The sequence below is a fragment of the Pseudomonas sp. UBA7500 genome, from assembly GCF_002478435.1.
Classification (GTDB): domain Bacteria; phylum Pseudomonadota; class Gammaproteobacteria; order Pseudomonadales; family Pseudomonadaceae; genus Aquipseudomonas; species Aquipseudomonas palmensis.
This window is the reverse complement of record NZ_DLNW01000022.1, coordinates 35,584-92,235: the sequence shown is the minus strand read 5'-3', so window position 1 is coordinate 92,235 and position 56,652 is coordinate 35,584. Positions and strand designations below refer to the sequence as shown.

Sequence of the window (56,652 nt, the reverse complement as noted above, 5' to 3'; positions counted from 1 at the left end):
TGGCCTTCGCGGTCCCAGAAGAACTGCACCTTGACCCGGCCGTACTCGTCGCAATAGATCTCCTCGCCTTCGGGGCCGGTCACCACGGCGCGCTGGGAGCCCAGCACCCGTGGCTTGGGATGCCTCAGCGGCGGACGGTACGGCACGTCCCACGGCGTGGCGCAGAAGCGGTTGCGATAGCCCTGGTGAAAGTCGTCCTTGAGGTCGGTGACGTCGCTGCTGATCACCTCTTCGAGCACCTGCGGCTGCTTGCCTTCGTGCAGCACTTCGGTCAGAAGCCACAGGTCGTTCCACGCCGGGTTGGCATGCTCGGTCAGGCTCAGAAAATGCCCGCTGACCAGGCTCGGCTGGTCGCTGCGGCCCTCGGCCAGGCGGTAGTCGCTGCGGTGGCGCTCCAAGGCGCGGGTGGCCAGGTGCTTGCCGCGCGCGCGGTCGCTGAAGCGGGCCGGGTAGTCGTAGTCTTCCAGGTCCGGCGCAGCACCGCTGTCGGCGTCGCTTTCGAGCTGGATGCGCGGTTTGGTGAAGTCGTAGTCGCGCCGCGTGGTGCGGCTGGTGCGCGTGGCCAGGCGCAGGCCGAAGCGCTTGATCACCGGCACGTCGGCCACCAGCCCGGTGTCCTGCTGGTAGGCCACCGAGGCCAGCGTGGGGAATACGGTCTGGTCGTCGCCGAACACCAGCGCATGGCCCTGCGGGCTGTGCTGGAAGTGGTAGTGGATGCCCTCCTCCTCGCACAGGCGCTGGATGAAGTGCAGGTCGGACTCGTCGTACTGCACGCAGTACACCCGCTCGGGGTACACCGCGCCAAGCACGAAGCGGTGGTCGCTGGCGAGGATGCCGTGCTCTTCGAGCACCTGGGCGATGATCTGCGGCACCGTCTTGTGCTGGAAGATGCGCTGGTTGATGCGGTGTGCCAGGTACGCCAGCTGCGGGCGCAGCACCAGCCGGTAGCGCGACAGGCGCCGCCCNNATTCGAGGTTCAGCGACGCCCGTTCACTGACCAGCTCCAGTTCGAATTCGAACGGCTGGCTGAGCGCTTCGCGCCCGCTGAACGACAGCACCTGAAAGTCGCTGTCGACCCCGTCCAGGGTCAGGGTGAAATGGGGCTGGTTGGCCGCTGAGAACATCCGATGTTCCTCCCGCTGCAAAAACTGGGGTGACAGGCTGCCCCGGCCGGCCATGCTGGCTGGCCGGGGCAGTGAACTAACGCAGGCTTAGCCGGCGACCGGGGTGCGCCAGTCGTCCGAGCCGGAGGTACCGGACACTTCGTGGGTCCAGGTGATCTTGCGGTAGGTGAAGTGCACGTCTTCAAGGTGGGTGAAGTGCGCGTTGGCCGGGTCCTGGCAGTTGTGCATGTAGTCCTTGATGTCGACGATGATCGCGTCTTCGAGCTTGGTGGTGAAATAGTGCTCCTGGGTGCCGGCCGCCGAGGTGCGGTACCAGTGGATGACGATTTCGGTCAGGCGCTCGCCGGAGGTCAGCGCGGCCAGCAGCAGGGGCGACGCCTTGTCGAAGACCTTGGTGATGACCACCGGCTTGTGCACGCGCTGGCCGGTCGGCTGACCGGACTGCGGGTCGCGCGGGATGATCACTTCGTGGTTGAAGCCCTGGACCATGACCTGGTCTTCGTGGCCTTCCTGGTAGGTGTTGCCGACCGAATCGGCGGTGAAGGCACCGGCGGTGATCAGGCCTTGTTTGGTGCCGGTGACGGACATGTAGGCAGGTGTTGCCATGGGGGTTTGCTCCTTGCAAAAAGTGAAGCCGGACAGGCGAAAAATGCCGTGCGGCTGCAAGGAGACAGTTCAAGACCCGTGCCAACTTAAATTTAGTTGTTGTTAATCAGTAGCTTGTGTTTTTACTGTACGTTTTTTGAGCACTTTTACGCGAGAAAACCCGAAAAAGTGCGCAACTTCTTGCGCAGTACTGTGCAAGAAGTTGCGCACTCGTCTGTAGGCCTTTATCCCAAAGGCCTAGGGAAATGTATGCACAGGGTTATCCACATTTGAGTGCGCAAGAAGTTGCGCAGTTGGTAAAAACGGCAGGGTAGGTTTTCACCGCTTGAAAAGCGAAAAAACACGCCCCCAACAGCCCCCTTTCGACGCCAGCGCCTCCTGCAGTTGCCGCGCACTGATCGTGCGCTGGGCAGGGTCGAATGCCAGCGCAATTTTCAGCGCAGGCCAGCAGTGCGCGGGCAGGTTCGACGGGCGCGTCAGCGTGCGATCGAGCTGCTCGGCGCGGGCCTGAGTTGAAGGCAGGCGCCGATAGGGATGCTTGCCGCTGGCCAGCTCGTAGATCAGGCAGGCCACCGCATACATATCCGCCGCCGCACCCAGCGTGCCGTGTTCCAGCAGTTCCGGTGCAGCGTAGCCGGGCGTCCAGGCGTTGAAGCGCTCGCGGCTGAGGTGGGCCAGCCCCGAAAGCACACCGGCGTCGGCCTGGCCAAGACCAAAATCGAACAGGCGCACGCCGTCTTCGCCGAGCATCACGTTGCTCGGCTTGAGGTCACCGTGAAACACGCCCCGGGCATGGCAGCAGGCCAGGGCTTCCAGCAGAGGCAACACGATCGCGTTCAACGCCTGCCCGTGCAGGCCCAGCGGTTGCTCGCACAGCAGTTTGTCCAGTGCAGGCCCACGCAGCAGCTCCAGGGTGATGAAGGCGCGCTGGCTCGGCGGGTCGATCTCGAAGCTGTACAGGTTGACCACCTGCGGGTGCGCCACGTGCCGGGTCAGGGCAAACTCGCTGAACAGCAGCGCGTTGGCATCCGGCGAGGCGGCCAGCGCCTCGCTCACGAGCTTGATCGCCACACAGGGCTGCGGGTCACCGAACTGCTCGCGCAGCAGATCGCGGGCGCGATAGACCATGCCCATGCCGCCGGCACCGAGCAGGCGTTCGAGCCGATAACGCCCGGCCAGCACCTGCGGCAGCGGCACCAGCGGCGGTGTCGGCGCCGGCTTTTTCTTGCCTGCGCGGCGCCCCTTGCGCTTGGCCGCAGCGGGCGCCGGGGCGGCCAACTGGCCGTTGACGAAGGCGAAATAGGTGAGGTTGGCGTCGCGGGATTCGGTGGCCAGCAAGGCACCGAGGTCGGGCTGGTGTCTGCTCATTGGCGAATCACCACTGCGGTCAGGTTGTCCCCCGCTGCGCCGCGCAATGCCCATTCGAACAGACGCTCCAGCGCGACCTGCGCCGACGCCAGGCTCAACGCCTTGCCCAGGGCATCGCTGCTCAGTTCCTGGTACAGGCCGTCGCTGCACAGCAGGAACGCATCGCCCGGGTATACCTGCAGCTCCAGCACCTCCAGGGTCAGCTGCTCGCTGGCGCCAAGGGCGCGGGTCAGGGCGCGAGCGCCCGGTTGCGCCCGCGCCTGCTCCGCGCTCATCTGGCGCTGGTCGATCAACTGCTGCTGCAACGAATGGTCGCGTGACAGCTGGTAAAGACGCTGCTGGCGCCACAGGTAGCAGCGGCTGTCGCCGGCCCAGATGCACGCCGCACGCTCGCCCTCGAGCAGCAGCGCCACCACCGTGCTGCCCATGATGCTGTCGTGATGTGCATCCGTGACGGTCAGTTCCTGGCCAAGGCGCCGGTTGATCCAATGCAGGCACCCGCGCACCCCTTCCAGGCGCTCGTCAAAACTGCCATGGGCCGGCAACTCGGCCAGGCTGGCGACGATCAGCTGGCTGGCCAGGTCGCCACCGCGGTAGCCGCCCATGCCATCGGCCACCACCCACAGGCCCTGCGCCGGGCACTCCAGAAAGGCGTCCTCGTTGCGCATGCGCACCTTGCCAGCATCCGTGCGCGCCGCGCTGCGCCAGCGTGCTCCAACCTGCATCTAGAGCGACCCCGGTAGACGAAAGCCGCGTAACACGCCAACGTCGAAAGGGTTGGGCGCACGCTGGCTGCTGAGCAGGTAGTTGGCCCGCAGCCCGCCCACTTCGGCCTTGAGCACCAGCACGTCGCGGCCCTTGAGGTACTCGGTCTGCATCAGGTCGAACAGGCGGAACAGCGACCACGGCCCGGTGTTCTTCTCGATGCCGATCGGGCGCTCGACCATGCGTTCGAGCACCAGGCTTGCGCGACCGTCCTGGGCATCGGTCGGCCAGTTGAAGGTCATGGGCACCACCGGGCCGTGGCGATAGTCCAGCTGCCGATCGCCAAAGCGGAACTCGGCGCGGCTCACCGCCGAGTCCAGGGTGTAGGGCTCGAGCCTGAACTGCACCTGCGGCTGCGCCGGGTTCTCGGCGAAGAAGCTCTGGCGAATCGTCTGGGTCCTGGCCATCTGGTCCAGGTAGACCCGCGAGATCGGCAGGCTCTGGCCGTCGATGCTGCGCAGGCGGTAGCTGCCCGGGTCGCCGCTGATGAACGGGCGCAGGTAGGTGTCGAAGAAGCGCTCGGCGATGCCCTGGGCCTTGAAGAACTCGCGAAAGTCGTTGATCGCCACGTCACTGGTGCTGTGAGCATCGAACGGGTAGCGCTGCTGGATCGACTCACCGTAGAAGCCGTACAGCTCGCTCTGGTAGCGCTCGTTGACGTACTGGTAGGCATCGTTGAGTACCAGCCGCCAGCTGTCTTCGGCCAGCAGGTTGAACCAGCCATTGAGCGGTCGCGGCAGACGCCCGGATGCGTTGCGCAGGGCGCTGAGCGCATCGCGCTGGCCCCCCATGCGGGTCTTGGCAAGCTCGAAGGCCATCTGCTCCGGCTGGCTGGCGCGCGCGAGGCCGGCCATCTGCAGTTGCAGGTCGTTGAGCGCCTGCAGCGCCGGGGTGAGGTCGGCGGAGGGGCCATTGTTTTCGTCCAGCAGCCGATGCAGGGATTCGAAACGCCGCTGCAGGGACTTCTTCGCGGTGTCGGGCAGCGGCTTGGCCGCCACGGCGGGCTTGCTCGCCAGGGCGCCCTGGACCTTGCCGGCCACGGCGACCGCCGTGTTGGCCTTCTTGCCCAGCTTGACCCCCTGGGCCGGGTCGCTGGCCGGTGCCTCGGCGGGCTCATCGGTGCTGCCCGGCACGGGCTCGAAACGGGTGTTGTCGCGCAGCTGCACCAGCAGTTGAAGTACCGGCGAGTTGGCCGAGGTGAGCCCGGCGAGCTGATCGGCGCCCTCGCCGGCATCGCCGAACGGTTGCAGGCCGACCTGGCCGACAGCCTCGCTCCAGTGGTTGGCGTAGTCGCGAAAGTACAGCTGTTCCAATCCTACCAGCAGGCGGCGCATGTCCATGTCGCTGATGCCGCTGCCCTCACCCAGGACCCAGTTGTCACGCAGCAGCTCGCTGACCAGGGTCGAGCCCTGTACCGAGAAATACTGCTCGTAGCCCTGCTGGGTGTAAAACCCCGGAATCACGTAGTCGGTGCCGAAAAACAGCCCGCCCTGGGGGCCCAGGTGCTGGCTGAGGCGGTAGTCGGGCAGGCTGCTGGCCTGCTCGCGCAGTACCCGGTACACCACGTTGACCAGCGATTCGCTGCGCAGCACCTTGCGTGCCTGGGCCACCAGTTGCGGGTCCAGCGGGTAGCTGAATGGCAGTTGCAGCAGGCGTTCGAAATGCCCGTTGAGCCCGTTTTGCACCGCCGTGTTGCCCGCGTAGCGGCGCGACCAGTCAGCGGCTACCCACTCCTGCAGCCAGGCGGCTTCGCGGCGGTCGGGCATGCTCAGCATCAAGTAGGCACGCAGGCTGTTGAGCAGGCGCTCACGGTCGCGCAGGTTGCCACGAATCTGCCCTTCGAGCTGTTTGGCCACCCGTGGCAGCAGTTGGGTGTGCAGGTCCTGTTCGTAGGCACTGCGAAGCAACGGATTGCTCTGCTCGCCCTGGTACAGGCCCAGGCGCTCATGCAGTGACGCATCACCCGAAGGCGGGAATACCTGGGTCGCGGCATAGCTGCTGTCCAGCGGCTTGAGCGCGGCCATGGCATCGCTTTGCGGGGTCAGCGCTGCACGCTGCCCGGCCCACACCTGACCGAGCCCGCGCAGTTGCTCGAGGCGGTCGTGGTTGGCACTGAAACCGCCCGCCCACAGCAACCCGCAGCACACCAGTACGCCCAGCGCGCCGACATACAGTGCGCGCTGCCCCCAGTCGATGCGTCGCCGCTCGCGCTGGTCGAGGCCGGCCAGGTCGGCCTCGGGGAAGATGACCCGGCTGAGCAGGTGATGGATGAACCGCGAACGCCCGCTGCGCAAGGTGGGTAGCACCGTGCTGGGCAGGCCCAGGCTGGCCCCGATGCTGGCGGTGTCCGGGTCCAGCTGCTGGACAAGGTGCGGCGCACTTGTGAGGTAGAACCCGCGAAGCTGGCTGGCGCGCTGGTAGCGATTGCCGGTGAAGGCGATGTCGACGAACAGGCACAGCTGCTCGCCGATCTGCGCCAGCTGGTGCGGGAAGTCGAGGATGCGCGCGCGCCGCTGTGTATCGCGCTCGTGGTGCATGCGCATGATCACCTGGCTGTTGAGGCGCCGCAGCAGCGCCTCGAAGGCCTGGCGCAGCACGGCCACATCGGTGCCGTTCTGCGCCTTGGTGAAGGTGCTGCCCAGTACCTGGTCGCTTTCTTCACGGCTGAGCTGGTCGAAGAAATCGTCGAAGCCCTGCAACTGGTCGGCCTTGCTCAGCACCAGGTACACCGGCACCTGAACATGCAGGGTCTGCTGGATTTCCTGCAGTCGCGCATGGACCTGGCGCGCCAGGTTTTCCAGGCCCTTCTCGTCGCCACTGCGCAGCAGCTCGACCGGCACGCTGACCAGCACGCCGTTGAGCGGCCGGCTGCGGCTGCGTCGACGCAGCAGATTGAGCAGGGTACGCCAGGCACTGGCGTCGACCTCGGCGGTTTCCTGGGTCAGGTAGCGTCCGGCGGTGTCGATCAACACCGCGTGGTCGGCAAAATACCAGTCGCAATGGCGCGTACCGCGGGTGTCGCGGGTGAGTTGGCGGTCCAGTTTGTTGAGCGGAAACTCCAGGCCGGAAAAGTCCAGCAGGCTGGTCTTGCCACTGCCCTGGGGGCCGATCAGCAAGTACCAGGGCAGGTCGTTGCGCCAGCGCTCGCTGCGCCCGCCATACAGGCTAGAGCCCTTGAGCGTACGCAACGCCTCGCTGAAGCGGCTGCGCAGTTCCTTGTGGTCCTCATCGATGCGCGCTTCACGGCGCAGGCGTTCCTGGCCGTCCTCGCTCTCTTCGACAGCCTTTTTCTGCACCCCGGCGCGCCAACTGGAGAACACCATGCCCAGCCCCCAGCACAGGAACAGCGCACTGATGGTCAGCAGGCGCGAGGTGGCCGAGGCCCAGAAGCGGTGGTCGTCGACTGCCAGCAGCGGCCCCACGAACCACACCAGCAGTACCAGCGACAACACCAGCAACAGCGTCCATACCCACGTTTTGCGCAAAAAATCGCCGACTTTCTTGAAGAAGTTTTTCATCACACGTCCCTGTTCTACTGCTGCGCCTGGACCGTTTCCGGGTCAAGCTGCTGAAAAGGTTGCAGCACGGCCTCGCGCTGCTCACCCAACACCCAGGCGAACCCCGAATACATCACCACCAGGCAGATCAGCGCGAACAGCGTGACCATCCACCACGGCACCACCCGCACCAGGCTGCGACGCTGGTCGTTGAGCCCTTCCCACTGCGGCGAAAGTTCGCGCGGGGCATCCCCGCGCAGTTGCCGCACCTGGCGGAACAAGGCGTCGCGAATCCCTTCGAGTTCGAGCATGCCGCGCACCATCACGCGGTACTTGCCCTCGAACCCCAGCGACAGGCACAGGTACATGAGCTCCAGCATCGGCAGATGCTTGACCGGGTTCTTCGACAGACGATCGAGCAGCTGGAAGAACTTCTCGCCACCGAAGGTCTCGTTGTGAAAGGTGCTGAGCAGGCTCATCTGCGCCCACTCGCTCTCGTTGCCCCAGGAGGTGGTGACCACGGCCTCGTCGAGCACCGAGCACAGCACGTAGCGCGCGGTCATCACCTGGCTGGGCTCGGCGCCGTTGTGCAGCGCATGGGCCTCGAACAGCTTGATGCCATGGGTGAGGGTCTGGTTGAGGGCGTCGAGGTCTTCGCGGCTGTCGCTGTGCTTGAGCCGCACCACGTGCGAGAGCAGGTCCGAGGCGGCTGCCACCAGGGTGTTGAGGCTGATGTTGATGGCCTCGGCCGGGCCCAGGCGAGCCGAGTAGATCATCCGGTCTTCCAGTTGCTCCAGGCGCGGCGTGGCCAACCCATCGGTCAGCGGAACCTGCCTGGGCGCCTGGCCCTGGCGGTCCACCAGCACGGTCTTGTCGTCCTGACGGTGTTCGATGTCCTTGTGCATGCGGTCAGTTCCTGATGGCCCAGAATTTCAGTTCGAGCTCGGCGAACTCGCCCGAGACGTGGAAGGCAAAACCACCGGAGCGCTCCAGCAGGGCCTGGTCTTCGGCGTTGAATTCGAGCAGGAAGTAGGTCTTGTTGGAATGGAACGGGATCTGCCGCGGCGCCACCGGCAACGGCACCACCTTGATGCCAGGCAGGTGCAGGTTGACCAGTTGCCGGATACGTTCCACCGGGCCGACCTTGAGGTGCGAGGGCAGGCGCGTGCGCAGGGTCTCGCTGTCGCAGTTGGCGCTGGCGGCCAGTACGAACGAGGCCGAGGCGAGCAGCGTCTGGTCGTGCACGGCGGCCACCAGGATGCCGTACTGGCGGGTTTGCAGGTCCAGTTCGATGGCGTGCTGTTCCAGCACCATCGACAGCACCTCGCGTATGCCGTCCATCAGCCGGCGAAAGCTCGCGCCCTGGTCGCTGTGCTGATAACGGCTGTCGGTACGCGGGCGCTTGGTGTCGCTGGCGAAGGTCGCCAGGTCCCCCAGCATGGTCAGCAGGGTGCGGTACAGCTCCTCGGGGTGCAGCTGGTCCAGGCCCAGGTAGTGACGCAGCAGCAGTTCGGTGCGATTGATCAGTTGCAGCATCATGAAGTCGCCCACCTCCGCGCCGCCGACCTTGCCGTTGGAACGGATGCGCTCGGCAATGGTGTCGCCACGGTGGCCGAGCATGCTGATCACCTCCTTGAGGCACGACAGCAGGTAGCTTGAAGCGTGGGTGTGAATGAAGGTCGGCACGAACTCGGGGTCCAGGCTGATCACGCCGTCCGGGGTGGTGTCGAGCACGGCGCACAGCTTGAGCTTGACGTAGGCCTGATCGCCCTGCTGCTCGCCCAGCAGCAGGCGAAAGTCCGGCCGTGCACAGCTGATGTCGCTGTTGATGTCGTCACCGGCGTTGGAGTCGCTGACCGGGGTCTCGTAGGCGATGTAGCGCGCCAGCACATCGGACTGCTCCAGTCGCCGGGTCTCGATGTGGTTGCCGGTCACCAACGGCAGTGCCAGGTACACCGGCGTGTTGCCGGTGTTGGGCGGTATGTCCAGGGCCAGCGGCTCGATGTTGCTGCTGAGTTCGAACAGGCTGCCGTCGGGCAGCACGCCGCTGGCCTGGCTGACCACCAGCTTGCCCATGCTCAGGAACTGCTGGTCGATCTCCAGGCTGAGAAAACCCCAGTTGTAGCTGCCCAGCAGCTGGGTGCGGGTTTTCATCTGGTAGTCGTAGTAGCGATCGTTGTGCTGGAAGTGCTGCGGACGCAGCAGCATGCCTTCCTGCCAAATGACTTTGTGCACATGCATGATCAGTTTTCCGTCCGGGCCAGTGTGGCGTTGCTGTTGCGAATGCCGGCCTGGTCCAGCGTCAGGCTGGCGCTGTTGAGTGCCTGCGGGGTGATCTGGACCACGTAGCGCCACTGGGTCTGCTCCAGGTCGCGGTAGGCCGCCAGCACGCCGACGTAGCGGCTGCCAGGTTCCACGCTCAGGCGCAGCGTCACGTGCTCACCGGGGCGCAGCTCCAGCTCTTCGCTGACCACCAGGTCTGGCGCCAGGGATTCCTTGGCCCGCTCGTACAGGCTGAAGAAGTCGGCATGCTCGAAGGCCACCGGGTGCTTGAGTTCGAACAGGCGCACCACGATCGGCGAGGGCCGGCCATTGAGGTCCGGGTTGAGCTGGTCACCGGCGTCGAGGGTCAGTTGCAGCTTGGTCAGTTCCGAGTACGGCGACAGCGCGAAGCAACCGGCCAGCAACAGCGCCAGCGCCATCAGGCCGGCGGAGAGAAAGGTCTTGCAGCGCAGCATGGGGATCATCCTTGAGCGTCGGTGTGAAGGGTGCCGATCAGGCGAACCTGTTCGGCGTAGGCCTGGGCGAAGTCGCGCGCCAGCAGGCGCTCGCTCCATTCATCGTCCTGGCCAAGGGCCTGGTGGTAGCGCACGTAGGCGCGCCATTGGCTGCCGGCAGTCCGCAGCAGCGGTGCCCGGCCGCGCTCGAACTGCAGGCCCAGCTGGCGTGGCGAAAAGTGCTCAAGCACACCCTGCAGCGCAGCGCGACAGGCCGTCAGCATCGCCACCTGATGCGCCTGCAGGTCGCGGTAGGCCTGGGTCAGTGCCTGGCTCGCAGGGAGCTGGCCGGGCGCGGCCGGGTGCAGCAACAGGCCCAGCGCCTGGCCGGCATCGGCGCTCGACTTCAACGGGTTGTGGCTGGCGCGGTGGGAGGTGGTCAGGGCCAGGCGCAACTCGTTCTTCAGTTCGCTGCGGGTGCGCAGGCTTTGCTGCACGCCGCCGATGCTCTGCTTGAGCAGGCCGGCCGCCTTGATCGCCAGGGCTTCACGGGCGCCAGGGTCGAGCCCGCCCAGATCGACCCCGAGGGCGGTGCCAAAGGCTGCCCAGAACCGTTCGTTACACGCTGGTGCCGGCGCCGCCTGTGGTTCGTCGTCGGGTTCGGGCTGCGCCACCAGGTTGGGTACCAGCAGGCTTTCCATGTCTATGCGCGCGTAGTCGGGGCGCTGGCGGGCCACCGGTGCAACCGTGTCGAGTGCACTCAGTGCGTCGAGGGGTGAAGGCTCGACGTCCTGCTGGTCGAGGGCATGGAACGGGTCCAGCTCAAGAAAGGCGTCGTCAGGGATGATGCTGCCCGCGGCGCTGGGCAGGCCGACCTCGACGTCGGCTGCGGTGCGGGTGACCAGGCGCGCGCGCACCTCGAAACCGCCCAGCAGGTACACGCTGTCCTGCTCGATTCGCTGCGCCTGCCCCTTGCGCAGCTGCGCACCGCTGCGTCCGTCGCGGGTGCCGTTGCTGCTGATGTCGGTGAGGAAGAACACGCCCTCCTGACAGGTGACCAGCGCATGTCGCTTGGAGACATGCCGCTGCGGGTCGCTGATGACCCAGTCGCACGCCTCGTCGCGCCCGATCACGCCGCCTGCACGGGTGAAGGTCTTGCTGCGTCCCTGCGTTTCAAGAACCAGTTCCATGTTGATGCTCCTTGCACTCACTTGCCGCGGTTGGCTGCCTGCGGATCGCCCAGCGGGCGATAGGTGTCGTCGTTGAATTTGTAATTGCCGCTACAGCCGCCCAGGCCGCTGAGCACGATCAGCGCCAGCAGCAAGGCGGGCCAGTGACGAACAGACATTTGCAGATCTCCATCGGTGGGCATTGCACGGGGCGCCGCCCGCCGGGGGCAGCGCACGGTTGTAAGGGAAAATGCAGCATTGCTCGCCATGGCCGCTCAACCTTCGAACTCGCCAAGGTTGATGTTCAGCCGCCCCAGGCGGTACAGCAGGGTGCGCCGCGGCAGGCCCAGCTCGCGTGCGGCCAGGGTCTGGTTGCCGGCGTTCTTGCGCAGGCAGTCGAGCAGCCAGTGGCGCTCCACGTTTTCAAGGCGATCACGCAGGTTCAGCCCGCTGTCCCCCGACGGTACTTCGCTGGCCGGGGCAACATGCTCAGGCAGCAGGCACTCGCCGTCGCACAGCAACACCGCGCGCTCCACCAGGCCCTTGAGTTCACGCACGTTGCCCGGCCAGGCGAGCCCGTCGAGGTAGGCCAGTGCCGCCGGCGACCACTGCAGGGGCTTGCGCCCCAGAAACTCGCAGGCCTTGGCAGAGAAATGCCGGGCCAGCACTGGCACATCGCCGCCGCGCTGACGCAGGGCCGGCAACTCGATGGGGAACTGCGCCAGGCGGTAGTACAGGTCTTCGCGAAAGCGCCCTTCGCTGACCAGCACCGCCAGGTCGCGGTGGGTGGCGGCGATGATGCGCACATCGATGGTGTGGGTGTCGTTGGAACCCAGCGGGCGGATCTCGCCCTCCTGCAGCACGCGCAGCAGCTTGGCCTGCAGCGACAGCGGCATGTCGCCGATCTCGTCGAGCAGCAGGGTGCCGCCGTGGGCGGCATCGAACAGGCCAGGGCGGTCGCGCAATGCGCCGGTGAAGGCGCCCCGTCGATACCCGAACAGTTCGCTCTCCAGCAGGTTCTCCGGCAGGGCCGCACAGTTCTGCACCACGAACGGCCGGGTACCGCGCGGGCCGTAGTCGTGAATCGCCCGGGCCACGACCTCCTTGCCGGTGCCGGTCTCGCCCAGCAGCAGGACGGTGTAGGGGCTGTGCAGCACCTTGCTGATCAGCTGGTAGGCCTGGCGCATCGCGGCGCTGTTGCCGATCAGCCCGTAGTCGGTGGCGCCTGCGCGCGTGGCGGGCAGCGGCGCCGGCGCCACCTCGGGCTGGTGCAGGCGTTGCAGCAACTCCATTTGCACCAGCACGAACGCCCCCAGCTGTCCCAGCGACTGGGCAAAGCCGCCCAGGTCGACGCTGGTGCGGCTGGCACACAGCAGCAGGCCGGCGATGGCCTGGTGCGGGTTGAGCAGCGGTACGCACAGCAGCGACTGCCAGGGGCTGTGCAGCACCGGCAGGAAACTGGTGTCGAGCAGGCTGGCGGGCAGGTCGGCAAGGCTTACCGAACGGTTCTGGCACAGCGCGAACTGCAGCAGTTGCTCGCCGTTGTAATCCACCGGCACGCTGGCGGCAGCACGCGGCTGCAAGGCCCCGCCCAGCCATTCGGCGGCAAGGCTCAGCGAAGTGTGGGTGGCATCGAGCAGGTACAGCTGACTGAGCTCGCAACCGCTGAGCTCGGCCACCGCCTGCACGAAGCGCTCCTGCAGCGCGGGTTCCCGGCCCGTACGCGACAGGCTGGCGAAGTGCGTCAACAGGGCTTCGGCATAGCGCAAGGGCTGCGGCACGTGGGTGAACATCACCCCCACCTCAGGCAAACTCGCACCTCACGCCCGCATCGCCATCGAGCGTGGCATGCACCTGCTGCAACGACTCCCCGGCCGCCATTGCTGCCAGCAGCCGGTCAGCCACCTGCGGCATCAGGTGCAGGTCGAGCAGGTGGTCGATCAGCCGCGCGCCGCTGTCGCCCTGGGTGCAACGCTCGGCCAGGTGCTCGACCAGCGCCGGGGCATAGGTGAAACCCAGTTGCCGGCGCAGCAGCCGCTGGCCAAAGCGCTGCAACTTGATCTCGACCAGCTCGCGCAGCACCGGGCCGCTCACCGGGTAGTACGGCACCACACGCATGCGCGCCAGCAAGGCCGGTTTGAAATGCCTGCTCAAGGCGGGCCGTATGGCCTGTTCCAGTTGCTCGGCAGAGGGCCGTTCGGCGCCTTGGCAAAGGCTCGCGATCTGCTCGCTGGCCAGGTTGGAGGTCATCAGGATCAGGGTGTTGCGAAAGTCGATTTCGCGCCCCTCGCCGTCGTTGGCCACGCCCTTGTCGAAGATCTGGTAGAACAGGTTCAGCACGTCCGGGTCGGCCTTCTCGACCTCATCCAGCAGCACCACGGAATAGGGCTTCTGGCGCACCGCCTCGGTGAGCATGCCGCCCTCGCCATAGCCGACGTAACCGGGCGGCGCGCCGATCAGCCGCGACACGGTGTGCTTCTCCTGGAACTCGGACATGTTGATGGTGGTGATGAAGCGCTCGCCGCCATACAGCAGGTCGGCCAGGGCCAGGGCCGTTTCGGTCTTGCCCACGCCACTGGGCCCCACCAGCAGGAACACCCCGACCGGCGCATCGGGCTTTGCCAGGCCGGCTGCGTTGGCCCGCATCGAACGGTCCAGTGCCTGCACGGCCTGCTCCTGACCACGGATGCGCGCACGCAGGTCTTCGGCAAAGCGCATGATCCTGGCGTTGTGCTCGCGGGCCAGTTGCTCCAGCGGCACGCCGGTCCAGGCACTGATCACTTCGGCCACCAGGCGCGGGCACACTTCGAAGCTGACCAGGCGCTCTTCGGCCTGCGCCGCTTCCAGCAGGCTGCGGGTGGTCTCCAGGCTGGCCTGCAGTACGGCCACGTCATCCCGTGCATTGCCCTGCTCGCGGGCTTCGGCCAACTGCCGGCGCAGGTCCAGCACCTGCTCGGCCAGCGCGCGCTGCTGTTCCCAGCGCGCCTGCACGGCCCGCTGGTCGGCCTGGTCGCTGCGCAGTTGCGCCTGCAACAGGTGCAGCGCCTCTTGGTCTATGGCCACACCGGCTTCGGCGTCGCGCTGCTGCGCCTGCACCTGCCGCTCGCCCTCGGCCAGCGAGGCACGCAGGCGTTCCAGGCGTTGCGGCGCGGCGGCCAGGCTGATGCGCACCCGGGCACAGGCGGTGTCGAGCACATCGACCGCCTTGTCCGGCAACTGTCGCCCGGCCAGGTAGCGCGCCGACATGTGCGCCGCCGCCACCACCGCATCATCGCGCAGGTAGATACCGTGACTCTTCTCATACACCTGGGCCAGGCCGCGCAGGATGGTCACCGCCTCGTCCGCTGTCGGCTCGTGCAGTTGTACCGGCTGAAAGCGCCGGGCCAGGGCCGGGTCCTTCTCGAAGTACTTCTTGTACTCGCTCCAGGTGGTGGCGGCGATGGTGCGCAGCTCGCCCCGCGCCAGTGCAGGCTTGAGCAGGTTGGCCGCATCCGAACCGCCGGCGTTGCCGCCCGCACCGATCAGGGTGTGGGCTTCATCGATAAACAGGATGACCGGTCGGGGCGCGGCCTTGACCTCGTCGATCACGCCCTTGAGGCGTCGCTCGAACTCGCCCTTGACGCTGGCGCCGGCCTGCAGCAGGCCCATGTCCAGCGCCAGCAGCTCTACCCCGCGCAGTGCCGGCGGCACTTCGGCGGCGGCAATGCGCAGCGCCAGGCCCTCGACGATGGCGGTCTTGCCCACACCGGCCTCACCCACCACGATGGGGTTGTTCTTGCGCCGCCGGGCAAGGATGTCGATCATCTGGCGCAGCGCTTGATCGCGGCACAGTACCGGGTCGAGTCGGCCGTCGCGGGCCTGCTGCGTGAGGTTGTGGGTAAAGCGCTGCAGCATCGACTCGCCCTGGCCGCCCGCGGCACCCTGCGCTGCAACCGGCCGGGACGCCAGGGCGAAGCCCTTGAGGCGCTCGATGTTCAGGCGGGCCAGCAGCGGCTGGTAATGGCTGCCGGCATAGCGCACGGGGTTGCGCAGCAGCGCCAGGATCAGCGCAGCCTGTTCTACCTGGCTGCTGCCCAGTTCGAGGTTGGCCACCAGCAGCGCATCCTGCAGCCACTGCACCAGTTCGGGGGCGAACACCGGGTTGCGCGAAGCGCTGTGTTCAAGCTGCACCTGCAAGGTGGCGCGCAGTTCGCCCGGCGCCACGTCGGCGTCGTGCAAGGCCCGTTCAAGAAGGCCTTCGGGGCGATCGAGCAGTTCCAGCAGCAGGTCCTCGACCAGGATCCTGCTGCCGCCACGTGCCACGCAACGTTCGGCGCAGCGCTCCAGGTCACGACGGGTGTCGGCGTCCAGCGCCTGGATGAGTTGTTGCAGGTCTACGGTGATCATGTCCATCGGTCCTTAATGAATTTTGCTTCCCAGGGTCACCACGCCATCGGCGCGTTCGTGACCGAGCCAACTCGTCCATCCCAGACGGCAGGCGTTGTCCTGGCCGATACGCAGCTCGCGAATCTCTTCCTGGCGCAGCACCAGGCGGATGTCGTAGTCCAGCGGGTCGCGCAGGGTGAAACGCACCAGGGCACACAGCGGCTGATAGCCGAAGCCGATCGGCAGGAACTCGTGAAAGCGCTGCCAGTCGAGCTGGGTGATGTGGATGCGGAACTTGCCGTTGCGATCACGCACCCGCTCGCCCAGCACCACGTCCTCGCCCAGCAGGCTGTTGGCGCGCCCCAGGCGATTGCACTGCTCCTGCAGGATGACCACGCGACGTTCGATGCACTGCTCGATGACCAGCTGCGCATGCTTGAAGTAGTAGCGCAGCACCGCCTCGATCAATGCCGCCGAGTGGGCACGCAGGCTCAGCAGGCCCAGGTAGGGCAACAGGCGCTTCCAGTTCAGTTCGCGGGCCTCGCGAATGTGCTCGCCACCCAGCCCGATCAGGGCGAACAGCTGCGCCGAGAATGGGTCCATTGCCCCGCTCTGGAAGCGTGCGCGATAACGGTACTTGCGCCAGATGGGCAGCATCAGGCGCTGTAGCCGATGGTGGAACACGTCGAGAAACTGCCGGGTCGTGTTGCCGTCCTCGCCATCGCCCAGCGCCTGCTCCACGTAGAACGCCGGCAGCGGCGAGCTGGCGCCGCACAGGCCGATCAGGTTGAAACGCAGGCGTGCACGCATCTGCCCGCGGTCGTCGAAGAACTCGACGCGATCGACGTCGCTGCCCGGAAAGCCCAGGCTCGGATTGGCCTGGAACTCCAGCTGGTCGTACAGCTCCTCTTCGCTCAGGTGCGGATGGAACTCGCGCAGCCGGTCGATGACCAGCAGCACGGCCTGAAACAGCGAGTATTCGCGTATTGCGTGGCTCAGCCCGCTCAAAGCAGGGGCTGCAGGCCCATACGTGGTGTCCATTGGTACACCTCTCCCTGGGTACTTCTGACCCGCAACTCGTGGTACGAGTTGAGGCTGGCATAAAGGGCAAAGAACTCGTTGAGCACCGAGGCGAACACGAACAGGTCGCCTTCGCCGATGTAGCCTTGCGGGTCGATGGTCAGTTCGGTGCGCAGCCCGCGCAGGGGCAGGCCGCGGTGCAATCGGTCGACATGCTCGTGACGGATCGACTTGAGCCCGCCGAGCAGGCGCTTGCTGACCTTCTCGGCATGTTGGTCGTAGTAGCGCGGCAAGTCGTAGGTTTCCAGGATCACCTTGAGCGCATCGACGTTGGCCAGCGACAGGTAGTTGAGCGACATGTTGCTGATCAGCTTCCACAGGAAATCCCGGTTCAGGGGCGGTGCGTAGCTGGCCGTGACCGGGGTGATGTTGCGGAAGGTGAGGAACTCCGGGGTCTGCTCGGACGGCTGGTCGATATCACCCAGCTTGAGCCGGCGCGGCAGGTTCTGGTTGGTGCAGGTGAGCTCGATGGACAGCGTCTCGTGGGTGCGGGTATCGCGTATTCCGAAGCTCAGGTAGGTGTCCAGGCCGTCATGCAACAGCGAGGAGCGCTGGCGAATGCTGTAGTGCGGGCTGGTCTGCGGCACGTCGAAACTGGGGTCGTGCTCGAACGACTCGAACGGCACATAGGCCTGGTAGCCCACGCCGCCGGGCTTCCAGCCGGTCACGCTGTGCACCGAGAACACCCCGCAGTTCTCCAGGTCGTACTCGGCGGGCAGCAGCAGGTATTCGTCCTGCTTGCCATCCAGGCGAATCGGCAGGGCATCGTGCTGGAACAGGTTGGCGATAGGGGTGCAGTACAGCTTGACGTTGTCCAGCGTGGGGCGCATGCGCTGGATGCCGCCCCTGCGGATGTCGAAACGTATCTCCAGCCCGCGCATCTGCTTGAGGGTTTCCGTGCCCAGGGACTTGAGTGCCTCCAGGCCGTCAAGGTCGACGAACAGGAACTTGTCCTGGAAGGCGAAGTACTCCTGCAGGTAGCGGTAACCGCGAAAGGTGTTCAGCGGGTAGGGAATCAGCGCCTCTTCCTCGGCGAAGCCGACCGGCTGGATACGGTTGCCAGCCAGGCGCACTGTCACGTTCTCGCCACTGGCGCGCACCAGCGGCTTGCCATCGCCCCCCAGTGGCACCAGCTCGATGCCTTCCACGTTGCGCAGCAGGCACAGGTAGAGCATCTGGCTGATGTAGCGCTCGCCTGCCAGGTGCAGGCGCAGGCGGCTCAGTTCCAGCTCGCCGACATGCCCGTCGCAGCTCATCTCCAGGCGCAGGCTGAGCAGCGCCCCATCACCCTTTACCGAGTAATTGAGCGCGGTGAGGTCCAGGGCCATGACATCGGTGGGGTAGCAGGTGCGAAAACGGCAGCGCACCTCATCGATCGGCTGGCTCTCGACCGGTGTATCGCGCGCCACCCGCAAGGGCGGGCCGGACTGGCCCAGCGGGTCGAACTGCAGGATGCTGAACGCCGGCAGCGGGCGCATGTAGTTGGGCCACAGCAACTGCATCAGCGAATGGCTCAGCTCGGGCAGTTCGTCATCGAGCTTCTGGCGCAGGCGCCCGGTGAGGAAGGCAAAGCCCTCGAGCAGCCGCTCCACGTCCGGGTCGCGCCCGGCCTGCCCCAGAAACGGCGCCAGGGCCGGGCTGCGCTCGGCAAAGCGTCGCCCCAGCTGGCGCAACGCGGTGAGCTCGCTCTGGTAGTAATGATTGAAGGACATGCTCGGTTACCTGTTTTGCATGCTCAGGAACGTCCTGTTCGCGAGACGACAGCGCGGTGCGCGTCTCAGTTGACCTGCACCTGCCCGCCGCCCTCCAGGCGCGCGGAAAAGCTGACCTGACGCTTGATCCCGTCCAGCTCAAGCAGGCCTTCGATGCTGAAAGCCAGCTTGAGCTGATCGTGATCACGCGGCAGCGACACCACGCGCACATTGGTCAGGCGCGGTTCGTAGGCTTCGATGAACTGCTCGATGGCCTGACGCGCCTGGCTCAGCGCGTCATGCAGGCTCAGGCGCATGTCATTGAGGTCTGCCAGCCCGTAATCGGGCAGCGTCTGCACGCTGCCCGCACGGGTACTGAGCATCTTGCCCAGGTGCACCGCCACCGAGGCCATGGCAGCCCTCTCGCGGCTCCAGCCGCGACGCTTGTCGGCTTCGCCGCCCAGACGCTCGAAAAGGCTGCCATATCCGCTCATGTACGCGCCCCCGCTTACTCTTTATCCAGCTTGCCGACCAGCGACAGGGTGAAGTCGGCGCCCATGTACTTGAAGTGCGGGCGCACGTTGAGGCTGACCCGGTACCAACCCGGCTCCCCTTCCACATCGCTGACGATGATCTGGGCCGCGCGCAGCGGACGACGCCCACGCACCTCGGCGCTCGGGTTCTCCTGGTCGGCCACGTACTGGCGGATCCACTTGTTGAGTTCCAACTCCAGGTCGGTGCGCTCCTTCCACGAGCCCAGCTGCTCGCGCTGCAGTACCTTGAGGTAGTGGGCCAGGCGGTTGACGATCATCATGTACGGCAGCTGGGTACCGAGCTTGTAGTTCAGCTCGGCGGCCTTGCCCTCGGCGCTGATGCCGAAGAACTTGGGTTTCTGCACCGAACTGGCGGAGAAGAACGCGGCGTTGTCACTGCCCTTGCGCATGGTCAGGGAAATGAAGCCTTCCTCGGCCAGCTCGTACTCGCGGCGGTCCGACACCAGCACTTCGGTGGGGATCTTGGTCTCGATCTCGCCCATGCTTTCGAAGTGGTGCAGCGGCAGGTCTTCCACCGCGCCACCGCTCTGCGGGCCGATGATGTTCGGGCACCAGCGGAACTTGGCGAAGCTGTCGGTCAGCTTGGTGCCGAACGCATAGGCGGTGTTGCCCCACAGGTAGTGCTCGTGGCTGTTGGCCACGGTTTCCTTGTAGACGAACGACTTGACCGGGTTTTCCTCCGGGTCATAAGGGTTGCGCAGCAGGAAGCGCGGCACGGTGAGGCCGATGTAGCGCGCGTCCTCGGACTGGCGAAAGCTCTGCCACTTGGCAAACTGCGGGCCTTCGAAGTGGTCCTTGAGATCCTTGAGGTCCGGCAGGCCGGTGAAGCTTTCGAGGCCGAAGAACTTCGGACCGGCAGCGGCGATGAACGGCGCATGGGACATGCACGCGACGCTGGAGACGTACTGCATCAGCTTGACGTCGGGGGAGCTGGGCGACATGAAGTAGTTGGCGATGATCGCGCCCACCGGTTGACCACCGAACTGGCCGTACTCTGCGGTATAGATGTGCTTGTAGAGACCGGCCTGCATGACTTCGGGCGAGTCCTCGAAGTCGTCCAGCAGGTCCTGCTTGGAGACGTTGAGAATTTCGATCTTGATGTTTTCGCGAAAGTTGGTGCGGTCGACCAGCAACTGCAGGCCACGCCAGGCCGACTCCAGCGACTGGAAGTCGGGATGGTGGAGAATCGCGTCCATCTGGCGGCTGAGCTTGGCATCGATCTCGGCGATCATACGGTCGACCATGGCCTTCTTGACCGGTTCGCCGTCGTTGTGCGGCTTGAGCAGCTCTTCGATGAAGGCCGACACGCCGCGCTTGGCAATGTCATAGGCTTCATCGTCGGGCGTCAGGCGGGTTTGCGCGATGATGTTGTCGAGAATGCTGTACTCGCCTTCGGTGCTGCTGGTTTGCTGTGCTGCGCTGGTGCTCATGGTGTTCTTCCTTGACGGGGGAGGCTCAAGCGTCGGTGGTCGGCGTGGCGCTCAGGCCCAGTTCGCCGAGTACGCGGGTGCGCGACTCATCGTCGGCGAGCACGCCTTCGATGGCCTTGCGAAAAGCCGGTGCGTTGCCCAGCGGGCCCTTGAGTGCCACCAGCGCATCGCGCAGTTCCATCAGCTTCTTGAGCTCTGGCACCTGCTCGACCAGGCTGGCCGGGTTGAAGTCCTTCATGGAGTTGACCCGCAGGCTGATGCCCAGCTCATCGCTGGCGCTTTCGTCGTCCTGCAGGCGGTTGGGCACGCTGAGGGTCAGGCTCAACTCCTGCTTGGCGAGCACTTCGTCAAACGTCATCTTGTCGATGCTGATGGGCTTGCGGTCCTCTACCTTGCGTTCGTCCGGACGCTGGGTGTAGTCACCGATCGCGAGCAGCTTCAAGGGCAGTTCGATTTCTTCCTGGGCACCGCCCGTGGCAGGTTTGAACGTGACGTTGATGCGTTCCTTGGGGGCTACCGAGCCTTCTTTGGCCATGGCTTTTCTCCTTGCGTTTGCGGCCCGGGGGCCTAGTCGAGTACCACTTCGAGGTCGAGGTGGCACAGCCTGCGATAAACCTCATCCTTGCGTTCGCGCACGGCGTGGTTCTGCGGCAGCAGCTCACAACAGCTGTGCAGCAGACGCAGTACTTCCAGTGCCAGGTCCGGCTCCCACTGATGCAGGCCGGCCTGTTGCAGTTCGTGATCTAGGGCTTCGAGCTGGGTCTTGGCCAGTTCGTACTTCTTGGCCAGAAAGCACAGCCGCGCCTGGCTGAGCTGCCAGAAAAAGCGCACACGCCCGCCTTGAGCCGCCTGCATGCCCTGCTTGAGTATCTGCACGGCAGGCTTGAGGCCGTCCTTGCGCAGCACGGGCAGCACCGCCTCCAGGGCCAGCTCCCAGGGTGGCAGGCTGGTCGCGAGGTCGGTCTCGACCTTGCGCGGTGCGCTGGTGCTCTGCAGGTGCGGCATGACGCTGGCGTTGATCCAGCCCCGCGTCGCCGGGTCGGCAAACGGCGTGCCGTCATGAAAGCGCAGCTCCACCACCCCGGGCAGGCGCTGCAGCAGTTGCGCGAAGTGGAACTCCACCTCGCGCATGCCCTGCTCGGCGTTGAGCTCCAGCAGGCACTCCCAGACCATGCGCTGGCCGTCGAACCAGAACGGCGACTTGGCCAGGCTGGCCTCGAGCTCCATCAGCAGGTCGGCGTACTGGCCGTTGGCAAAGCGTTCCTGGTAGATCTTCAGGCGGTCGACCGGCAACCCGCGCAGCACGGTCACCTGTTCGGCATTGCGCTCGGGCACCGCGTCGATCTGCAACCACAGCAGCGTGCGGTTGAGGCGCAAGGCGCGCACGTCGGTGGCCTTCTGCTTGAGCCACCAGTTCGATAACGGTCGAGCGCCATCCTGCAGGGTGCGTAACACCTTGTGCGCGTCTTTTTCGCTGTCGACGGGGGCGCCGGGGGTGAGCAACTGGGTGGCGGCCTGCTTGACCTGGGCCACGACCGCGCCCACGGCACCGGGTTCGGGCTGATTGTCGGCAGCACGTTGCACCATGCTCGACAGGCGTCGGCACAACGGCAGCAACAGCGGCGCCTCATCGCCCAGGTGCGTGGTCAGGGCTGCATCGAGCGCCTGCAGGCTGTCGACCAGGCGGCGGAACAGCGCCAGTTGCTCCTTGATCGCGACATTTTCACCCAGTACCTGCTCCAGGCGCGGCACCAGCCAGCCGATGGCCGCGGCCCGCGTGCGTGGCTTGGCCGGGTGCACCTGCGCCCAGTGCTGCTCGCACAGGTGCTGCAACAGCCCCACGCCGGCCAGCAGGCCCGGGAAGGATTCGCGTTGATACAACGCCCACGTCAACCAGGCGGCAACCCGCAGGTCCTTGGACTGTGTGCGCAGCAGCGTCTCGCTGTTCTCGAGCACGCGAAGCCAGTCGATCTGGCCGCTCTCGTGAACGGACTGAGCCTTGTTCAACTCGCCTTCCAGTGCTTCGTACTCACTGGAAAAACGCACGTCCTCGCCCGCAAAACAGTCTGGTGATACAGCCTGCCGGGCAACCTCGTGGTAACGAGCGTGCAACTTGCTTGAGTAGGACATCCTTGGCCTGTAGTTGGACTGCAGGCCCCGCGCCGACCGAAAAAGCCCAGGCGGCACGGGGCCTACCAAAACAGCGTCAAACACCCATCCGTGGGTTCGCTGCCTTAAGTGAGGGGGCACATCCTAGATAGGGAAATGGCACATTGCAATCAACACAGCGTGTGCAATTTGTATCAAAAAGCAGGAAACCATTCCGCTGACGAACAGGACTGGCACTTTGCCACACTTCAAGGCATGCTAGCCGCCCTTCGGGCGTGCAGCTTATAGTGCGCGCCTGGAACCGGGATGCGACAGGACTACCGCACACTGCGCCGCTTGTCGCTGCGTAGCGATCACCTGCCACAGCCTCACGCAGGAACAGCGTTTGACCAATCTGACTCAGCCTTCATCCCCGCGCAAAGCCACGAGTGCGTCCGGTTCGCCCTTGCGTGGCTCGCTCAAAGGCGCGTTGGCCATCCTGGTGCTGCTGTTGCTCGCGCTGCTGTTCTGGCAGGTGTTCGAGCAGTTCCGCCATACCCAGGCCGATCGCCGCCAGCAGAGCCTGGATGCAAGTGCCGAACTGGCCAGCCAGCTCAACCTGAGCCTGGCATTGAACGCGCAAAAAGCCCTCACCCTGCTGCAACCCTACCCCGCCGCACCGGCCGTCACCGACCTGCCGCCGCTGCTCGAACACCTGCACGCACGCCTGCCCGCCCTGCGCAGCCTGGTGTGGGTGGACGCCCAGGGCGCGTTGCTGCGCGACAGCGCGGGCATCAGTGCCGACCGCAAGACGCTCCAGGAGCTGCTGCACCTGGGCCAGGAGCGCCCGTACTACTTCAGCAACAGCGACGACAACAGCCTGGTCTACCTGCTGCTGCAGCACCCCGACAGCGACACCCGTGGCTATTGGCTGCTGCGCCTGGCCCCGGAGTACTACCAGCAACTGAGCCAACCCCTGGACCACGCCGCGCCACCACTGTGGCTGCTGGAAAACAGCCGCACGGCTCAGGTCATCGATCGCCACGCGCCGCCGCTCGATGCGCGCGACGCCAGCATCGAGCCGCCGCAAAGCGTGCTGCTGGCGTACCTGGACAACAGCGACTGGCAACTGCGCGGCCTGTTCGATGCCGCCCACAGCCGCCAGCAACTGCTGCCGGCCTTGATCGGCAAGTGCGTGCTGGGCCTGGTGTGCGCGCTGATCCCGCTGCTGGCGCTGATCAGCATGCGCCGCCGCCACCGCGCCCTGCAGGAAGGTCGGCGACGCTATCAGGACATCTTCGAAGGCACGGGCGTGGCCTTGTGCGTACTCGACCTGTCGGGGCTGACCGAACTGCTGGAACGCCTGCGCTTGCGCAGCACAGCCGAGCTGGCCCAGCGCCTGGCCCAGGATGTATCGCTGCGCCACAGCCTGCTGGGCGAGCTGAAGGTTACCGAAGTCAATCAGGTGGCCCTGCAACTGCTGGGCGCCGGCTGCTGCGAGAGCGCCTGGCAGCGCCTGATCGAAGGCCACTCGCCGGGCGCCGACGGGGTGGGCATGCAGTTGGTCGAGGCAGTGGTGCAGGACCTGCGCCTGCTGGAGCTGGAAGTGCGGCTCAGCGACCCCCAGGGCCAGGACCAGCACCTGTGGCTGATGGTGCGCTTCCCCCAGGCACGGCGTGACTACCAGGCCGTGATCCTGAGCATCAGCGATATCACCAGCCGCAAGCGCGTGGAGCTGTCGCTGCTGGAGCGCGAAAGCTTCTGGTCGGACGTGGTGCGCACCGTGCCCGACCAGCTGTACGTGCAGGATGTGCACAGCCTGCGCATGATCTTCAGCAACCGCCACCTGGGCCAGACCCTGGGCTATTCGCGCAGCGAGCTGGCGCAGATGGGCGAGTACTTCTGGGAGGTGCTGCTGCACCCGCAGGACGCCGAGCTGTTTCGCCAGATGCGCCAGCAGCAGCGCCAGAGCGGCTATGTGGAGCAGTTGCATTGCCAACTGCGTTTTCTTCACCACGACCAGAGCTGGCGACGCTACGACATTCGCGAACAGGCCCTTACCCGCGACCCTGACGGCACGGTGCTGCGCATCATCGGGGTGGGCAAGGACGTCACCGACCAGATCGAGGCGAGCGAATCGCTGCGCGACAGCGAGCAGCGCTACCGCATGCTCGCCGAGAGCATCAGCGACGTGATCTTCTCCACCGACCCGCAGTTGCAGCTCAACTACGTCAGCCCTTCGGTGCAGACGGTACTGGGCTACGACGTGCCGTGGATCTTCGCCAACGGCTGGCAGTCGACCATTGCCAACCCGGCGCAGCTGACCGGCGTGTTCACCCTGTTCGAACGGGTCAAACGGGCCCTCGAGGAACCCGCCGCGCTGGAACGCCTGCGCACCGAGGTGACCACCCAGCTGTTCCTGTTCGACTGTCTGCGCGCCGACGGCCGCAAGATCCCGATCGAGCTGCGCGTGGTACTGGTGTGGGACGAGCACAACCATTTCGAGGGCATCCTGGGCGTCGGCCGCGACATCAGCCAGCAACGCCGCGCCGAGAAAGACCTGCGCATGGCCGCCACGGTGTTCGAGCATTCCACCTCGGCGATCCTGATCACCGACCCGGCCGGCTACATCGTGCAGGCCAACGAAGCCTTCAGCCGGGTCAGCGGCTACGCGGTGAGCGACGTGCTCGACCAGTTGCCGAGCCTGCTAACCGTCGACGAACAGCAGGAAGCCCACCTCAACTACGTGCTCAAGCAACTGCACCAGCGCGGCACCTGGGAGGGCGAGGTCTGGCTCAAGCGCCGCAGCGGCGAGCACTACCCGGCGTGGGTCGGCATCACCGCGGTACTCGACGACGAGGGTGACCTGGCCAGCTACGTGTGCTTCTTCACCGACATCAGCGAGCGCAAGGCCAGCGAACAGCGCATTCACCGCCTGGCCTACTACGACGCCCTGACCCACCTGCCCAACCGCACGCTGTTCCAGGACCGCCTGCACACCGCGCTGCAGCAGGCCGAGCGGCAGAAGGCCTGGGTGGTGCTGATGTTCCTGGACCTGGACCGTTTCAAGCCGATCAACGACTCCCTGGGGCATGCCGCAGGCGATCGCATGCTCAAGGACATGGCCGAACGCCTGCTCGACTGCGTACACGACGACGACACCGTGGCACGCATGGGCGGCGATGAATTCACCTTGCTGCTGCAACCCAAGGCCACCCGCGAAATCGCGCTCAACCGCGCGATCCACGTGGCCGAGCAGATCCTGGGCAGCCTGGTGCGACCGTTCGTGCTGGAGAACCGCGAGTTCTTCGTCACTGCCAGCATCGGCATCGCCCTCAGCCCGCAGGACGGCAGCGAGCTGAGCCAGCTGATGAAGAACGCCGACACCGCGATGTACCACGCCAAGGAGCGCGGCAAGAACAACTTCCAGTTCTACCAGGCCGACATGAACGCCAGTGCGCTGGAGCGCCTGGAGCTGGAAAGCGACCTGCGTCATGCGCTGGAGCAGAACGAATTCATCCTCTACTACCAGCCGCAGTTCAGCGGCGACGGCAAGCGCCTGACCGGTGCCGAGGCCCTGCTGCGCTGGCGCCACCCGCGCCGCGGGCTGGTGCCGCCGGGCGACTTCATCCCGGTGATCGAGGAGCTGGGGCTGGTGGTGGACGTGGGCGACTGGGTCATCAGCGAAGCCTGCCGCCAGCTCAAGGCCTGGCACCAGGCCAAGGTGCGAGTGCCCAAGGTGTCGGTGAACATTTCGGCGCGCCAGTTCTCCGATGGCCAACTGGGCACGCGCATCGCCACCATCCTGGCCGATACCGGGCTGCCGCCGGCGTGCCTGGAGCTGGAACTGACCGAAAGCATCCTGATGCGCGAGGTCAACGAGGCGATGGTGATCCTCGACAGCCTGAAGAATCTGGGGCTGAGCATTGCGGTGGACGACTTCGGCACCGGCTACTCGTCGCTCAACTACCTCAAGCAGTTCCCCATCGACGTGCTCAAGATCGACCGCACCTTCGTCGACGGTCTGCCCGAGGGCGAGCAGGATGCGCAGATCGCCCGCGCCATCATCGCCATGGCCCACAGCCTGAACCTGGCGGTGATCGCCGAGGGTGTGGAGACCCATGAGCAACTGGAGTTTCTGCGCGAGCACGGTTGCGACGAGGTGCAGGGCTACCTGTTCGGGCGGCCGATGCCGGCCAACCAGTTCGAGGCGCAGTTCAGCAACGAAACGTTGTTCATGTTCGAATGACGCATCGCGGGTCAAGCCCGCTCCCACAGGATGTTCTCGGCCCCCGAGAGCGGATACCAGACCTGTGGGAGCGGGCTTGACCCGCGATAAGTTCACACCGAGCCTGAATGAGCCCCGCTTGTCTGCGACATGATGCCCTTTCATATGCCAGACAAAAGCCGATGAGGTAGAATGCCCGCCTATTTCAGCACGATCCTTGAGGACCGCCATGTTCAGCCGTGATTTGACCATTGCCAAGTACGACGCCGATCTCTTTGCCGCCATGGAGCAAGAAGCTCAGCGCCAGGAAGAGCACATTGAGCTGATCGCTTCGGAAAACTACACCAGCCCTGCGGTGATGGAAGCTCAAGGCTCGGTACTGACCAACAAGTACGCCGAAGGCTACCCGGGCAAGCGCTACTACGGTGGCTGCGAATACGTCGACGTGGTCGAGCAACTGGCCATCGACCGCGCCAAGCAGCTGTTCGGCGCCGACTACGCCAACGTGCAGCCGCACGCCGGTTCCCAGGCCAACGCTGCCGTCTACCTGGCCCTGCTGTCGGCCGGTGACACCATCCTGGGCATGAGCCTGGCCCACGGCGGCCACCTGACCCACGGCGCGGCCGTGTCGTCCTCGGGCAAGCTGTACAACGCCATCCAGTACGGCATCGACGCCAACGGCCTGATCGACTACGACGAAGTCGAGCGCCTGGCGGTCGAGCACAAGCCGAAAATGATCGTGGCCGGTTTCTCGGCCTACTCGCAGGTGCTGGACTTCCCGCGCTTCCGCGAAATCGCCGACAAGGTCGGTGCCTACCTGTTCGTCGACATGGCCCACGTGGCTGGCCTGGTCGCCGCTGGCGTGTACCCGAACCCGGTACCGTTCGCCGACGTGGTCACCACCACCACCCACAAGACCCTGCGCGGTCCACGTGGCGGCCTGATCCTGGCCCGTGCCAACGCCGACATCGAGAAGAAGCTGAACTCCGCCGTATTCCCGGGCGCCCAGGGCGGCCCGCTGGAGCACGTGATCGCGGCCAAGGCGATCTGCTTCAAGGAAGCGCTGCAGCCTGAGTTCAAGGCCTACCAGCAGCAAGTGGTGAAGAACGCCCAGGCCATGGCCGGCGTGTTCATCGAGCGCGGCTTCGACGTGGTGTCGGGCGGTACTGAAAACCACCTGTTCCTGCTGTCGCTGATCAAGCAGGAAATCTCCGGCAAGGACGCAGACGCTGCCCTGGGCAAAGCCTTCATCACCGTCAACAAGAACTCCGTGCCAAACGACCCACGCTCCCCGTTCGTCACTTCCGGCCTGCGCTTCGGCACCCCGGCCGTGACCACTCGCGGCTTCAAGGAAGCAGAGTGCAAGGAACTGGCGGGCTGGATCTGCGACATCCTGGACGACCTGAACAACGAAGCGGTGATCGACGCCGTTCGCGAGAAGGTCAAGGCCATCTGCGCCAAGCTGCCGGTGTACGGCAACTGATCGCAGGTACCTGATGTGAAAAAGCCCGGCTCCCAGCCGGGCTTTTTTGTGGCATCGCGGGTCAAGCCCGCTCCCACAGGATTTCATAGCCCTCCAGATGGGTAGTAAACCTGTGGGAGCGGGCTTGACCCGCGATGGGCCCTCAGGGGCGACCCAAGGCCTCGAACCCCTCGCGAATCTTCGCCTCGGGCAGGTCATCGGCAATGAACACCATCACACTCTCGCGCTGTTCGCCTTCGGCCCACTCGGTATCCCAGTCGAAGCCATAGAGCTTCAGCACGCCCTGAAACACCAGCCGCCGATCCTCGCCAGCAATGTTCAATACGCCCTTGTAGCGCAACAGCTGCTTGCCATGCGCCTCCAGCAATTGGTTCATGAACTCGCTCAGCCGGTCGATATCCAGCGGCACATCGGTACGCAGCACCATGCTGGAGATCCGGTCCAGGCTGTTGCCCGCCGCCACAACAGGCCGCAGGTTGAGGCTGGCGTTGAGGTTGAACCCGCGCACATCCAGCAGCTCGGCCAGGTCGATCCTGCCGTTGTCCACCACACGGATCGGCGCACGTCGGTTGATCCGCGCCAGGCGCTGGCTCAAAGCCTCGAACGCGGCCGCATCGACCAGGTCGGTCTTGCTCACCAGCAGGCGATCGGCAAACCCGACCTGGGCCTGGGCGATGGTCTGGGTCAGGTGCAGGTCGGCATGCGCGGCATCCACCAGGGTGATGATGCCGTCGAGGATGTAGCGCTCGCGCAGCTCTTCGTCGATGAAGAAGGTCTGCGCCACCGGTGCCGGGTCGGCCAGGCCGGTGCACTCGATCACCAGCCGGTCGAAGGCGATTTCGCCGCTGTCCAGACGCTCCAGCAGCAGGAACAGCGCCTTGGTCAGGTCGGTGTGGATGGTGCAGCACACGCAGCCGTTGGCCAGGGTCATGACCTGCACCGGTTCGTCGCCCAGCAGTTGGGTGTCGATGCCGGCGTCGCTGAACTCGTTTTCGATCACGGCGATTTTCAGGCCGTGCTCGGCCTTGAGCAGGTGACGCAGCAAGGTGGTCTTGCCGGCCCCCAGAAAACCGCTGAGCACGGTGACGGGAATGGGTTGCACGGAAAATCTCCTGAACACTGAAATGACTGTGGGAGCCCGGCTGCCCGGGCTCCCACAGGTTTGTCACACGCGGGCGGTGCCGTCTTTCAACAGCACTTGGGCCCGCCCTTGCCGCCGTAGCGCGCCTCCTGGCGTTCCCGGAAGAACTCCTCGTAGGTCATCGGCGGCAGGTCGGGGTGCCGGGTTTGCATATGCTCGACGTAATTGTCGTAGTCGGGCATGCCGACCATCAGGCGGGCTGCCTGCCCCAGGTACTTACCCAGTCGACCGAGATCGTTGAACATGTCTGCAATCCTCTTGGTTTACGCGTCCGGCAAGGCCTGGAACGGCGATTCCTTGTCGGTACGTTCTTTCTTGTTCAAGGCGCGGATACCGACCTTGAGCGCGAAGAACAGGATGCTGAACACCACGAACAGGAACAGCGCGGTCAGCGTCGCGTTGGTGTACGCGTTGAAGATCACGTGCTGCATCTGCGCGATGTCCTTGGCCGGGGCCAGTACCTGACCGGCGTCCAGCGCCGCGCTGTACTTGTTGGCCAGGGCCAGGAAGCCCACCGCCGGGTTCGGGTCGAACAGCTTGATGAAGCCTGCGGTGGTGGTGCAGATCAGCAGCCATACCGCCGGCACCAGGGTGACCCACATGTACTGCTGGCGCTTCATCTTGATCAGCACCACGGTGCCGAGCATCAGCGCGATACCGGCCAGCATCTGGTTGGAGATGCCGAACAGCGGCCACAAGGTGTTGATGCCACCCAGCGGGTCGATCACGCCCTGGTACAGCAGGTAGCCCCACAACGCCACACAGCCGGCGGTGGCGAGCAGGTTGGCGCCCCACGACTCGGTGCGCTTGAGCGCCGGCACGAACGAGCCCAGCAGGTCCTGCAGCATGAAGCGCCCGGCACGCGTACCGGCGTCTACCGCAGTGAGGATGAACAGGGCTTCGAACAGGATCGCGAAGTGGTACCAGAACGCCATGGTGTTTTCACCCGGTAGTACCTGGTGCAGGATCTGTGCGATACCCACCGCCAGGGTCGGCGCACCACCGGCACGGGCCAGCACGGTGTGCTCGCCGATGTCCCGGGCGACCGCCTCGAGCTGCTCGGGGGTGATGGCAAAGCCCCAACTGCTGACTGTCTGCGCCACCGACACCACGTCGGCACCGACCACCGCGGCCGGGCTGTTCATGGCGAAGTACACGCCCGGCTCGATCACCGAGGCGGCAACCATGGCCATGATCGCGACGAACGACTCCATCAGCATGCCGCCATAGCCGATGTAGCGGGCGTTGACTTCGTTGTCCAGCAGCTTGGGCGTGGTGCCCGAGGAGATCAGCGCATGGAAGCCCGATACCGCGCCACAGGCGATGGTAATGAACAGGAACGGGAACAGGGTGCCCTTCCACACCGGGCCGGTGCCGTCGGTGAATTGGGTCAGCGCCGGCATCTTCAGCTCGGGCGCCAGCACCAGGATGCCGATGGCCAGGGCAATGATGGTACCGATCTTGAGGAAGGTAGAGAGGTAGTCACGCGGCGCCAGCCCCAGCCATACCGGCAGCACGGCGGCGACGAAGCCATAGCCCACAAGCATCCAGGTGATCTGCACGCCGGTGAAGGTGAACGCCGGGCCCCACACCGGATCGGCGGCCACCAGGCCCCCCAGCCAGATGGACAGCAACAGCAGCACCACACCGATCAGCGAGATCTCGCCGATGCGGCCCGGGCGGATATAACGCATGTACACGCCCATGAACATCGCGATGGGGATGGTCGCCATCACCGTGAACATGCCCCATGGGCTTTCGGCCAGGGCCTTGACCACGATCAGCGCCAGCACCGCAAGGATGATGATCATGATCAGGAAGCAGCCGAACAGGGCGATGGTGCCGGGAATGCGGCCCATTTCCTCACGCACCATGTCGCCCAGCGAGCGACCGTTGCGGCGGGTGGACAGGAACAGGATCATGAAGTCCTGCACTGCACCGGCCAGTACCACGCCGGCGATCAGCCAGAGCGTACCGGGCAGATAGCCCATCTGCGCAGCCAGTACCGGGCCCACCAGCGGGCCAGCGCCGGCGATGGCCGCGAAGTGGTGACCGAACAGGATGTGCTTGTTGGTCGGCACATAGTCCAGACCATCATTGTTGAGCACCGCCGGGGTGGCCCGGCGCGGGTCCAGCTGCATCACCTTGGTGGCGATGAACAGACTGTAGTAACGGTAGGCGACCAGGTAGAGGGCTACCGAGGCAACCACAATCCACAAGGCGTTGATCGCTTCGCCACGGCGCAGGGCAACCACACCCAGCGCACAGGCCCCCAGGACTGCCAGCAGCAGCCACGGTATATGGCGTAGCAGGCTATTATTGTTGTTCATGGTTTGCTTCCAGCTAGTGGATATGAAAGACCGCCCATCGAGTCTAGGGCGAGTCTTGGCGCATTGCCATACTTGCTTTGGTCTAGAGCCTGCAGCCCCGCCCACAGTCTCGTTATGCGCGTTCGCGATCATGCTGGCAAGCCCTGAGCTATAGTCAGTCAGGTTCCAGCCAGGTTCTACTGCAAAGGGCCTTCACCATGAGCGATCACCCAGAACGCCGGCGCTTCCAGCGCATACCCTTCGATGCACCGACCGAACTGCTCCAGGGCGAACGACGCTGGCCGGTCAACCTGCTCGACCTGTCGCTCAAGGGCCTGCTGATCGAGGCGCCCAAGGCCTGGGACGCCGACCTCGAGCGGCCGTTCGCTGCGCAGATACGCCTGGGTGAAGAGGCGCTCGTCACCATGACGGTGGAACTGCGCCATGTCGACGATACCCAGCTGGGGTTTATCTGCGAGCACATCGACCTCGATTCGCTGGAGCACTTGTGCCGCCTGGTGGAGCTCAACCTGGCCGATCGCACCGAACTGGAGCGCGAATTCCATCAACTCATCGACATTTGAAATCTTTTAGCCCGCTACCGACCTGACCCCGCCCCGCCTTCCTGTCCACCCAGACAGCTTTCAAACAGCCGTTCATGCCACCGGACCCAGCCCTGGCGGGCCTGGTGCTGCGTGTTGGAACGATAACTGCATCCACGCCTGCACCCAAACCAATGACCTGACTGTTCCTGTGCCAATCTAAAAATTGTATACAATTGTTCTGGCAATGAATGGCACGAGTTGTCTACAGTAGCGCCACAACAATAAAACAGAGAACCTGCTCCCATGACTACGTCCTCCCCCGACACGTCCACGGCATCACGTCCTGAAGACGAGAACCTGGGGCTCGGCGCCAACCTGGCGTACGGGCTGCAACACGTACTCACCATGTACGGCGGTATCGTCGCGGTACCGCTGATTCTCGGCCAGGCGGCCGGCCTGGGCCCGGCCGACATCGGCCTGCTGATTGCCGCATCGCTGTTTGCCGGTGGCCTGGCGACCCTGCTGCAGACCCTGGGCCTGCCGTTCTTCGGTTGCCAGTTGCCGCTGGTACAGGGCGTTTCGTTTGCCGGCGTGGCCACCATGGGCGCGATTCTCAGCAGCGAGGGCGGCGGCGGCCTGCCGGGGGTGCTGGGCGCGGTGATGGCGGCCTCGTTGATCGGGTTTCTGATCACCCCGGTGTTCTCGCGCATCACCAAGTTCTTCCCGCCACTGGTGACCGGCATCGTGATCACCACCATCGGCCTGACCCTGATGCCGGTCGCGGCGCGCTGGGTCATGGGCGGCAACAGCAAGGCACCGGACTTCGGCAGCATGTCCAACATCGGCCTGGCGGCGGTGACCTTCCTGATCGTGCTGATACTGAGCAAGCTGGGCAGCGCGGCGATCTCGCGGCTGTCGATCCTGCTGGCGATGGTGTTCGGCACCCTGATCGCCTGGTCGCTGGGCATGGCTGATTTCAGCAAGGTGCTCGAAGGTCCGCTGGTGGCCTTCCCTACCCCGTTCCACTTCGGCATGCCGACCTTCCATATCGCGGCCATCCTGTCGATGTGCATCGTGATCATGGTGACCCTGGTGGAAACCTCGGCCGACATCCTCGCGGTAGGTGAGATCATCGACACCAAGGTCGACTCCAAGCGCCTGGGCGATGGCCTGCGTGCCGACATGGCCTCGAGCATCCTGGCGCCGATCTTCGGTTCGTTCACCCAGAGCGCATTCGCCCAGAACGTCGGCCTGGTGGCCGTGACCGGGGTGAAGAGCCGCTACGTGGTGGCTACCGGTGGCGTGATCCTGGTGGTGCTGGGCCTGCTGCCGATCATGGGCCGGGTGATTGCCGCCGTACCGACCTCGGTACTGGGTGGCGCGGGGATCGTGCTGTTCGGCACCGTGGCGGCCAGTGGTATCCGCACGCTGTCCAAGGTGGACTACCGCAACAACATGAACCTGATCATCGTGGCCGCCTCACTGGGCTTCGGCATGATCCCGATTGCCGCGCCCAACTTCTACGCGCAGTTCCCGAACTGGTTCGAGACCATCTTCCACTCCGGCATCAGCTCGTCGGCGATCATGGCGATTCTGCTGAACCTGGTGTTCAACCACTTCAAGACCGGCAACTCCGATCATCAGTCGGTGTTCGTGGCCGCCTCCGAGCGCACGCTGAACTACTCGGACATTTCCGGGCTGCGTGACGGCGACTACTTCGAAGACGGCAAGCTGTTCGATGCCGAGGGCAAGGAGATTCCGTTGCTGGAGAAGGATGAGCATGGGGGGCAGGTAGTGAGGCGAGAGACGGTGGCTGAGCATTGATAGTGCTCGGTTGATGAGGAAGGGCTGGTGCACGTGCACCGGCCCTTTTTGTGTGTGCCTGTTGGCCATCGGAAAGCGACTGAGTGTGGGCGCACCGAGGCGGGAAGGCCTGACGGCACAAGCATGGTCTCTCTGTGATCATCCGCGCCCTCGATACCCCTTCAAAGGACGCACACATGGCATGTATGCCCAGCCACCCTGTTGTTCCTCGTACCGCTCGCCTGCTGGACGCGGCCCTGACCGTCATGGGCTGCATGCCGGCAACGCGCTGGCCGACAGTGCCGACCTATCCCAGGCGCTGGCGTCGATGCTGAGTCCGGCCTGGTTCATCACGTCCATGGCACCGCAGCCAATGTGGCCGATGTCACACAGGTCGCCGAGCTGTTGCATGGCGAAGAAAGCACGGTGTATGCAGACGCCGGATACACCGGTGTCGAGAAGCGCGAAGAGCATGAAAGTCGTGAGTAATCTGGCAAGTCGCCGCGCGCCGCAGCACGTATTCCAAGCTGAACAAACGCAGCCTGCTTTACAAAGCCAAGCGCAAAATTGAGTACTGCAAAGCTCAGGCACGGGCCAAGGTTGAGCATCCGTTTCGGGTGATCAAACGGCAATTTGGTTACGTGAAAGTGCGCTTTCGAGGGCTGATGAACAACACGGCTCAGTTGACCACGCTGTTCGCTCTGTCGAACCTGTGGATGGCTCGAAAAAAGCTAATGAGTATGGGCGAGTTACGCGCGTAACACGGAAGACCGGGCGACAAAGCCCTCAAAACGCTGTGCCTGGGACTTTCTTTCGGCAATCAGCGCCACGCGCCGCAGAATGCTTGGCCTGCCGCCGCCTTTCGGCAAGTTGATCGGAGCATCCTTAGGTGATCCCGATAACAACCGCCAGGCTTCGGAACAGGATTACCAGCCATATCCTTTAAGGTACCCGTAATATCACTATCCTTGAAATTATTAAGAATATTGTCAATTTTTCCGACAGCTCTTTTTTGGCCTTGACTCAGCGTAGCCAGAGTGTCTGCAGCCCCTTTTGCACCGTCAAACTTTAACTAAAACGAACTCCAATAGCGTATCAGGGTCTGAAATCATACTTAGGAAGTACTTGGCCGATTTTCTAGACTCAGCCGGGAATAGCTCTCCGGCAGTCATAGCCAGGGCAGAAAAATCCGCAATACAATCCATGTCAGGCACTCTTTTATCTCCAATGACTTTAAACCCCTCGATTCCGAGTACGGCTGCATCGTGTTCATCGCAAAAAACTAGTAATTTATGCCCATCAATTAAGTTAAATAAAGGCGTTTCACCCCAAAGCCTAGTGGGCTCCGGCCCCGCACCCAGAAATACAAATTCGTTCATTACATTTAGCCCCATGGCGCGACCCAATTTTTATCATTCTTATCCGATATCTGCACGATCGCACCAGTCCGGTCATTCCGCACAACGTAAGAACCATCTTTGGCTACATAACCAGTTGCGGGATCATTGAGTCTGGTACCAGAAGCCGGATCGAAATCTCGCCATCCAAATATTGCATCACCCCTCTACAATCGACAGGCATTGATCAGACACAATAAGACTAAGTCCACAACCACCAAAATCCAGGTATATCCCAACGTAACCTTCGTCAACATTCTTAATTCTGTACCCGTACACGGCCAAAATCTCTAACCCCAAAAATTATCTAGACCATTTAACGATCTAATCGGGTAGGCAAAATCATCACTAATTGCTGACAACTCTAGCCATTGCCCTGGCCGAGCGCACGGTACTCGCTTTCGCTATAGCTGTAGGTGAAGTTCCACCAGCCCCACGGCAGGTTGTAAAACAGCACGCCGTTCTTCGAACCGACAGCGTGGTCACTGACCACATCGTGGCCACCGCGCAGCACCAGTTGGTCGGCCAGGCCCAGCGGGCTGCCCCATTCGAAGCCCAGGTTGACCTGCTGCTCGCCGGTGCTCTTCTGCCCGTTGTTGTTGCGCGAGATCGCTGCGCGCCAGGGTTTCTGTGCGGTATTGCGCACCAGCACGGTACTGCCTCCTACGGCAGCACCGGGGCTCAGTTCCATCTGTGCTTTGTTCGACAACAAGCGATTGAGCTGGTCGACCATCTGTTCGATTTCACGCAGGTTGACCGGTTCGCCTTCACGGCCAGGAAAGGTCATGCCCAGATCGCGTGCGGACAGTTGACTGTCATCGGCACCGCGCAGACCTTCCAGTCGCCCTTCCACCACCAGCACCTGCAGGTGTCCTGAGGACAGGTCCTGTTGCTGCAGGTAGGCGCGGCTGGTCACCCAGCCCTTGTCGATGTAGAGGTTGGTGATGGCTTTGAGCACTTCATTGAGCTGGGTAACGCCCAGGCACTGGCCGATGTAGGGCTGTAGCACGCGGCTGCGCTGGGCGCTTGAGAGGCTGTCGGCGCCCTTGAGCTCGATGGTGTCGATCTGAAAGCAGCGGGAATCGGCCGGCGCCGGTGCAGTCTGGGTAGGGGCGGTGCTGCCAGGCAGCTCCTTGAGTTCCTGCAGGCGCCGCTGCTGCTCTTCAAGCAACCGCCCCTGACGCTCGCGAATCAGTTCCTGGTCACCCGGCAAGCTTGCGGCCGATGCAGGGCCAGCAAGGATGCCCAACAACAGCCAGAAGCAGGACAGCTTTGTGCCAGACACCAAAAACGCCATCTTCCCATCCCTGGAAGCAAAAAACGAAGGCGCGATAGTAGAGAGACAGAACTATGGCGTCAATTTGCCATCATGGCAAATTGATTACATTTTATTCAAACAACGCATCCAACGCCTGCTCCAGGCGCGTCACCGCAATCACCTGCAGCCCCGGCGGCGCTTCCTTGGGCGCGTTGCCCTTGGGCACGATGGCGCGCTTGAAGCCGTGCTTGGCGGCCTCCTTCAGGCGCTCCTGCCCGCTCGGCACCGGGCGCACTTCACCGGACAGGCCCACCTCGCCGAACACCAGCAGGTCGTGTGGCAGCGGGCGGTTGCGCAGGCTCGACATCACCGCCGCCATCAAGGCCAGGTCCGACGCGGTCTCCAGTACCTTGACCCCGCCCACCACGTTTAGGAACACATCCTGGTCGTGGGTGGGGATGCCGCCATGGCGATGCAGCACCGCCAGCAACATGGCCAGGCGGTTCTGGTCCAGGCCCAGGGTCACACGGCGCGGGTTGGCCATGTGGCTTTCATCCACCAGCGCCTGCACCTCCACCAGCATCGGCCGGGTACCTTCCCAGGTGGCCATCACCACGCTGCCCGGCACTTCCTCCTGTGCACGGGTCAGGAAGATCGCCGACGGGTTGGAGACTTCCTTGAGGCCGCGGTCGGTCATGCCGAACACGCCCAGCTCGTTGACCGCACCAAAGCGGTTCTTCACCGCGCGCAGCAGGCGCAGGCGACCGTCGGACTCGCCCTCGAAATACAGCACGGTGTCGACCATGTGTTCCAGTACCCGCGGCCCGGCCAACGCGCCCTCCTTGGTCACGTGGCCGACCAGGAAGATCGCCGTGCCGCTCTGCTTGGCAAAGCGCACCAGCAAGGCGGCACTCTCGCGTACCTGCGACACGCCACCGGGCGCCGACTGCAACTGTTCGGTGAAGATGGTCTGGATGGAGTCGATCACCATCACCTTGGGCTTTTCGACCCGCGCGGTGGCAATGATGGTTTCGATGCAGGTCTCGGTCATCACCCGCAACTGATCCTGCGGCAGGCCCAGGCGACGGGCACGCATGGCCACCTGCTGCTGGGATTCTTCCCCGGTGACGTACAACGCCGGCATGCGCGTGGCAATGTTGCACAGGGTCTGCAGCAGGATGGTGGACTTGCCGATGCCCGGGTCACCACCAATCAGCACCACCGATCCATCGACCAGGCCGCCACCGAGCACGCGGTCCAGCTCGGCGCTGGCGGTGCTGAAACGCGGGATCTCCTCGACACTGACCTCGGCCAGGGTCTTGATCTGCGCCTGTTGCCCGGCCCAGCCGGTGCGCCCGGCAGGCGCCGCAGCGCCGCCACTTTCGATCATGGTCTCGACCAGGGTGTTCCACGCGCCGCATTCGCCGCACTGGCCCGCCCACTTGGGAAAGGTCGCGCCGCACTCGGTGCAGCCGTACATGCGCTTGGCCTTGGCCATGGGGCAGTCTCCTGGAAAAAGGGGCCATGATAGCCGAGCCGACCCAGCTGCGGGGCGCCGCCTGGGCGACAAAACTATTCGGCATAGCCGGGGTCTTTTACTGCAACGCGGAGCATGAAGCGCATAGCTGATTTACACTGCGATGACCAATCTCATCTGTTACAGGGAATAAACCATGGGCGTGATCAGTGAATTCAAGGCCTTCGCGGTCAAGGGCAACGTGGTCGACATGGCCGTCGGTATCATCATCGGCGCCGCGTTCGGCAAAATCGTTTCATCGTTTGTTGGCGATGTGGTGATGCCACCCCTGGGCCTGCTGATCGGTGGAGTGGACTTCAGTGATCTGGCGGTGGTGCTCAAGGCGGCCGAGGGTGACGCGCCGGCGGTAGTGCTGGCCTATGGCAAGTTCATCCAGACGGTGATCGACTTTCTGATCGTGGCCTTCGCGATCTTCATGGGCGTGAAGGTGATCAACCGCCTCAAGCGCGAAGAAGCGGTGGCCCCGACCCTGCCGCCGGTACCCACCAAGGAAGAAGAACTGCTGGGCGAAATCCGCGACCTGCTCAAGGCGCAGAACCAGCAGCCCTGAACCGGGCCTGCCTGACCGTAACGGCGCCTTCGGGCGCCGTTGTGCTGTCTACCAGTAGTTTTCCACCGCCACCTGGCCCGGCCGGCGGCTGAGGCTCAGCTGAAGATCACGTGCCTTGAGCACCTGGCGGGTGTCGTCGATCATCTGCGGATTGCCGCAGAGCATCACCCGCGAATGTTCGGGGGTCAGCGCCAGGCCGGCCGCACGCTCCAGTTCGCCGTTCTCGATCAGGGTGGTGATACGCCCGTTCAGCGCACCCGGGTGTTGCTCGCGGGTGACCACCGGAATGAACTGCAGCTTGCCCGCATGTTCGGCCAGGTAGTCGCGCTGCTCCAGGCCGGCGATCTCCTGCTGATAGGCGAGCTCCCTGGCTTCGCGCACCGAATAGACCAGCTTGATGGTGTCGAACCGCTCCCAGGCTTCGAAGTCCTGCAGTATCGACATGAAGGGCGCAATGCCGGTACCGGTCGCCAGCAACCACAGGTCCCGCCCGTCGGCGAAGCGATCGAGGGTCAGGAAACCGAACGCCTGGCGGTCGATCAACAGTTGGTCACCCTCGCGCAGCCGGCTCAGCTCACTGGTGAACTCGCCGCCGGGCACGACGATCGAGAAAAAGTCCAGGTACTCGTCGAACGGCGACGAGACCATCGAGTACGCCCGCCACACCACGCTGCCATCGGCACGGGTCACGCCCAGGCGAGCAAACTGGCCAGCCCGGAACCGAAAACCGGGATCACGGGTTACGCGCAGGCTGAACAGGTTGGGGGTCAGCGGCTGGACATCGAGCAGGGTCTGGCGGGTGAACTTCTCCGCACTGGCAGTCATGGTGTGCTCCACAATTCAGGTAAACACAGTGTCGCGCAAAGCTGACGGGATAAACACCGCCGCGATGTAATGGCATTACGCTCATGTGTTTCAACCACGTAACAAAACATGTAACGCGGGTTGTACAACCCTATTTTTATGTAGAGCACTGGAACATTTCTATAGCAAAAAAAACCTAGAACAACGTGCGACTTTTCCTACACTCGATCCAGGGTGACTAAATTGCAAAGGTGCACGGAGGCTCAAATGCCATATTGGAAGCAGGAGCAATTGCAACAACTGACGCAGGAGGAAAACCAGCAACAGATGTTTGCCACTGCACTGTCACTGGCCGAGCAACTGGACATGGAGTTTCTGGCATACCGCCTGAACGGCAGGACGGTCGCCGAAGGCCCGCAGGTCATGATGTTCAACAACTACCCGGCCGAATGGAACGAGCTCTACAAGAAGAACGAGTACGAGCGCATCGACCCGGTGCTTGTGCATTGCCATCATTCGAACATGCCGGTGCTGTGGTCCCCGCAGTTGTACAGGCAAGCCCCCGAGTTGCGACAGACGGCGTGCGAACATGGCCTGTGCCATGGTTGGAGCCAGGGCACCCAGGACCTGCGCGGCAACGAAAGCGTGCTGTGCGTATCACGCCGGCAGGGCGAAGTGAGCATGGCGGAACTGTACGAAAAGTCGGCCCAGACCCTGTGGCTGTGCAACCTGCTGCACACCCTGATGGTTGCCAAGTTGCATCCGCCCAAGGCCCGTTTGCAGGCACTCTCGCCCCGAGAACGCGAGGTGCTGCAGTGGACCGCTGCCGGCAAGACCGCCGAAGACATCAGTTGCATCCTCACGCTGTCCAGAAGCACGGTCAATTTTCATATCCGCAGCATCACCAGCAAACTCAACACCACCAACAAGACCAGCGCGGTCGCCATCGCCACCCAGTACGGGTTGATCTGAGGTTCTGCTCGCCACCCCCCCCTCCCCACCTGCAAAAACGCTGTAGAATCTGCGCCCGTCCAGCGCCAAGCCCCAGCGCGCGCGCCAAAGCCCAGAGCCCTACGCCATGCCCCTGTTGATCACCCCCTTCGCCGAGCTCGAGCTGCTTCGCCAGCCCGAATACGCCAACGACCCCTTGCAGGCCTTCGACGCGGCCGACGAGTACCTGCTCGAACACCTGGCCGCGCAGGCGCTGCCTGCCACGAGCCGGGTACTGGTACTCAACGACAGCTTCGGCGCGCTGGCCATCAGCCTGCGCGCCCATGCCCAGGTGCTGGGCAGCGGCGACTCCTACCTGGCCCGGCTGGCACTGGAGAAGAACCTGGTGCGCAATGGCCAGGCATTCGACAGCGTGCCCTTCATCGCCGCCAGCCAGCATTGGCAGGGGCCGTTCGACCGGGTGCTGGTGCGCGTACCCAAGACCCTGGCGCTGCTCGAAGAGCAGTTGATCCGGCTGCAGGGCCAGTTGGCACCCGGCGCGCAGGTAATCGCCGGGGCGATGATCAAGCACCTGCCACGGGCAGCCGGCGACCTGCTGGAGAAGTACATCGGCCCGGTGCAGGCATCGCTGGCGCGCAAGAAGGCGCGCCTGCTGATCGCTACGGCCGAGCCCAGGGCGGCGGCAGCCTCGCCCTACCCCACCCGTTATAAGCTGGAGCAACCACCGCTGGAGCTGGTGAACCACGCCAATGTGTTCTGCCGCGAAGGGCTGGATATCGGTACCCGTGCCTTCCTGCCACATCTGCCCCGCGACCTGGGCGATGCGCGGGTGGCCGACCTTGGCTGCGGCAACGGCGTGCTGGGCATCGTCAGCGCGCTGGCCAACCCGCAGGCGCACTACACCCTGGTGGACGAGTCGTACATGGCGGTGCAGTCGGCCGAGCAGAACTGGCAGGCGGCGCTGGGCGAGCGAGCCGTGACGGTGCGCGCCGACGACGGGCTGGCCGGGCAGGCGCCGCAGTCGCTGGACGTGGTGCTGTGCAACCCGCCGTTTCACCAGCAGCAGGTGGTGGGGGACTTTCTCGCCTGGCGCATGTTCCAGCAGGCACGCGAGGCACTGTTGGTGGGCGGGGCGCTGTACATCGTGGGCAATCGGCACCTGGGCTATCACAGCAAGCTGGCGCGATTGTTCCGGGGAGTGGAGCAGGTGGCAGCCACGCCGAAGTTCGTGGTGCTCAAGGCGCGCAAGTAGGCCGGGTACGGAGCCGACACCTTCGCCGGCAAGCGGCTCCTGCGCCAGGCGGCCGGGGCAGGCAAAAAAAACCCTGCGCAGCTCACGCGGCGCAGGGTGTAAACCCGCCCAGGGCGGGATGGGAAATACCTTGGCTCAGTGGGTACTCAAGCCCGCCGCCGCCATGAACATCCGCATCAGCCAGGCCACCACGGCCAGGCTTGCCACGCTCACTGCCCAGATCAGCAGCAGCCAGCCCAGGCGCTGCATCAGCGGCTTTTTCTCCGGTTCGAAGGTGTCTTTGCCAGTCATTGCCAGGCCCTCCTAGTGATAGCCGTCGTCGTGGGTCACCTTGCCGCGGAACACGTAGTAGCTCCAGAAGGTGTAGCCCAGGATGAACGGGATGATGAACAGCGTGCCCACCAGCATGAAGCCCTGGCTCTGCGGCGGCGCTGCGGCGTCCCAGATCGAGATCGACGGCGGGATGATGTTCGGCCACAGGCTGATGCCCAGCCCGCTGTAGCCCAGGAAGATCAGCACCAACGTCAGCAGGAACGGGGTGTAGTGGGCATGGCGTGCCACCGCCCGCACCAGCCCGTACAAAGTGACCAGCACCAGGATCGGCACCGGCAGGAACCAGAACAGGTTGGGCAGGCTGAACCAGCGCGTGGCGATGTCCGGATGCGCCAGCGGCGTCCAGATACTCACCACACCGGTCACGGCCAGCAGCACGAAGGCCAGTGGGCGTGCCAGGTCATGCATCTTGCTCTGCAACGGGCCTTCGGTCTTCATGATCAGCCAGGTGCAGCCGAGCAAGGCATAGGCCACGATCAGCCCCATCCCGCAGAACAGGCTGAACGGCGTCAGCCAGTCCAGCGAGCCGCCTGCGTAGTTGCGTTCGACCACCTTGAAGCCTTCGATGAATGCGCCCAGTGCCACGCCCTGGAAGAAGGTTGCGGCCAGCGAGCCGCCGATGAACGCCTTGTCCCACAGGTGGCGCTTGTCGGCCTTGGCCTTGAAGCGGAACTCGAAGGCCACGCCACGGAAGATCAGCCCCATCAGCATCAGCATCAACGGCAGGTACAGCGCCGAGAGCACCACCGCATAGGCCAGCGGGAAGGCGCCGAACAGCGCCGCCCCGCCCAGCACCAGCCAGGTCTCGTTGCCGTCCCAGACCGGGGCGACGGTGTTCATCATCACATCGCGGTCGCGCTCGCCCTTGACGAAGGGAAACAGGATGCCGATGCCCAGGTCGAAGCCGTCCATCACCACGTACATCATGATGCCGAAGATGATGATCACGGCCCAGATAAGCGGAAGATCAATACCCATGAGTCAGTTCCCCTTGCTCAGGCTGGCGTGGTCGTCGGCATGGTCGTCGTCGGCAGCCGACAACGGCCGCGCCGGGGTGCGTTGCTGGCCAGGCCCGCCATGGGTCGGCTCGTCGCCCTCGCCGGTTTCCGGCCCCTTGCGCACCAGACGCATCATGTAGCCGAGCCCCGCGCCGAACAGCGCGAAGTACACCACCACGAACATCACCAGGGTGATGCCCAGTTGCGCATAGCTGTGGTTGGACACGCCATCGGCGGTACGCATCAGCCCGTACACCACCCACGGCTGGCGACCGACCTCGGTGGTGAACCAGCCGGCCAGGATCGCGATCAGCCCGGACGGGCCCATCCACAGGGTCAGGTAGAGGAACGGGCGCGAGCTGTACAGGGTGCCGCGCTTGCGCAGCCACAGGCTCCACAGGCCCACGGCGATCATCAGCATGCCCAGCCCGACCATGATGCGGAACGACCAGAACACCACGGTGGAGTTGGGCCGGTCTTCAGGCGGGAACTCCTTCATCGCCGGCACCTGCTTGTCCAGGCTGTGGGTCAGGATCAGGCTGCCCAGCGCCGGGATCTCCAGCTTGAAGTGGGTGGTCTCGTTCTTCATGTCGGGGATGCCGAACAGGATCAGCGGGGTCGGCTCGTCGCCGACGTTTTCCCAGTGGCCTTCGATGGCGGCGATCTTCACCGGCTGGTGCTTGAGGGTGTTGAGCCCGTGGAAATCACCGATCACCGCCTGCACCGGCGCCACGATCAGCGCCATCCACATGGCCATCGAGAGCATCTTGCGAATCGCCGGGTTGTCCTTGCCGCGCAGCAGGTGCCAGGCGGCCGAGGCGCCGACGAAGAAGGCCGTGGCCACGAATGCTGCCGTGGCCATGTGCGCCAGGCGGTAGGGGAAGGACGGGTTGAAGATCACCGCGAACCAGTCGACCGGGATCACCACGCCGTTGACGATTTCATAACCTTGCGGGGTCTGCATCCAGCTGTTGGACGCCAGGATCCAGAAGGTGGAGATCAGCGTGCCGACGGCGACCATGATGGTGGCGAAGAAGTGCAGGCCGCGCCCGACCTTGTTCCAGCCGAACAGCATGACCCCCAGAAAGCCCGCTTCGAGGAAGAACGCGGTTAGCACCTCATAGGTCAGCAACGGCCCCGTGATCGAGCCGGCGAAGTCCGAGAAGCGGCTCCAGTTGGTGCCGAACTGGTACGCCATGACCAGGCCGGAGACCACGCCCATGCCGAAGTTGACGGCAAAGATCTTCGACCAGAAGTGGTACAGGTCGCGATAGACGCTGTTGTGGGTCTTGAGCCACAGGCCTTCGAGCACCGCCAGGTAACTCGCCAGGCCGATGGTGATGGCCGGGAACAGGATGTGGAAAGAGATCGTAAACGCAAACTGGATTCGGGCGAGATCTAGAGCCTCTAATCCGAACATAGTGCTTCCTCTGTCAGGTTATCCGGCGTCAGGGTCACGGCCTTGGCGCCAACTGCCCCTACGTCATTGAGTGCGGCGAGTTGGAATTGTTCTGAAAACTTGCAATCGCAGGGAATTCGGCCCTCCGGCCACATCGTTGCATTTGAAACAGTTGCAAAAACAACAATTGATCCAGGTCAACGATTGCCTGAAAGCATAGTCCTGAACGGGCCGCATGGTTGTGTGGTGGTTTGCCGCGTGACCGGTTGCCTCACCCCCTTTACGCACACACGAATCGGTGCGCCTACCGCACGGGGATGACGGCTTTCGCAACCTGCTGTTACAAACTGGTGATAATCTGCCCCGCCGCCCCCGCAAAGGCTCTGTATCGCACATGTCAGACCATGCCCCGCTCCTGCTGCGCCATCACCGCCCCTTCCTGGCGTTCTGGTGCGCGCGAATTTTCACTGCCAGCGGCTTCCAGATGCTCACCGTGGCCATCGGCTGGCACCTCTATCAGCTGACCGGCAACGTGCTCGACCTGGGCCTGGTGGGCCTGGTGGAATTCGCCCCGCGGGTGCTGTTCATGCTGCACACCGGGCATGTGGCCGACCGCTATGACCGGCGCCGGGTGGCAGCGCTGTGCCAGTTCGCCCAGGCGCTGATCGCCCTGGCGCTGGTGGTGGGCAGCAGCACCCACAGCGTGACCCGCGAACTGATCTTCGTGCTGGCGTTCCTGCTGGGCAGTGCGCGCTCTTTCGAGATGCCGGCCACCCAGGCGTTGCTGCCCAACGTGGTGCCCTCGGCGCTGTTCCCGCGGGCAGTGGCCGCATCGGCCTCGGCCATGCAGTCGGCGACCATCGTCGCGCCGGCGCTGGGGGGCTTTCTGTATGCGTTTGGCAGCGTGTGGGTGTATGGCCCGACCGTGGTGCTGTATGTGATCGCCTGCGGCCTGACCTTGCGCCTGAGCGCCGCCCGCCAGCCGGCCAACCGGGGCCGGGCGAGCCTGGAATCGCTGCTGGCGGGCATTCGCTTCATTCGCAGCCGCCCGGACGTGCTCGGCGCGGTGTCGCTGGACCTGTTCGCGGTGCTGCTGGGCGGCGCCACGGCGTTGCTGCCGGTGTTCGCCAAGGACATCCTGCTGACCGGCCCGTGGGGCCTGGGCCTGTTGCGCTCGGCGCCGGCGGTGGGGGCGCTGCTGATGTCGGTGTGGCTGGCGCGCTTCCCCATCGAGCGCAAGGTCGGGCGGGTGATGTTCACGGCGGTGGGGGTCTTTGGCGTGGCGACCATTGCCTTCGGCCTGTCGACCTCGTTCTGGTTCTCGCTGGCGGTGCTGGCGGTGCTGGGCGCGGCGGACATGATCAGCATGGTGATCCGCAGCGCGTTCGTGCAACTGGAGACGCCGGACGAGATGCGTGGTCGGGTAAGCGCGGTGAACGGGTTGTTCATCGGCGCCTCGAACCAGCTGGGCGAGTTCGAGTCCGGGGTCACGGCGCACTGGTTCGGCACCGTGCCGGCGGTGGTGCTGGGCGGGGTGGGCACGCTGGTGGTGACGGGCGTGTGGATCAAGCTGTTCCCGACGCTGGCGGGGCGCGATCACATGCATACCCAGAAAAAGGGCTGACCGCGCGTACCCAATCGTGGGTCAAGCTTGCTCCCACAAGGGCCTCACTGAATCTGTGGGGGCGGGATTGACCCGCAATGAGGCCAGCCAGATCAAAGCATCAGGGTCATCTGCCGCTCATACCCCACCCGGCCGCGATACCCCTCGCCGCTGTCCACCCACCCCGCCGCGCGGTACAGCCTCAACGCCGCCTGATTGTCGGTATCCACCGACAGTTGCAGGCAACGCACCTGCGGCCACACTTCCCGCACCCGCGCCGGCAGCGCCGCCAGGCACCAGCGGCCAAGCCCCTGCCCCTGCGCCCGCCAGTCCACCTGCAGTGCATGCAAGGTGGCCGCATCATGGCGGGCCCACGGCGGCAGGTGTGCACCACGCTTGAGCAGCAGGAAGCCCTGGTCCTGGTCCAAAAGTGGCGGTCTTGCTGATATGATGCGCGGCTTTTTTGCGGCCCATTCAAAAATCACTCAGTCCGGCACCCCGTGTCCGGTACAGTCTGTGCTTTGCTGATGGGGTCGAACATTCAAGGCGCCGCAGTGCGCCACGGGGAGCTGGCATGCTGGAAAGGCTGTTTCAACTGAAAGCGCACAATACCAACGTGCGTACCGAAATCCTGGCGGGGGTCACCACCTTCCTGGCCATGGCCTACATCCTGTTCGTCAACCCGAGCATCCTCGGCGAGACCGGCATGGACAAGGGCGCGATCTTCGTCGCCACGTGCCTGGCTGCCGCCATCGGTTCGGCGGTGATGGGGCTGATCGCCAACTACCCGATCGCGCTGGCGCCGGGCATGGGCCTGAACGCCTTCTTCACCTACACCGTGGTGCTGCACATGGGCCACACCTGGCAGGTGGCACTGGGGGCGGTATTCATTTCGGCGGTGCTGTTCTTCCTGCTGTCGATCTTTCGCATCCGCGAATGGATCGTCAACAGCATTCCGCTGCCGCTGCGTTCGGCAATTGCCGCCGGCATCGGCCTGTTCCTGGCGCTGATCGCCCTGCACAACGCCGGCATCGTGGTCGACAACCCGGCCACCCTGGTGGGCCTGGGCGACCTGCGCAACCCGGCACCGGTACTGGCCACCCTGGGCTTCTTCCTGATCGTCGCGCTCGAGGCGATGAAGGTACGCGGCGCCGTGCTGATCGGCATCCTGGCGGTCACCGTCGCCTCCATCGGCCTGGGCTACACCCCGTTCAACGGCATCGTGTCGATGCCGCCCTCGCTGGCCCCGACCTTCCTGCAGCTGGACATCAAGGGCGCACTGGATGTCGGCCTGATCAGCGTGATCTTCGCCTTCCTGTTCGTCGACCTGTTCGACAACTCCGGCACCCTGATCGGCGTGGCCAAGCGCGCCGGGCTGATGGGCAAGGACGGCCACATGCCGAAGATGGGCCGCGCCCTGATCGCCGACAGCACCGCGGCCATGGCCGGCTCGCTGCTGGGCACCTCGACCACCACCAGCTATATCGAATCGGCGGCCGGCGTGAGTGCCGGCGGACGCACCGGGCTGACCGCCATCGTGGTGGCTGGGCTGTTCCTGCTGGCACTGTTCTTCGCCCCGCTGGCCGGCAGCGTGCCGGCCTTCGCAACCGCGCCTGCACTGCTGTTCGTCGCCGTGCTGATGGCCTCGGGCCTGGCGGAAATCAACTGGGACGACGTGACCGAGGCCGCCCCGGTGGTGGTCACCGCGCTGGCCATGCCGCTGACCTATTCGATTGCCAACGGCATCGCCTTCGGCTTCATCTCCTGGACCGTGATCAAGCTGATCTCGGGCCGCCGGCATGAACTGAACTCGGCGCTGGTGGTGCTCTCCATCCTGTTCGTGATCAAGCTGGGCTGGTACGCCGCATGAGTTCCGTCTACGACCCGACTACCTACACCGCGCAGCTTGAGGCCAAGGTCGAGCGCCTGCGCGCACTGCTGGCGCCATTCGGGGCACCGGAGCCGGCGGTGTTCGACTCGCCGCGCGAGCATTACCGCCTGCGCGCCGAGTTTCGCCTGTGGCGCGAGAACGAGCAGCGTCACTACGCGATGTTCGCCCCGGGTGAAAAGCACCAGGCGATCCTGATCGACGACTTCCCCATCGCCAGCCAGCGCATCAACCAGTTGATGCCGCAGCTCAAGGCGGCGTGGCAGGCCAGTTCGGCGCTGAGCTTCAAGCTGTTCCAGGTGGAGTTCCTGACCACCCTGGCGGGCGACGCGATGATCACCCTGTGCTACCACCGTCCACTGGACGAGCATTGGGAAGCCGCTGCCCGGCAACTGGCGACCGACCTGGGCGTGAGCATCATCGGGCGCTCCAAGGGCAAGCGCGTGGTGATCGGCCGTGACTATGCGGTTGAAGAGCTGGCCGTAGGCGGGCGCACTTTCCGCTATCGCCAGCCAGAAGGCGCGTTCACCCAGCCCAACGGCACGGTGAACCAGAAGATGCTCAACTGGGCCTACGAGGCCCTGGGCGAGCGCGAGGACGACCTGCTGGAGCTGTACTGCGGCAACGGCAACTTCACCCTGCCGCTGGCCACGCGGGTGCGCAAGGTGCTGGCCACCGAGATCAGCAAGACCTCGGTGAACGCCGCGCTGCACAACCTGGACGACAACGGCGTGGATAACGTGCGCCTGGTGCGCCTGTCGGCCGAAGAGCTGACCGAGGCCCTGAACGAGGTGCGGCCGTTCCGGCGCCTGGAAGGCATCGACCTGAAAAGCTATGCCTTTGGCAGCGTGTTCGTCGACCCGCCGCGCGCGGGCATGGACCCGGACACCTGCGAGCTGACCCGGCGCTTCGATAACATCCTGTACATCTCGTGCAATCCCGAGACACTGGCGGCGAACATCGAGCAGTTGAGCGATACGCACCGTATCGAGCGGTGTGCGCTGTTTGACCAGTTCCCGTATACGCACCATATGGAAAGCGGGGTGCTGCTGGTTCGGCGCTAGGCCCGGATCGGCGGTGTTCTATCGCGGGTCAAGCCCGCTCCCACAGGAATGTCACGGCTCTGAAGGGCAGTGGGGTACCTGTGGGAGCGGGCTTGACCCGCGATGGCCCTAATCTGAGTACATCAACAGCGGCACCACCTGGTCCGCGTCCGTCAACGCCCCATGGTGCCCGCGCCACTGGCTGGGGTGCTTCTCCTCCACGCTGCGAATGATCCCGCCGGCCCCGGTCGGAACCACGATCAGGTCCCCGATACGCCCCTCGGCCTGGCTCAGCATCACGTCCCCGAACAACCCCGCGCCAATCGCCTGGGCCTTGCTCAACACCCGGTATTCATCCCCCAGGCGGTTCTGCCAGCGCTCGTGCACGCGGTCCTGCTGATGCTCGTGGGTGTACAGGTAGCGCGCCCGGATGTCCCCGGCCATCGCCCGCACCCCGTCCTGCAAGGCACTGTCGGTATCGAAGTCATGCACCTGGGCGCGGTCCAGGTCGAGCATGCCGTGGTCGGCAATCACGAGCATGCGCGCCGAGCGCGGCAGGCGCCCGGCAATGTCGCGGGCCAGCTGATCGGCAATCTCCAGTTGCCTGCACCAGTCGGGCGAGCCCGGCCCATACAGGTGCCCGGCAAAGTCCAGGTCACCGAAATAGGCAAAGCAGAAGGCTGGCGCCTCCACCTCCAGTGCGCTACGCACCAGCTCGGGATAGGCATCGTAGGCCGGCGCGGCAAGGATGCCGCCGGCCTTGTAGATGGCACGGGTGAAGTCCGAATCGGCAAAGCGCCCGAGCATGACCGTGCTGATCTGTACGCCCTGGGCGGCCGCGTCTTCCCAGGCGGTCTGCGGCACGATGAAGGAGGCCGCGACAGGCGCCGCGGTCGGCACGCTGCCCGTCTGCGCGGCCGCAGTGGTCCATGACAGCGGCGAGAACACCGAATGGGCATCCAGGGCGAAATCGCAGCCCACGATGCCATGCGCACCGCTGCCCATGCCGGAGGTCACGGCGGCCAGGCTGGCGGCAGTGGTGGCCGGGAAGCCGACCTTGAAATGGCTGTCGGGCTGCATCAGCGCGGCCAGGAACGGTGCATGCTCGGCGTGCGCCTTGAGCAGGTTCCAGCCCAAGCCATCGATCAACAGCAGGCAGGTGGCTGTAGAGCGCTCGAGCCGGAACGGATTCCTGAAGCCCCTGGCGCCCAACCCGGCGAAAACCGACTGGGTCAGACTGGCCAGGCCCGGCCAGGTGTCGTGAACGTCCCGCATCTCTTCGAACTGCGCCGCCATGTCGCCCTCCGTGGTGCCGTGCAAAACAACAGGTTTAGCACAGCTTGTTCGATCAGCGAACAGAAACGATCAATACACGGCCCGCCCCGATTGACCCTATTAACCAGTCAGTACATTTTAGTCGTGACGCTCCCTCCCCTGCCAAGAACAACAATGGAGTTTTACCGATGAGTTTGGCCTCCCCTTCCGGCATTCTCGCCGGCCTGATCGGCGCCGGCATCCAGGCCTCGCGTACCCCGGCCCTGCACGAGCACGAAGGCGCCGCCCAGGGCATCAACTACCTGTACCGGCTGATCGACCTGGACCAGCTGAAGCTGGACAGCAGCGCCCTCGAAGAACTGCTGACCGCGGCCGAGTACATGGGCTTTACCGGGCTCAACATCACCTTCCCGTGCAAGCAGGCGATCGTGCCCCTGCTCGACGAGCTGTCGCCCGAGGCGCGCGGTATCGGCGCGGTGAACACCGTGGTGCTCAAGGACGGTCGACGCATCGGCCACAACACCGACTGCCTGGGGTTTGCCGAAGGTTTCAGGCGTGGCCTGGGTGATGTTTCACGCCGTCATGTGGTGCAGATGGGCGCAGGCGGTGCGGGTGCCGCGGTGGCCCATGCGCTGCTCAGCGAAGGGGTGGCCCAGCTGACGCTCTTCGATGTGGAGCCCGCCCGGGCCCAGGCACTGGCAGACAACCTCAACCAGCATTTCGAGGGCAGCCCGGCACGCTGCGGGCATGACCTGCAAGCGGCCATGGGCCAGGCCTGCGGGCTGGTCAACACCACCCCCATGGGCATGGCCAAGCTGCCGGGCATGCCGGTACCCAGGGCGCTGCTGCGCGCCGAAATGTGGGTGGCCGAGATCGTGTACTTCCCGCTGGAGACCCAATTGCTGCGCGAGGCGCGGGCACTGGGATGCCGCACGCTCAACGGGGCCAACATGGCGGTGTTTCAGGCGGTGAAGGCCTTCGAGCTGTTCAGCGGCGTAGTGCCGGATGCACAGCGCATGATCGGGCACTTCAACAGCCTGGGGGATTGAACGCTTAGCCGGCACCTGTACAGGGTGGTCAACCCGCAGGTGCCGGCCCTGCCGGCGACTGGAGGCTCCCCGGCATCACGCCTGCAGGTAGCGCAGCACCGACTCGCAGATCATCTCGCGGTGCTTGTCCTTGAGCGCCTTGTCCTCGAAATCCACCTGGAAGATCTCGCCAAAGGTGTGCCGGTTGGACACGCGATAGAAGCAGAACGAGCTGATCAGCAGGTGTACGTCCAGCGCCGTCAGGCCCTGGCGGAACACCCCCTCGGCAGCCCCGCGCTGGAGTATCTCGTCCAGCGCGGTGAGCACCGTCTTGTTCATCGAGCGGATCGCGGCCGACTGCTTGACGTACTCGCCGTGGTGCATGTTTTCGTTGCACACGATACGCACGAAGTCGACGTTGCGATCATGGTGATCGAAGGTGAATTCGATCAGCCGGCGAATGCCCTGGCGCGGCTCCAGTTCAGCCAGGTGCAGGTTGCTTTCGGTGCTGCGGATATCGCCGTAAAGCTTCTCCAGCACCTCCACATACAGCTGCTCCTTGCTGTTGAAGTAGTAGTAGATCATGCGCTTGGAGGTCTGGGTGCGCTCGGCGATCGCATCGACCCGGGCACCGGCCAGGCCTTGCTGCACGAACTCGCTGATGGCCGCCTGCAGAATGTTCTCGCGGGTTTTCTCAGGATTGTTCTTGCGGCTCTTGCGCGGCGCCTCGGCAGGTGCCGCCAAGGGTGCTGGAGTTGTCGTCATACGGGGCTCTTGACCAGTCGGTTAACCGCGCGATTATGGCCCCGGGGTGCGCCAGAAGAAAGCCTGACGGGCGCTGACACGTTACAGCTTGGCATGCCGCAGCCCGCCGCTGCGCGCCTTGGCCATCGCCGCCAGGCGCACCGCGACGTTGGCCGCGCCGTAACCGCTGTAGCCATTGCGCCGCTGCAGCACCTCGAAGAAGAAGCGCTCCTCGAACGGCTCGGTGTATACGTGAAACAGCTCGCCGCCCTGGGCATCACGGTCGTACAGCACGTTGTAGTAGGCCAGCTCGCTCAGGAACTGATCGTCGAAGTCGAACCGGGCCGCCAGGTCGTCGTAGTAGTTCAGCGGGATATCGAGCAGCGCCACACCGGCTTCCTTGGCGCGCTTGACGGCGGCGAAGATGTCCTGGCAGTCGAAGGCGATGTGATGCACGCCCGAGCCGCGGTAGTTGGACAGCGCGTGGGCAATCGCGGTGTTGCGGTTTTCAGAGATGTTCAACGGCAGCCGGATCGAACTGCACTGGCTGCGCAGGGCGCGGCTCTTGACCAAGCCATAGGGATCGGGGAGCACCACCTCGTCATCGGCGCTGAAGTCGAGCAGGCTTTTGTAGAACAGCACCCAGCTGTCCAGGCTGTCGGCCGGCAGGGCCAGTGCCATGTGGTCGATGCGGGTCAGACCCAGGCCATGGGCCGGTTGCTCGCTGAGGCTGAAGTCGGTGTCGTAGATGGTGCGTCCGTCCGCGCCCTGGTCCACCAGGTAGATCAGGCTGCCGTCGGGCGCGCGTACCGCTGCCAGCTCACGTTCGTTGGGCCCCACCAGGCCACGATAGGGCTGGCCGTGATAGGCCACCGCCCGGGCCAGCGCCTGGGCGCTGTGCCTGACCCGGATCGCCGTGGCGCACAGCGACGGGCCGTGGCTTTCGAAGAAGTTGTGTGCGAACGAATAGGGCTCGGCGTTGAGGATCAGGTTGATCTCGCCCTGGCGCAGCAGGCTCACATTCTTCGAACGATGCTTGCCGGCACGGGCAAAGCCCAGGCCTTCGAGCCAGTTGCCCAGCTTGGCGCCCGAGGCGTCGTCGACCGCAAACTCGAGAAACTCGATGCCATCGCAGCTGCTGGCCGGCGGCGGCGCGAACAGCAGCTCAGGGTCGGCCAGCGGTGCGGTGCGTTCGAGCAACTGACGGGTCTTTTCCTCCAGGTACAGCAGCGAACGCAGGCCGTCGGCGGCATTGGCCCGTGGCGGCGCGGCACGAAAACCGTCGTTGAAGATCTCCAGCGACAGCGGCCCGCGATAGCCGGCCTGCAGAATCGGCGCCAGAAACCCCGGCAGGTCGAACTCGCCCTGCCCCGGGAAGCAGCGAAAATGCCGGCTCCACTCCAGCACATCCATGGCCAGGATCGGCGCATCGGCCATCTGCACGAAGAAGATCTTGTCCCCCGGCACCTGCGCGATGGCGCTGGGGTCGCCCTTGAGCGACAGGGTGTGGAAGCTGTCGAGGATCATGCCCAGGTTGGCGTGATCGGCCTGGCGCACGATGTCCCACACCTGCTGCCAGGTGTTCACGTGCCGCCCCCAGGCCAGCGCCTCGTAGCCGATGCGCACACCGTGGGCGGCGGCCCGCTCGGCCAGCAGGCTCAGGTCGTCGACCAGCAGTTGCTGGCCGCCCAGCGCGTCGGCCGACACGTTGCTGCACACCAGCACCAGGTCGGTGCCCAGTTCCTGCATCAGTTCGAACTTGCGCTCGGCGCGCTCCAGGTTGCGCGCCAGGCGCCCGCGCGGGCAGCCCTCGAAATCGCGAAACGGCTGGAAAAGGGTGATGTCCAGCCCCAGGTCGGTGCAGCGCTGGCGAATCTCGCGGGGGCTGCCGTCGTAGTAGAGAAGGTCGTTTTCGAAGATCTCCACGCCGTCGAATCCGGCGGCGGCAATGGCTTCGAGTTTTTCCGGCAAGGTGCCGCTCAGGGACACGGTGGCAATCGAACGCTGCATCTTCAGGCTCCAACGGGCAGGCAGTGCCCAGCTGCACGAATTATTGGCTGGGGTTTATCCTAGCTCAATCAAAAGGTACGAACTGGTTAGTTTTGTGTGCGATTATCGCCCAGTACCCGCCCAGATCAATTGACCCTTTTTTGACCAATGCGCACCATTTCTTACCACCAGGCAGATGAGCATCTTGCCAAAAGCACCGACGAACCTGCCGTAGTCGACTGGTGTACCGCGTGTCATCCTGGCTTGACCCATAAACATAAAAATACGGGTAATCACCACATGATCCACAGCCAAAGCACTCCCCTGGCCCAGCCATCGGCCAGTACCCCGCACGCCGGCATCGGCGACAAGATCCGTGGCGCCATGGGCGTCGGCAAGACCCGCTGGGTGATGCTGGCGCTGGTATTCTTCGCCACCACCCTGAACTACATCGACCGCGCCGCACTGGGCGTGATGCAGCCGATCCTGGCCAAGGAAATGAGCTGGACGGCGATGGACTACGCCAACATCAACTTCTGGTTCCAGGTGGGCTACGCCATCGGCTTCGTGCTGCAGGGCCGGCTGATCGACCGCATCGGCGTCAAGCGCGTGTTCTTCTGCGCGGTGCTGCTGTGGAGCCTGGCCACCGGCGCCCACGGCCTGGCCACCTCGGCGGTGGGCTTCATGGTCTGTCGCTTCATCCTCGGCCTGACCGAAGCGGCCAACTACCCGGCCTGCGTGAAGACCACCCGGCTGTGGTTCCCGGCGGGCGAGCGGGCGGTGGCCACCGGCATCTTCAACGCCGGCACCAACGTCGGCGCCATGTTCACCCCGATGCTGCTGCCGCTGATCCTCACCGTGTGGGGCTGGCAGGCGGCGTTCATGGCCATGGGCGCGCTGGGCCTGGTGTGGGCCACGTTCTGGGGCCTGAAGTACTTCAACCCGGAAAACCACCCGAGCGTGAGCAAGGCGGAACTGGCGTACATCCAGAGCGAGGTCGAGCCTGAACAGGCGGCCGTGCCGTTCACCCGTATCCTGCGCATGCGTGGCACCTGGGCCTTTGCCCTGGCCTACTCGATCACCGCGCCGGTGTTCTGGTTCTACCTGTACTGGCTGCCGCCGTTTCTGAACCAGCAGTACAACCTGGGCATCAGCGTCACGCAGATGGGCATCCCGCTGATCGTGATCTACCTCAGTGCCGACTTCGGCAGCGTGGGTGGCGGGATCCTGTCCTCGTTCATGATCGGTCGCGGCATGGCGCCGGTGAAGGCGCGGCTGCTGTCGATGCTGCTGTTCGCCACCACCATCGTCGGGGTGATCTTCGCCGCAGGCGCCAGCAGCCTGTGGGTGGCGGTACTGGCCATCTCCCTGGCGATTGCCGCGCACCAGGCGTGGACTGCCAACATCTGGAGCCTGGTGATGGACTACACGCCCAAGCACATGATGAGCACCGTGTTCGGCTTTGGCGGCATGTGCGCGGCCACCGGGGGGATGTTCATGACCCAGATCGTGGGGCATGTGCTGACCAGCACCAACAACAACTACACCGTGCTGTTCACCATGATTCCGGCGATGTATTTCATCGCGCTGCTGTGGATGTATTTCATGGCACCGCGCAGGATCCCGACAGTCGAGGCGTAAGCCCGGGCTGCAATGCAGCCCTTCGCCAGCAACGCTGGCTCCTACAGGGAGCCGGCGTTCATTACCTTGCGGGCCTTCTCCAGCGCCCACTGCGCGCGCTGCAGCGCACTCACCCCCTGCTCCAGCAACTGGCGCGTGGGGATCTCCAGGCTCAGCGGCAGGTCGGCCGGCAAGCTGTGCAGCAACCCGTTCAGGTCGCACTCCCCATCCCCTGGAAAACGTCGCTCGTTACGCGCCTGACGCAGGATCTCGGCCATGTCGTCGGGGCGCGGGCCCGCCACGTCGCACAGTTGCGCGTAGCGGATGCGCGAGGCCGGCAGGCGGCGCAGGTCTTCCAGGCGCGACGCCGAGCGATCGAAGTGGAAGGCATCGACCAGCACGCAGCCGTTGGCGCGCCCGGCGTTTTCGACGATGCGGGTGGCCTGGGTCAGGTCCTTGGCATCGGTCCACGGCATGAACTCCAGGTGCGGGTGCAGCCCATACGGCGCGGCCAGGTCGCACAGCGCCGCGAAGTTGTCGGTCAGGCGCTGTTCATCCGGGTCGTTGCCGGCAACCAGCAGCTCGCTGGCACCGAAGTCGGCGCCCACCGCGAGCAGGGCCTCGAAGTTGGCGACCAGGGTGTCGGGCTTGAGCCGCAGAATCTCCACATCGAGCACCCGGATGCCGGTGTCGCGCAGGCGCTCGGCTGTCTGCCGGCGCAGGCCGGCGTCGCTTGCCAGCGGGAAGTGATGCTCTTCGGGGGTGGCCGGCTCGAGGCGCAGGCCGACATGGCTGTAGCCGGCCCGGGCGGCGACTTCGACCATCCGGGGTGGGGACAGCTCAAGGACAGTGAGGGCGGCCAGGGACATGACATGTGGGTTCATGGAGGAGTCTCGGGTGCGTTGTTGTATTTGCATTATTTAGAACTTAGTTCCAATTTCAATGCAAGTACAAAAAAAACAGCTTTGCGCTTCGCAAAACTGCCTTTGTTTGCCTGAGGGCCGCTTCGCTGGCTTGCCG

At 64.6% G+C, this 56,652-nt stretch carries 44 protein-coding genes and 3 pseudogenes; 13 read left to right on the top strand and 34 right to left on the bottom strand.

Annotated features, from left to right (window positions below; translation table 11 throughout):
* The 18 genes from tssI to tssA all read right to left on the bottom strand — a co-directional run.
* A partial coding sequence (gene tssI / locus B4I46_RS10605; protein WP_286900075.1) for a type VI secretion system tip protein TssI/VgrG occupies nt 1-1,124 on the bottom strand: 1,124 nt, incomplete at its 3' end.
* A gap of 87 nt (nt 1,125-1,211) precedes the next feature.
* On the bottom strand, nt 1,212-1,730 hold the full coding sequence (locus tag B4I46_RS10600; protein WP_043859617.1) for an Hcp family type VI secretion system effector: 519 nt from the start codon (nt 1,728-1,730) through the stop codon (nt 1,212-1,214).
* A gap of 318 nt (nt 1,731-2,048) precedes the next feature.
* A complete protein-coding gene (locus B4I46_RS10595) occupies nt 2,049-3,098 on the bottom strand; it encodes a serine/threonine-protein kinase (RefSeq protein ID WP_286900072.1) in 1,050 nt (349 codons plus the stop codon).
* On the bottom strand, nt 3,095-3,823 hold the full coding sequence (locus B4I46_RS10590) for a PP2C family protein-serine/threonine phosphatase (RefSeq protein ID WP_286900069.1): 729 nt from the start codon (nt 3,821-3,823) through the stop codon (nt 3,095-3,097). The genes B4I46_RS10595 and B4I46_RS10590 overlap by 4 nt, the downstream gene beginning before the upstream one ends.
* Nucleotides 3,824-7,381: a type VI secretion system membrane subunit TssM gene (tssM, locus tag B4I46_RS10585; RefSeq protein WP_286900067.1), complete on the bottom strand. Its 3,558-nt coding sequence runs from the start codon at nt 7,379-7,381 to the stop codon at nt 3,824-3,826.
* A gap of 14 nt (nt 7,382-7,395) precedes the next feature.
* Nucleotides 7,396-8,265: a type IVB secretion system protein IcmH/DotU gene (icmH, locus tag B4I46_RS10580; protein ID WP_058540725.1), complete on the bottom strand. Its 870-nt coding sequence runs from the start codon at nt 8,263-8,265 to the stop codon at nt 7,396-7,398.
* 4 nt (nt 8,266-8,269) lie between these two features.
* Nucleotides 8,270-9,601, bottom strand: a complete 1,332-nt coding sequence (tssK, locus tag B4I46_RS10575) for a type VI secretion system baseplate subunit TssK (RefSeq protein ID WP_054916577.1) — start codon at nt 9,599-9,601, stop codon at nt 8,270-8,272.
* A 2-nt stretch (nt 9,602-9,603) separates the two neighbouring features.
* Nucleotides 9,604-10,098: a type VI secretion system lipoprotein TssJ gene (tssJ, locus tag B4I46_RS10570; RefSeq protein ID WP_286900065.1), complete on the bottom strand. Its 495-nt coding sequence runs from the start codon at nt 10,096-10,098 to the stop codon at nt 9,604-9,606.
* 5 nt (nt 10,099-10,103) lie between these two features.
* Complete coding sequence (tagH, locus tag B4I46_RS10565) at nt 10,104-11,267, bottom strand: type VI secretion system-associated FHA domain protein TagH (RefSeq protein ID WP_043860552.1); 1,164 nt, start codon at nt 11,265-11,267, stop codon at nt 10,104-10,106.
* Between the two features lie 17 nt (nt 11,268-11,284).
* Nucleotides 11,285-11,425: a hypothetical protein gene (locus B4I46_RS10560; protein WP_058540727.1), complete on the bottom strand. Its 141-nt coding sequence runs from the start codon at nt 11,423-11,425 to the stop codon at nt 11,285-11,287.
* A gap of 96 nt (nt 11,426-11,521) precedes the next feature.
* Nucleotides 11,522-13,039 (bottom strand): sigma 54-interacting transcriptional regulator, encoded by a 1,518-nt coding sequence (locus B4I46_RS10555; protein ID WP_213606887.1) that lies wholly within the window; start codon nt 13,037-13,039, stop codon nt 11,522-11,524.
* Nucleotides 13,040-13,049: 10 nt separating this feature from the next.
* The gene (tssH, locus tag B4I46_RS10550; RefSeq protein WP_286900060.1) at nt 13,050-15,638 is read right to left on the bottom strand and encodes a type VI secretion system ATPase TssH; all 2,589 of its coding nucleotides are present in this window, start codon (nt 15,636-15,638) and stop codon (nt 13,050-13,052) included.
* A 6-nt stretch (nt 15,639-15,644) separates the two neighbouring features.
* Nucleotides 15,645-16,652 carry a type VI secretion system baseplate subunit TssG gene (gene tssG / locus B4I46_RS10545; RefSeq protein WP_043860556.1) on the bottom strand — a complete coding sequence of 336 codons (1,008 nt, stop codon included), beginning with the start codon at nt 16,650-16,652 and terminating at the stop codon, nt 15,645-15,647.
* Nucleotides 16,616-18,403, bottom strand: a complete 1,788-nt coding sequence (gene tssF / locus B4I46_RS10540) for a type VI secretion system baseplate subunit TssF (RefSeq protein WP_054916573.1) — start codon at nt 18,401-18,403, stop codon at nt 16,616-16,618. The genes tssG and tssF overlap by 37 nt, the downstream gene beginning before the upstream one ends.
* Nucleotides 18,404-18,468: 65 nt before the next feature.
* On the bottom strand, nt 18,469-18,876 hold the full coding sequence (gene tssE / locus B4I46_RS10535; RefSeq protein WP_043860558.1) for a type VI secretion system baseplate subunit TssE: 408 nt from the start codon (nt 18,874-18,876) through the stop codon (nt 18,469-18,471).
* Between the two features lie 14 nt (nt 18,877-18,890).
* Nucleotides 18,891-20,366 carry a type VI secretion system contractile sheath large subunit gene (gene tssC, locus B4I46_RS10530; RefSeq protein WP_058540731.1) on the bottom strand — a complete coding sequence of 492 codons (1,476 nt, stop codon included), beginning with the start codon at nt 20,364-20,366 and terminating at the stop codon, nt 18,891-18,893.
* Between the two features lie 25 nt (nt 20,367-20,391).
* Nucleotides 20,392-20,901 (bottom strand): type VI secretion system contractile sheath small subunit, encoded by a 510-nt coding sequence (tssB, locus tag B4I46_RS10525; RefSeq protein WP_043860560.1) that lies wholly within the window; start codon nt 20,899-20,901, stop codon nt 20,392-20,394.
* Nucleotides 20,902-20,933: 32 nt separating this feature from the next.
* A complete protein-coding gene (tssA, locus tag B4I46_RS10520) occupies nt 20,934-22,496 on the bottom strand; it encodes a type VI secretion system protein TssA (RefSeq protein WP_043860561.1) in 1,563 nt (520 codons plus the stop codon).
* A 364-nt stretch (nt 22,497-22,860) separates the two neighbouring features.
* On the opposite strand from tssA, the gene B4I46_RS10515 reads away from it, so the two are divergent.
* On the top strand, nt 22,861-26,703 hold the full coding sequence (locus tag B4I46_RS10515) for a sensor domain-containing protein (protein WP_286900055.1): 3,843 nt from the start codon (nt 22,861-22,863) through the stop codon (nt 26,701-26,703).
* 208 nt (nt 26,704-26,911) lie between these two features.
* Nucleotides 26,912-28,165, top strand: coding sequence for a serine hydroxymethyltransferase (glyA, locus tag B4I46_RS10510; RefSeq protein ID WP_043860563.1), 1,254 nt, complete (start codon nt 26,912-26,914; stop codon nt 28,163-28,165).
* A 142-nt stretch (nt 28,166-28,307) separates the two neighbouring features.
* On the opposite strand, the gene yjiA is transcribed toward glyA, so the two are convergent.
* The 3 genes from yjiA to B4I46_RS10495 form a co-directional block, all read right to left on the bottom strand.
* On the bottom strand, nt 28,308-29,291 hold the full coding sequence (gene yjiA, locus B4I46_RS10505; RefSeq protein WP_167400244.1) for a GTPase: 984 nt from the start codon (nt 29,289-29,291) through the stop codon (nt 28,308-28,310).
* 62 nt (nt 29,292-29,353) lie between these two features.
* Entirely contained in the window at nt 29,354-29,551 is a 198-nt protein-coding gene (locus tag B4I46_RS10500; RefSeq protein ID WP_043860565.1) for a YbdD/YjiX family protein, read from the bottom strand.
* Between the two features lie 18 nt (nt 29,552-29,569).
* Nucleotides 29,570-31,636: a carbon starvation CstA family protein gene (locus B4I46_RS10495; RefSeq protein ID WP_286900051.1), complete on the bottom strand. Its 2,067-nt coding sequence runs from the start codon at nt 31,634-31,636 to the stop codon at nt 29,570-29,572.
* 197 nt (nt 31,637-31,833) lie between these two features.
* Here B4I46_RS10495 and B4I46_RS10490 point away from each other — a divergent pair, with 197 nt between their 5' ends.
* The 3 genes and pseudogenes from B4I46_RS10490 to B4I46_RS10480 form a co-directional block, all read left to right on the top strand.
* A complete protein-coding gene (locus tag B4I46_RS10490) occupies nt 31,834-32,199 on the top strand; it encodes a PilZ domain-containing protein (RefSeq protein ID WP_043860567.1) in 366 nt (121 codons plus the stop codon).
* Nucleotides 32,200-32,463: 264 nt separating this feature from the next.
* A complete protein-coding gene (locus B4I46_RS10485) occupies nt 32,464-33,984 on the top strand; it encodes a nucleobase:cation symporter-2 family protein (protein ID WP_043860568.1) in 1,521 nt (506 codons plus the stop codon).
* Nucleotides 33,985-34,284: 300 nt separating this feature from the next.
* Nucleotides 34,285-34,724 (top strand): annotated as a pseudogene (locus tag B4I46_RS10480) (transposase); the annotation flags it as partial.
* A gap of 300 nt (nt 34,725-35,024) precedes the next feature.
* Here the strand turns inward: B4I46_RS10480 and B4I46_RS10475 are convergent.
* The 4 genes and pseudogenes from B4I46_RS10475 to radA form a co-directional block, all read right to left on the bottom strand.
* The gene (locus B4I46_RS10475) at nt 35,025-35,342 is read right to left on the bottom strand and encodes a hypothetical protein (protein WP_286900047.1); all 318 of its coding nucleotides are present in this window, start codon (nt 35,340-35,342) and stop codon (nt 35,025-35,027) included.
* Between the two features lie 5 nt (nt 35,343-35,347).
* Nucleotides 35,348-35,515 (bottom strand): colicin E5-related ribonuclease, encoded by a 168-nt coding sequence (locus B4I46_RS25645; protein WP_156326253.1) that lies wholly within the window; start codon nt 35,513-35,515, stop codon nt 35,348-35,350.
* A 212-nt stretch (nt 35,516-35,727) separates the two neighbouring features.
* Nucleotides 35,728-36,657: pseudogene (locus tag B4I46_RS10470) on the bottom strand (ShlB/FhaC/HecB family hemolysin secretion/activation protein); the annotation flags it as partial.
* Nucleotides 36,658-36,748: 91 nt separating this feature from the next.
* A complete protein-coding gene (gene radA, locus B4I46_RS10465) occupies nt 36,749-38,116 on the bottom strand; it encodes a DNA repair protein RadA (RefSeq protein WP_286900044.1) in 1,368 nt (455 codons plus the stop codon).
* A gap of 175 nt (nt 38,117-38,291) precedes the next feature.
* Between radA and mscL the strand changes: the two genes are divergently transcribed.
* A complete protein-coding gene (mscL, locus tag B4I46_RS10460) occupies nt 38,292-38,705 on the top strand; it encodes a large-conductance mechanosensitive channel protein MscL (RefSeq protein WP_054916565.1) in 414 nt (137 codons plus the stop codon).
* Nucleotides 38,706-38,753: 48 nt separating this feature from the next.
* Here mscL and B4I46_RS10455 read toward each other — a convergent pair whose 3' ends face one another.
* Nucleotides 38,754-39,530, bottom strand: coding sequence for a ferredoxin--NADP reductase (locus tag B4I46_RS10455; RefSeq protein WP_043860573.1), 777 nt, complete (start codon nt 39,528-39,530; stop codon nt 38,754-38,756).
* Between the two features lie 246 nt (nt 39,531-39,776).
* Between B4I46_RS10455 and B4I46_RS10450 the strand changes: the two genes are divergently transcribed.
* Both B4I46_RS10450 and B4I46_RS10445 read left to right on the top strand, forming a co-directional pair.
* Nucleotides 39,777-40,481 (top strand): autoinducer binding domain-containing protein, encoded by a 705-nt coding sequence (locus B4I46_RS10450; protein WP_054916564.1) that lies wholly within the window; start codon nt 39,777-39,779, stop codon nt 40,479-40,481.
* A 106-nt stretch (nt 40,482-40,587) separates the two neighbouring features.
* On the top strand, nt 40,588-41,712 hold the full coding sequence (locus B4I46_RS10445; RefSeq protein ID WP_286900040.1) for a methyltransferase: 1,125 nt from the start codon (nt 40,588-40,590) through the stop codon (nt 41,710-41,712).
* A 135-nt stretch (nt 41,713-41,847) separates the two neighbouring features.
* Here the strand turns inward: B4I46_RS10445 and B4I46_RS10440 are convergent, their stop codons facing one another.
* The 3 genes from B4I46_RS10440 to B4I46_RS10430 are packed head-to-tail and all read right to left on the bottom strand — an operon-like array spanning nt 41,848 to nt 44,463.
* Nucleotides 41,848-42,003: a DUF2474 domain-containing protein gene (locus B4I46_RS10440; protein ID WP_043860576.1), complete on the bottom strand. Its 156-nt coding sequence runs from the start codon at nt 42,001-42,003 to the stop codon at nt 41,848-41,850.
* Nucleotides 42,004-42,015: 12 nt separating this feature from the next.
* Nucleotides 42,016-43,023 carry a cytochrome d ubiquinol oxidase subunit II gene (gene cydB, locus B4I46_RS10435; RefSeq protein WP_286900038.1) on the bottom strand — a complete coding sequence of 336 codons (1,008 nt, stop codon included), beginning with the start codon at nt 43,021-43,023 and terminating at the stop codon, nt 42,016-42,018.
* Between the two features lie 3 nt (nt 43,024-43,026).
* Nucleotides 43,027-44,463: a cytochrome ubiquinol oxidase subunit I gene (locus B4I46_RS10430; protein ID WP_043860578.1), complete on the bottom strand. Its 1,437-nt coding sequence runs from the start codon at nt 44,461-44,463 to the stop codon at nt 43,027-43,029.
* A 373-nt stretch (nt 44,464-44,836) separates the two neighbouring features.
* Here B4I46_RS10430 and B4I46_RS10425 point away from each other — a divergent pair, with 373 nt between their 5' ends.
* Nucleotides 44,837-46,066, top strand: a complete 1,230-nt coding sequence (locus B4I46_RS10425; protein ID WP_043860579.1) for an MFS transporter — start codon at nt 44,837-44,839, stop codon at nt 46,064-46,066.
* A 92-nt stretch (nt 46,067-46,158) separates the two neighbouring features.
* Here the strand turns inward: B4I46_RS10425 and B4I46_RS10420 are convergent.
* Nucleotides 46,159-46,455 (bottom strand): annotated as a pseudogene (locus tag B4I46_RS10420) (GNAT family N-acetyltransferase); the annotation flags it as partial.
* A 164-nt stretch (nt 46,456-46,619) separates the two neighbouring features.
* Here B4I46_RS10420 and B4I46_RS10415 point away from each other — a divergent pair.
* Entirely contained in the window at nt 46,620-47,915 is a 1,296-nt protein-coding gene (locus B4I46_RS10415; protein ID WP_043860685.1) for an NCS2 family permease, read from the top strand.
* The gene (trmA, locus tag B4I46_RS10410) at nt 47,912-48,997 is read left to right on the top strand and encodes a tRNA (uridine(54)-C5)-methyltransferase TrmA (RefSeq protein WP_043860686.1); all 1,086 of its coding nucleotides are present in this window, start codon (nt 47,912-47,914) and stop codon (nt 48,995-48,997) included. Before B4I46_RS10415 ends, trmA begins: the two co-directional genes overlap by 4 nt.
* A gap of 108 nt (nt 48,998-49,105) precedes the next feature.
* Here the strand turns inward: trmA and B4I46_RS10405 are convergent, their stop codons facing one another.
* A complete protein-coding gene (locus tag B4I46_RS10405; RefSeq protein WP_088513889.1) occupies nt 49,106-50,272 on the bottom strand; it encodes an alkaline phosphatase family protein in 1,167 nt (388 codons plus the stop codon).
* A 167-nt stretch (nt 50,273-50,439) separates the two neighbouring features.
* On the opposite strand from B4I46_RS10405, the gene B4I46_RS10400 reads away from it, so the two are divergent.
* Entirely contained in the window at nt 50,440-51,300 is an 861-nt protein-coding gene (locus B4I46_RS10400) for a shikimate dehydrogenase (protein WP_100634991.1), read from the top strand.
* A 75-nt stretch (nt 51,301-51,375) separates the two neighbouring features.
* Here B4I46_RS10400 and B4I46_RS10395 read toward each other — a convergent pair whose 3' ends face one another.
* Complete coding sequence (locus tag B4I46_RS10395; protein WP_043860689.1) at nt 51,376-52,044, bottom strand: TetR/AcrR family transcriptional regulator; 669 nt, start codon at nt 52,042-52,044, stop codon at nt 51,376-51,378.
* 81 nt (nt 52,045-52,125) lie between these two features.
* Entirely contained in the window at nt 52,126-54,033 is a 1,908-nt protein-coding gene (quiC, locus tag B4I46_RS10390) for a 3-dehydroshikimate dehydratase QuiC (protein ID WP_054916558.1), read from the bottom strand.
* A 279-nt stretch (nt 54,034-54,312) separates the two neighbouring features.
* Between quiC and B4I46_RS10385 the strand changes: the two genes are divergently transcribed.
* Nucleotides 54,313-55,653 (top strand): MFS transporter, encoded by a 1,341-nt coding sequence (locus tag B4I46_RS10385; RefSeq protein ID WP_043860691.1) that lies wholly within the window; start codon nt 54,313-54,315, stop codon nt 55,651-55,653.
* 41 nt (nt 55,654-55,694) lie between these two features.
* On the opposite strand, the gene B4I46_RS10380 is transcribed toward B4I46_RS10385, so the two are convergent.
* Nucleotides 55,695-56,516 (bottom strand): sugar phosphate isomerase/epimerase family protein, encoded by an 822-nt coding sequence (locus B4I46_RS10380; protein WP_286900031.1) that lies wholly within the window; start codon nt 56,514-56,516, stop codon nt 55,695-55,697.
* Nucleotides 56,517-56,652: the final 136 nt, after the last annotated feature.

Coding starts and splice junctions, on each gene's coding strand:
- B4I46_RS10600 (WP_043859617.1), bottom strand. CDS start 1,730: ATGGCAACACCTGCCTACATGTCCGTCACCGGCACCAAACAAGGCCTG.
- B4I46_RS10595 (WP_286900072.1), bottom strand. CDS start 3,098: ATGAGCAGACACCAGCCCGACCTCGGTGCCTTGCTGGCCACCGAATCC.
- B4I46_RS10590 (WP_286900069.1), bottom strand. CDS start 3,823: ATGCAGGTTGGAGCACGCTGGCGCAGCGCGGCGCGCACGGATGCTGGC.
- tssM (WP_286900067.1), bottom strand. CDS start 7,381: ATGAAAAACTTCTTCAAGAAAGTCGGCGATTTTTTGCGCAAAACGTGG.
- icmH (WP_058540725.1), bottom strand. CDS start 8,265: ATGCACAAGGACATCGAACACCGTCAGGACGACAAGACCGTGCTGGTG.
- tssK (WP_054916577.1), bottom strand. CDS start 9,601: ATGCATGTGCACAAAGTCATTTGGCAGGAAGGCATGCTGCTGCGTCCG.
- tssJ (WP_286900065.1), bottom strand. CDS start 10,098: ATGCTGCGCTGCAAGACCTTTCTCTCCGCCGGCCTGATGGCGCTGGCG.
- tagH (WP_043860552.1), bottom strand. CDS start 11,267: ATGGAACTGGTTCTTGAAACGCAGGGACGCAGCAAGACCTTCACCCGT.
- B4I46_RS10560 (WP_058540727.1), bottom strand. CDS start 11,425: ATGTCTGTTCGTCACTGGCCCGCCTTGCTGCTGGCGCTGATCGTGCTC.
- B4I46_RS10555 (WP_213606887.1), bottom strand. CDS start 13,039: ATGTTCACCCACGTGCCGCAGCCCTTGCGCTATGCCGAAGCCCTGTTG.
- tssH (WP_286900060.1), bottom strand. CDS start 15,638: ATGGACATGATCACCGTAGACCTGCAACAACTCATCCAGGCGCTGGAC.
- tssG (WP_043860556.1), bottom strand. CDS start 16,652: ATGGACACCACGTATGGGCCTGCAGCCCCTGCTTTGAGCGGGCTGAGC.
- tssF (WP_054916573.1), bottom strand. CDS start 18,403: ATGTCCTTCAATCATTACTACCAGAGCGAGCTCACCGCGTTGCGCCAG.
- tssE (WP_043860558.1), bottom strand. CDS start 18,876: ATGAGCGGATATGGCAGCCTTTTCGAGCGTCTGGGCGGCGAAGCCGAC.
- tssC (WP_058540731.1), bottom strand. CDS start 20,366: ATGAGCACCAGCGCAGCACAGCAAACCAGCAGCACCGAAGGCGAGTAC.
- tssB (WP_043860560.1), bottom strand. CDS start 20,901: ATGGCCAAAGAAGGCTCGGTAGCCCCCAAGGAACGCATCAACGTCACG.
- tssA (WP_043860561.1), bottom strand. CDS start 22,496: ATGTCCTACTCAAGCAAGTTGCACGCTCGTTACCACGAGGTTGCCCGG.
- glyA (WP_043860563.1), top strand. CDS start 26,912: ATGTTCAGCCGTGATTTGACCATTGCCAAGTACGACGCCGATCTCTTT.
- B4I46_RS10500 (WP_043860565.1), bottom strand. CDS start 29,551: ATGTTCAACGATCTCGGTCGACTGGGTAAGTACCTGGGGCAGGCAGCC.
- B4I46_RS10495 (WP_286900051.1), bottom strand. CDS start 31,636: ATGAACAACAATAATAGCCTGCTACGCCATATACCGTGGCTGCTGCTG.
- B4I46_RS10490 (WP_043860567.1), top strand. CDS start 31,834: ATGAGCGATCACCCAGAACGCCGGCGCTTCCAGCGCATACCCTTCGAT.
- B4I46_RS10485 (WP_043860568.1), top strand. CDS start 32,464: ATGACTACGTCCTCCCCCGACACGTCCACGGCATCACGTCCTGAAGAC.
- B4I46_RS10475 (WP_286900047.1), bottom strand. CDS start 35,342: ATGAACGAATTTGTATTTCTGGGTGCGGGGCCGGAGCCCACTAGGCTT.
- radA (WP_286900044.1), bottom strand. CDS start 38,116: ATGGCCAAGGCCAAGCGCATGTACGGCTGCACCGAGTGCGGCGCGACC.
- mscL (WP_054916565.1), top strand. CDS start 38,292: ATGGGCGTGATCAGTGAATTCAAGGCCTTCGCGGTCAAGGGCAACGTG.
- B4I46_RS10455 (WP_043860573.1), bottom strand. CDS start 39,530: ATGACTGCCAGTGCGGAGAAGTTCACCCGCCAGACCCTGCTCGATGTC.
- B4I46_RS10450 (WP_054916564.1), top strand. CDS start 39,777: ATGCCATATTGGAAGCAGGAGCAATTGCAACAACTGACGCAGGAGGAA.
- B4I46_RS10445 (WP_286900040.1), top strand. CDS start 40,588: ATGCCCCTGTTGATCACCCCCTTCGCCGAGCTCGAGCTGCTTCGCCAG.
- B4I46_RS10440 (WP_043860576.1), bottom strand. CDS start 42,003: ATGACTGGCAAAGACACCTTCGAACCGGAGAAAAAGCCGCTGATGCAG.
- cydB (WP_286900038.1), bottom strand. CDS start 43,023: ATGGGTATTGATCTTCCGCTTATCTGGGCCGTGATCATCATCTTCGGC.
- B4I46_RS10430 (WP_043860578.1), bottom strand. CDS start 44,463: ATGTTCGGATTAGAGGCTCTAGATCTCGCCCGAATCCAGTTTGCGTTT.
- B4I46_RS10425 (WP_043860579.1), top strand. CDS start 44,837: ATGTCAGACCATGCCCCGCTCCTGCTGCGCCATCACCGCCCCTTCCTG.
- B4I46_RS10415 (WP_043860685.1), top strand. CDS start 46,620: ATGCTGGAAAGGCTGTTTCAACTGAAAGCGCACAATACCAACGTGCGT.
- trmA (WP_043860686.1), top strand. CDS start 47,912: ATGAGTTCCGTCTACGACCCGACTACCTACACCGCGCAGCTTGAGGCC.
- B4I46_RS10405 (WP_088513889.1), bottom strand. CDS start 50,272: ATGGCGGCGCAGTTCGAAGAGATGCGGGACGTTCACGACACCTGGCCG.
- B4I46_RS10400 (WP_100634991.1), top strand. CDS start 50,440: ATGAGTTTGGCCTCCCCTTCCGGCATTCTCGCCGGCCTGATCGGCGCC.
- B4I46_RS10395 (WP_043860689.1), bottom strand. CDS start 52,044: ATGACGACAACTCCAGCACCCTTGGCGGCACCTGCCGAGGCGCCGCGC.
- quiC (WP_054916558.1), bottom strand. CDS start 54,033: ATGCAGCGTTCGATTGCCACCGTGTCCCTGAGCGGCACCTTGCCGGAA.
- B4I46_RS10385 (WP_043860691.1), top strand. CDS start 54,313: ATGATCCACAGCCAAAGCACTCCCCTGGCCCAGCCATCGGCCAGTACC.
- B4I46_RS10380 (WP_286900031.1), bottom strand. CDS start 56,516: ATGAACCCACATGTCATGTCCCTGGCCGCCCTCACTGTCCTTGAGCTG.